At 69.5% G+C, this 54,046-nt stretch carries 54 protein-coding genes and 6 pseudogenes; 40 read left to right on the forward strand and 20 right to left on the reverse strand.

The window, feature by feature from the left end; genetic code table 11:
* Positions 1 to 101: 101 nt before the first annotated feature.
* A pseudogene (locus ACFVT2_RS30035) lies at positions 102 to 329 on the reverse strand (transposase); the annotation flags it as partial.
* Between ACFVT2_RS30035 and ACFVT2_RS30040 the strand changes: the two are divergent.
* On the forward strand, positions 265 to 528 hold the full coding sequence (locus ACFVT2_RS30040) for a hypothetical protein (protein WP_390022873.1): 264 nt from the start codon (positions 265 to 267) through the stop codon (positions 526 to 528). The pseudogene ACFVT2_RS30035 and the gene ACFVT2_RS30040 overlap by 65 nt on opposite strands.
* A 191-nt stretch (positions 529 to 719) precedes the next feature.
* Here the strand turns inward: ACFVT2_RS30040 and ACFVT2_RS30045 are convergent, their stop codons facing one another.
* A complete protein-coding gene (locus tag ACFVT2_RS30045) occupies positions 720 to 971 on the reverse strand; it encodes an HAD hydrolase-like protein (RefSeq protein ID WP_390022992.1) in 252 nt (83 codons plus the stop codon).
* A gap of 140 nt (positions 972 to 1,111) precedes the next feature.
* Between ACFVT2_RS30045 and ACFVT2_RS30050 the strand changes: the two genes are divergently transcribed.
* The 12 genes and pseudogenes from ACFVT2_RS30050 (at position 1,112) to ACFVT2_RS30105 (ending at position 10,635) form a co-directional block, all read left to right on the forward strand.
* Positions 1,112 to 1,603: a cupin domain-containing protein gene (locus ACFVT2_RS30050; RefSeq protein ID WP_390022875.1), complete on the forward strand. Its 492-nt coding sequence runs from the start codon at positions 1,112 to 1,114 to the stop codon at positions 1,601 to 1,603.
* A 1,009-nt stretch (positions 1,604 to 2,612) separates the two neighbouring features.
* The gene (locus ACFVT2_RS30055; RefSeq protein WP_390022877.1) at positions 2,613 to 3,257 is read left to right on the forward strand and encodes a DUF1579 family protein; all 645 of its coding nucleotides are present in this window, start codon (positions 2,613 to 2,615) and stop codon (positions 3,255 to 3,257) included.
* 255 nt (positions 3,258 to 3,512) lie between these two features.
* Entirely contained in the window at positions 3,513 to 3,716 is a 204-nt protein-coding gene (locus tag ACFVT2_RS30060) for a hypothetical protein (protein WP_390022878.1), read from the forward strand.
* 382 nt (positions 3,717 to 4,098) lie between these two features.
* A complete protein-coding gene (locus ACFVT2_RS30065) occupies positions 4,099 to 4,842 on the forward strand; it encodes a VC0807 family protein (protein WP_390022879.1) in 744 nt (247 codons plus the stop codon).
* Between the two features lie 300 nt (positions 4,843 to 5,142).
* Positions 5,143 to 5,355: a helix-turn-helix transcriptional regulator gene (locus ACFVT2_RS30070; protein WP_390022881.1), complete on the forward strand. Its 213-nt coding sequence runs from the start codon at positions 5,143 to 5,145 to the stop codon at positions 5,353 to 5,355.
* Complete coding sequence (locus tag ACFVT2_RS30075; RefSeq protein WP_390022883.1) at positions 5,324 to 5,731, forward strand: hypothetical protein; 408 nt, start codon at positions 5,324 to 5,326, stop codon at positions 5,729 to 5,731. Before ACFVT2_RS30070 ends, ACFVT2_RS30075 begins: the two co-directional genes overlap by 32 nt.
* Before the next feature lie 287 nt (positions 5,732 to 6,018).
* Positions 6,019 to 7,002 carry a GNAT family N-acetyltransferase gene (locus ACFVT2_RS30080; protein ID WP_390022885.1) on the forward strand — a complete coding sequence of 328 codons (984 nt, stop codon included), beginning with the start codon at positions 6,019 to 6,021 and terminating at the stop codon, positions 7,000 to 7,002.
* 311 nt (positions 7,003 to 7,313) lie between these two features.
* Positions 7,314 to 8,171: pseudogene (locus tag ACFVT2_RS30085) on the forward strand (helix-turn-helix domain-containing protein).
* A gap of 331 nt (positions 8,172 to 8,502) precedes the next feature.
* Positions 8,503 to 8,718, forward strand: a complete 216-nt coding sequence (locus tag ACFVT2_RS30090) for a hypothetical protein (protein ID WP_390022887.1) — start codon at positions 8,503 to 8,505, stop codon at positions 8,716 to 8,718.
* Between the two features lie 41 nt (positions 8,719 to 8,759).
* On the forward strand, positions 8,760 to 9,176 hold the full coding sequence (locus tag ACFVT2_RS30095) for a DUF6415 family natural product biosynthesis protein (protein ID WP_390022889.1): 417 nt from the start codon (positions 8,760 to 8,762) through the stop codon (positions 9,174 to 9,176).
* 176 nt (positions 9,177 to 9,352) lie between these two features.
* Positions 9,353 to 9,556 (forward strand): cold-shock protein, encoded by a 204-nt coding sequence (locus ACFVT2_RS30100; protein ID WP_390022891.1) that lies wholly within the window; start codon positions 9,353 to 9,355, stop codon positions 9,554 to 9,556.
* Positions 9,557 to 10,356: 800 nt separating this feature from the next.
* Positions 10,357 to 10,635, forward strand: a complete 279-nt coding sequence (locus tag ACFVT2_RS30105) for a DUF3761 domain-containing protein (RefSeq protein WP_390022892.1) — start codon at positions 10,357 to 10,359, stop codon at positions 10,633 to 10,635.
* Between the two features lie 273 nt (positions 10,636 to 10,908).
* On the opposite strand, the gene ACFVT2_RS30110 is transcribed toward ACFVT2_RS30105, so the two are convergent.
* Complete coding sequence (locus tag ACFVT2_RS30110; RefSeq protein WP_390022894.1) at positions 10,909 to 11,328, reverse strand: MarR family winged helix-turn-helix transcriptional regulator; 420 nt, start codon at positions 11,326 to 11,328, stop codon at positions 10,909 to 10,911.
* Positions 11,329 to 11,428: 100 nt separating this feature from the next.
* Between ACFVT2_RS30110 and ACFVT2_RS30115 the strand changes: the two genes are divergently transcribed.
* Positions 11,429 to 12,250 carry an SDR family oxidoreductase gene (locus ACFVT2_RS30115; RefSeq protein ID WP_390022896.1) on the forward strand — a complete coding sequence of 274 codons (822 nt, stop codon included), beginning with the start codon at positions 11,429 to 11,431 and terminating at the stop codon, positions 12,248 to 12,250.
* A 36-nt stretch (positions 12,251 to 12,286) separates the two neighbouring features.
* On the opposite strand, the gene ACFVT2_RS30120 is transcribed toward ACFVT2_RS30115, so the two are convergent.
* A complete protein-coding gene (locus ACFVT2_RS30120) occupies positions 12,287 to 12,496 on the reverse strand; it encodes a hypothetical protein (protein ID WP_390022897.1) in 210 nt (69 codons plus the stop codon).
* A gap of 702 nt (positions 12,497 to 13,198) precedes the next feature.
* Here ACFVT2_RS30120 and ACFVT2_RS30125 point away from each other — a divergent pair.
* A complete protein-coding gene (locus tag ACFVT2_RS30125; protein ID WP_390022899.1) occupies positions 13,199 to 14,263 on the forward strand; it encodes a D-alanyl-D-alanine carboxypeptidase family protein in 1,065 nt (354 codons plus the stop codon).
* 499 nt (positions 14,264 to 14,762) lie between these two features.
* Here the strand turns inward: ACFVT2_RS30125 and ACFVT2_RS30130 are convergent, their stop codons facing one another.
* From ACFVT2_RS30130 to ACFVT2_RS30140, 3 genes are all read right to left on the reverse strand, one after another.
* Positions 14,763 to 17,012 carry a serine/threonine-protein kinase gene (locus ACFVT2_RS30130; RefSeq protein ID WP_390022901.1) on the reverse strand — a complete coding sequence of 750 codons (2,250 nt, stop codon included), beginning with the start codon at positions 17,010 to 17,012 and terminating at the stop codon, positions 14,763 to 14,765.
* A 768-nt stretch (positions 17,013 to 17,780) separates the two neighbouring features.
* Positions 17,781 to 18,707, reverse strand: coding sequence for an NmrA family NAD(P)-binding protein (locus ACFVT2_RS30135; RefSeq protein WP_390022903.1), 927 nt, complete (start codon positions 18,705 to 18,707; stop codon positions 17,781 to 17,783).
* A complete protein-coding gene (locus ACFVT2_RS30140) occupies positions 18,704 to 19,528 on the reverse strand; it encodes a polysaccharide deacetylase family protein (protein ID WP_390022905.1) in 825 nt (274 codons plus the stop codon). The genes ACFVT2_RS30135 and ACFVT2_RS30140 overlap by 4 nt, the downstream gene beginning before the upstream one ends.
* 88 nt (positions 19,529 to 19,616) lie before the next feature.
* Between ACFVT2_RS30140 and ACFVT2_RS30145 the strand changes: the two genes are divergently transcribed.
* From ACFVT2_RS30145 to ACFVT2_RS30170, 6 genes and pseudogenes are all read left to right on the forward strand, one after another.
* Positions 19,617 to 19,967 carry a winged helix-turn-helix transcriptional regulator gene (locus ACFVT2_RS30145; protein WP_390022907.1) on the forward strand — a complete coding sequence of 117 codons (351 nt, stop codon included), beginning with the start codon at positions 19,617 to 19,619 and terminating at the stop codon, positions 19,965 to 19,967.
* Positions 19,968 to 20,031: 64 nt separating this feature from the next.
* Positions 20,032 to 20,136: pseudogene (locus tag ACFVT2_RS30150) on the forward strand (IS5/IS1182 family transposase); the annotation flags it as partial.
* 544 nt (positions 20,137 to 20,680) lie between these two features.
* Positions 20,681 to 21,166: a cupredoxin domain-containing protein gene (locus ACFVT2_RS30155; RefSeq protein ID WP_390022908.1), complete on the forward strand. Its 486-nt coding sequence runs from the start codon at positions 20,681 to 20,683 to the stop codon at positions 21,164 to 21,166.
* A gap of 2 nt (positions 21,167 to 21,168) precedes the next feature.
* Positions 21,169 to 21,672 (forward strand): hypothetical protein, encoded by a 504-nt coding sequence (locus tag ACFVT2_RS30160; RefSeq protein WP_390022910.1) that lies wholly within the window; start codon positions 21,169 to 21,171, stop codon positions 21,670 to 21,672.
* Between the two features lie 4 nt (positions 21,673 to 21,676).
* Positions 21,677 to 22,243, forward strand: a complete 567-nt coding sequence (locus ACFVT2_RS30165) for a DUF6529 family protein (protein WP_390022912.1) — start codon at positions 21,677 to 21,679, stop codon at positions 22,241 to 22,243.
* Between the two features lie 546 nt (positions 22,244 to 22,789).
* The gene (locus tag ACFVT2_RS30170; RefSeq protein ID WP_390022914.1) at positions 22,790 to 24,091 is read left to right on the forward strand and encodes a cytochrome P450; all 1,302 of its coding nucleotides are present in this window, start codon (positions 22,790 to 22,792) and stop codon (positions 24,089 to 24,091) included.
* A 96-nt stretch (positions 24,092 to 24,187) separates the two neighbouring features.
* Here ACFVT2_RS30170 and ACFVT2_RS30175 read toward each other — a convergent pair whose 3' ends face one another.
* On the reverse strand, positions 24,188 to 24,745 hold the full coding sequence (locus ACFVT2_RS30175) for a GNAT family N-acetyltransferase (protein WP_390022915.1): 558 nt from the start codon (positions 24,743 to 24,745) through the stop codon (positions 24,188 to 24,190).
* Between the two features lie 469 nt (positions 24,746 to 25,214).
* Here ACFVT2_RS30175 and ACFVT2_RS30180 point away from each other — a divergent pair, with 469 nt between their 5' ends.
* The 3 genes and pseudogenes from ACFVT2_RS30180 to ACFVT2_RS30190 form a co-directional block, all read left to right on the forward strand.
* On the forward strand, positions 25,215 to 25,442 hold the full coding sequence (locus tag ACFVT2_RS30180) for a ferredoxin (protein WP_189861397.1): 228 nt from the start codon (positions 25,215 to 25,217) through the stop codon (positions 25,440 to 25,442).
* A pseudogene (locus tag ACFVT2_RS30185) lies at positions 25,439 to 26,815 on the forward strand (NAD(P)/FAD-dependent oxidoreductase); the annotation flags it as partial. The gene ACFVT2_RS30180 and the pseudogene ACFVT2_RS30185, both read left to right, overlap by 4 nt.
* 276 nt (positions 26,816 to 27,091) lie before the next feature.
* A pseudogene (locus ACFVT2_RS30190) lies at positions 27,092 to 28,063 on the forward strand (cytochrome P450); the annotation flags it as partial.
* Between the two features lie 189 nt (positions 28,064 to 28,252).
* Here the strand turns inward: ACFVT2_RS30190 and ACFVT2_RS30195 are convergent.
* Together ACFVT2_RS30195 and ACFVT2_RS30200 are read right to left on the reverse strand one after the other, a co-directional pair.
* Positions 28,253 to 28,489: a GTP-binding protein gene (locus ACFVT2_RS30195; RefSeq protein ID WP_390022916.1), complete on the reverse strand. Its 237-nt coding sequence runs from the start codon at positions 28,487 to 28,489 to the stop codon at positions 28,253 to 28,255.
* A gap of 294 nt (positions 28,490 to 28,783) precedes the next feature.
* Positions 28,784 to 29,053: a GlsB/YeaQ/YmgE family stress response membrane protein gene (locus tag ACFVT2_RS30200; protein WP_390022917.1), complete on the reverse strand. Its 270-nt coding sequence runs from the start codon at positions 29,051 to 29,053 to the stop codon at positions 28,784 to 28,786.
* Positions 29,054 to 29,254: 201 nt separating this feature from the next.
* Between ACFVT2_RS30200 and ACFVT2_RS30205 the strand changes: the two genes are divergently transcribed.
* From ACFVT2_RS30205 to ACFVT2_RS30215, 3 genes are all read left to right on the forward strand, one after another.
* Positions 29,255 to 29,692, forward strand: a complete 438-nt coding sequence (locus ACFVT2_RS30205) for a MarR family winged helix-turn-helix transcriptional regulator (RefSeq protein ID WP_390022919.1) — start codon at positions 29,255 to 29,257, stop codon at positions 29,690 to 29,692.
* Between the two features lie 360 nt (positions 29,693 to 30,052).
* The gene (locus ACFVT2_RS30210; protein WP_390022921.1) at positions 30,053 to 30,727 is read left to right on the forward strand and encodes a VC0807 family protein; all 675 of its coding nucleotides are present in this window, start codon (positions 30,053 to 30,055) and stop codon (positions 30,725 to 30,727) included.
* Between the two features lie 183 nt (positions 30,728 to 30,910).
* Entirely contained in the window at positions 30,911 to 31,201 is a 291-nt protein-coding gene (locus ACFVT2_RS30215; protein WP_390022922.1) for a hypothetical protein, read from the forward strand.
* 67 nt (positions 31,202 to 31,268) lie between these two features.
* On the opposite strand, the gene ACFVT2_RS30220 is transcribed toward ACFVT2_RS30215, so the two are convergent.
* The 4 genes from ACFVT2_RS30220 to ACFVT2_RS30235 form a co-directional block, all read right to left on the reverse strand.
* On the reverse strand, positions 31,269 to 31,892 hold the full coding sequence (locus ACFVT2_RS30220; RefSeq protein WP_390022924.1) for a flavodoxin family protein: 624 nt from the start codon (positions 31,890 to 31,892) through the stop codon (positions 31,269 to 31,271).
* Between the two features lie 151 nt (positions 31,893 to 32,043).
* Positions 32,044 to 33,189: an FAD-dependent oxidoreductase gene (locus ACFVT2_RS30225; protein WP_390022926.1), complete on the reverse strand. Its 1,146-nt coding sequence runs from the start codon at positions 33,187 to 33,189 to the stop codon at positions 32,044 to 32,046.
* Positions 33,190 to 33,262: 73 nt separating this feature from the next.
* A complete protein-coding gene (locus ACFVT2_RS30230) occupies positions 33,263 to 33,991 on the reverse strand; it encodes a TetR/AcrR family transcriptional regulator (RefSeq protein WP_390022928.1) in 729 nt (242 codons plus the stop codon).
* Between the two features lie 95 nt (positions 33,992 to 34,086).
* Positions 34,087 to 34,650 (reverse strand): glycoside hydrolase family 25 protein, encoded by a 564-nt coding sequence (locus ACFVT2_RS30235; protein WP_390022930.1) that lies wholly within the window; start codon positions 34,648 to 34,650, stop codon positions 34,087 to 34,089.
* A 511-nt stretch (positions 34,651 to 35,161) separates the two neighbouring features.
* On the opposite strand from ACFVT2_RS30235, the gene ACFVT2_RS30240 reads away from it, so the two are divergent.
* The 3 genes from ACFVT2_RS30240 (at position 35,162) to ACFVT2_RS30250 (ending at position 37,838) form a co-directional block, all read left to right on the forward strand.
* On the forward strand, positions 35,162 to 36,025 hold the full coding sequence (locus ACFVT2_RS30240) for a BTAD domain-containing putative transcriptional regulator (protein WP_390022931.1): 864 nt from the start codon (positions 35,162 to 35,164) through the stop codon (positions 36,023 to 36,025).
* A gap of 372 nt (positions 36,026 to 36,397) precedes the next feature.
* Complete coding sequence (locus tag ACFVT2_RS30245) at positions 36,398 to 36,730, forward strand: hypothetical protein (protein WP_390022932.1); 333 nt, start codon at positions 36,398 to 36,400, stop codon at positions 36,728 to 36,730.
* A 1-nt stretch (position 36,731) separates the two neighbouring features.
* Positions 36,732 to 37,838, forward strand: coding sequence for a M14 family metallopeptidase (locus ACFVT2_RS30250; RefSeq protein ID WP_390022934.1), 1,107 nt, complete (start codon positions 36,732 to 36,734; stop codon positions 37,836 to 37,838).
* Between the two features lie 91 nt (positions 37,839 to 37,929).
* Here the strand turns inward: ACFVT2_RS30250 and ACFVT2_RS30255 are convergent, their stop codons facing one another.
* From ACFVT2_RS30255 to ACFVT2_RS30265, 3 genes are all read right to left on the reverse strand, one after another.
* Positions 37,930 to 38,937, reverse strand: a complete 1,008-nt coding sequence (locus tag ACFVT2_RS30255) for a DUF2278 family protein (RefSeq protein ID WP_390022935.1) — start codon at positions 38,935 to 38,937, stop codon at positions 37,930 to 37,932.
* Positions 38,938 to 38,977: 40 nt separating this feature from the next.
* On the reverse strand, positions 38,978 to 39,826 hold the full coding sequence (locus ACFVT2_RS30260; RefSeq protein ID WP_390022937.1) for a DUF6424 family protein: 849 nt from the start codon (positions 39,824 to 39,826) through the stop codon (positions 38,978 to 38,980).
* A 444-nt stretch (positions 39,827 to 40,270) separates the two neighbouring features.
* A complete protein-coding gene (locus tag ACFVT2_RS30265; protein ID WP_390022939.1) occupies positions 40,271 to 40,825 on the reverse strand; it encodes a PadR family transcriptional regulator in 555 nt (184 codons plus the stop codon).
* Between the two features lie 81 nt (positions 40,826 to 40,906).
* Between ACFVT2_RS30265 and ACFVT2_RS30270 the strand changes: the two genes are divergently transcribed.
* The 8 genes and pseudogenes from ACFVT2_RS30270 to ACFVT2_RS30305 all read left to right on the forward strand — a co-directional run bounded on the left by ACFVT2_RS30270 (position 40,907) and on the right by ACFVT2_RS30305 (position 48,667).
* Positions 40,907 to 41,950 (forward strand): alpha/beta hydrolase, encoded by a 1,044-nt coding sequence (locus ACFVT2_RS30270; RefSeq protein WP_390022940.1) that lies wholly within the window; start codon positions 40,907 to 40,909, stop codon positions 41,948 to 41,950.
* A 237-nt stretch (positions 41,951 to 42,187) separates the two neighbouring features.
* A complete protein-coding gene (locus ACFVT2_RS30275; RefSeq protein ID WP_390022941.1) occupies positions 42,188 to 43,477 on the forward strand; it encodes an aminotransferase class I/II-fold pyridoxal phosphate-dependent enzyme in 1,290 nt (429 codons plus the stop codon).
* 19 nt (positions 43,478 to 43,496) lie between these two features.
* A pseudogene (locus tag ACFVT2_RS30280) lies at positions 43,497 to 43,892 on the forward strand (GNAT family N-acetyltransferase); the annotation flags it as partial.
* Between the two features lie 280 nt (positions 43,893 to 44,172).
* Entirely contained in the window at positions 44,173 to 44,616 is a 444-nt protein-coding gene (locus ACFVT2_RS30285) for a hypothetical protein (RefSeq protein WP_390022943.1), read from the forward strand.
* 880 nt (positions 44,617 to 45,496) lie between these two features.
* Positions 45,497 to 46,426: a MetQ/NlpA family ABC transporter substrate-binding protein gene (locus ACFVT2_RS30290; RefSeq protein ID WP_390022944.1), complete on the forward strand. Its 930-nt coding sequence runs from the start codon at positions 45,497 to 45,499 to the stop codon at positions 46,424 to 46,426.
* Positions 46,423 to 47,283: a methionine ABC transporter ATP-binding protein gene (locus ACFVT2_RS30295; protein ID WP_390022946.1), complete on the forward strand. Its 861-nt coding sequence runs from the start codon at positions 46,423 to 46,425 to the stop codon at positions 47,281 to 47,283. Before ACFVT2_RS30290 ends, ACFVT2_RS30295 begins: the two co-directional genes overlap by 4 nt.
* On the forward strand, positions 47,280 to 47,945 hold the full coding sequence (locus ACFVT2_RS30300) for a methionine ABC transporter permease (protein WP_390022947.1): 666 nt from the start codon (positions 47,280 to 47,282) through the stop codon (positions 47,943 to 47,945). Before ACFVT2_RS30295 ends, ACFVT2_RS30300 begins: the two co-directional genes overlap by 4 nt.
* A gap of 194 nt (positions 47,946 to 48,139) precedes the next feature.
* Positions 48,140 to 48,667: a hypothetical protein gene (locus ACFVT2_RS30305; protein ID WP_390022949.1), complete on the forward strand. Its 528-nt coding sequence runs from the start codon at positions 48,140 to 48,142 to the stop codon at positions 48,665 to 48,667.
* Positions 48,668 to 48,754: 87 nt separating this feature from the next.
* On the opposite strand, the gene ACFVT2_RS30310 is transcribed toward ACFVT2_RS30305, so the two are convergent.
* The 3 genes from ACFVT2_RS30310 to ACFVT2_RS30320 all read right to left on the reverse strand — a co-directional run bounded on the left by ACFVT2_RS30310 (position 48,755) and on the right by ACFVT2_RS30320 (position 52,179).
* Positions 48,755 to 49,510 carry a dienelactone hydrolase family protein gene (locus tag ACFVT2_RS30310; protein WP_390022950.1) on the reverse strand — a complete coding sequence of 252 codons (756 nt, stop codon included), beginning with the start codon at positions 49,508 to 49,510 and terminating at the stop codon, positions 48,755 to 48,757.
* 338 nt (positions 49,511 to 49,848) lie between these two features.
* Positions 49,849 to 50,568: a hypothetical protein gene (locus tag ACFVT2_RS30315; RefSeq protein ID WP_390022951.1), complete on the reverse strand. Its 720-nt coding sequence runs from the start codon at positions 50,566 to 50,568 to the stop codon at positions 49,849 to 49,851.
* 711 nt (positions 50,569 to 51,279) lie between these two features.
* A complete protein-coding gene (locus ACFVT2_RS30320; protein ID WP_390022952.1) occupies positions 51,280 to 52,179 on the reverse strand; it encodes a LysR substrate-binding domain-containing protein in 900 nt (299 codons plus the stop codon).
* A 93-nt stretch (positions 52,180 to 52,272) separates the two neighbouring features.
* On the opposite strand from ACFVT2_RS30320, the gene ACFVT2_RS30325 reads away from it, so the two are divergent.
* Positions 52,273 to 53,001, forward strand: a complete 729-nt coding sequence (locus ACFVT2_RS30325) for a hypothetical protein (RefSeq protein WP_390022954.1) — start codon at positions 52,273 to 52,275, stop codon at positions 52,999 to 53,001.
* Between the two features lie 401 nt (positions 53,002 to 53,402).
* On the forward strand, positions 53,403 to 54,020 hold the full coding sequence (locus tag ACFVT2_RS30330; RefSeq protein WP_390022956.1) for a TOPRIM nucleotidyl transferase/hydrolase domain-containing protein: 618 nt from the start codon (positions 53,403 to 53,405) through the stop codon (positions 54,018 to 54,020).
* The last annotated feature ends 26 nt before the right edge of the window (positions 54,021 to 54,046 follow it).

Raw genomic sequence — 54,046 nt, forward strand, 5'->3', positions numbered from 1 at the left:
CTCGGACAGTGTGATCTCCACAGCGGAAGGACCCGGATGCGACATACCAACAGGGTACTTACTAACCCTCAGGATTTCTGGCGCATCACACTAGTGCCGCATCAGGCAACGTTTGCCCTGTTGACGACCTCGCGTAGGCGCTCGTCTCGGGCGTGCTTGTTTCGCCAGATGATGTAGCGGCGGATCATGCTGCCCTGTTCGTTGTGGCCGGCGTGGTCGGTGCCGTCGAGGGTGAAGTAGTGCAGGGCGGTGAACTGTGCCTCGATGCGGTTGAGCCAGGAGCGTCTCGTCGGGGTGCAGGCGATCTCGACGTTGTTGGCCTCGGCCCACCGGCATGCACTGCGCGGACAGCAGCACCAGCTGCGCGTGCCGCCCTGTCACCACCGAGCCGGTGCCCTTGCGGATGATCCGCAGCAGCCGCCGGCCCTCGGCATCATCGATCTCACGAGCCCGTACTCGCTCTGCCACGCGCATAGCTTGACGGGCCAATACCGAACCGGCGATCACCAGGGCAACGCGTCACTGTGATTGAACGCTTCGGTCGGCCACCCAAGGCACCGTTTTGGCCGCCCCGGGCCAAGGGCTGAGTGGTTCGTTGAGCCGAGCCACGGAAGTCGGAACCTGGCCATGATTCTTGGAACCAGCTGATGTGTGCCCCCCCCGGGGGGAAGGCGTTGACCTGGGTCGCTCACTTACGGCGACCGTGAGAGCCGGGCCGGTCAGGCATTCGTGCGTGACAGGTGGTCGGGGAGTTCGGTGAGCCGTTCGATGCGGAGCACCATCTCGTCTGCCGTCGGCGATGGTCCACCGGTGACGAAGTCGATGCCGCGGTCCAGCCAGATGCCGGTGAGCCCGGCGAGGGCGGCTGCGTTTACATCGCTTTCCAGCATGTCGCCCAAGTTGACCGCCTGCGCTGGGTCCGTCCGCATCCGCCGGCAGGCGGTGGAGTAGGCGACTGTCCGACAGGTCAGGGGGACTGGCGGTCCGCTGCCCGAACCGCGTGGGCAGGTCTCCCCGGCGGGATGCCGGTCCGCCGACGGAAGAGGATGCTGTTGATCACCCTCGGTGGCTTTCCCGCCCGTCCGGCACCGCCCTCGGTCACAATGCCCCCATGGCCGATGATCAGTCCCGAATTCCCGCCCGTCCGCTGCTGCGTCGCCCCCGGGATGGTGAGCTCATAGACGTCGCCGGTGTCGCGCACTTCTTTCGGTTGACCGGCGAGCACACGGGCGGGCACTTCGCCTTCGAGGAGTTCAGTCTTGCCCCTGGAGTGATTGGTGCCAGACCGCACGTGCACGATGGACACGACGAGTACTTCTACGTCCTCGAAGGAGAGTTGACGCTCCACACCGGGGACGGCGAGGTAGCGGCCGGGCCCGGGCATCTGCTCGCCGCGACCCGCGGCACCCCGCACGGCTTCCGCAACGCGGGCTCGGTCCTCGCACGCGCCCTGTGTCTCTACACCCCAGCCGGCTACGAGAACTACTTCCGTGACGTCCACGCCGCGGTGAGCGCCGGGACCGAAGCGACCGATGAGCTGCTGGCCGAATTCCGCAGCCGCTACCGGACCAGTTCCTACCAGGTTCCCCCGGACAAGCCGTAGCCTCCCGAATCCGTTGCCTGCAGACTCGCGAGGGGAGGACAGCGCCTCACCAGCCAATGCGCCACAGTCATGGAAAGAGATGACGAACCCCGACCAAAGCCGCCCCGACTGGCGCCGACCGCAGACCTACCCAGACAACGAACAGACGCCACCCGACACTGAATGAGCTAGGAAGAAGCCCCGCCCGAGCGGTGCCCCTACGCATGCCCCCCACACAGACTTCAAGGCATGACCGCGTCCTCCCGCGGGAACACCACCGGACACCGCCGGCAGATCAACGACCGTTCCCACCGGGCCCGTTCATCCTCCGCAGCCGCCGCACGCCGCGACAACCACACCCCCACACTGCCAGCCAGCAGCACAATCCCGCCGCCACTGCGCCGCTCACCAGGGCCACGACGCCCAGCACGGCCGTGCCCACCGGCAGCAGTCACCGCACCACATACTCCGCCGGCGGCGCATGCTTGCGCTTCGCCTCGGCATCCTGCGACAGCGACCGCCAATACTCCGGCAGATGCAGAACCTGGCCGGACTCCTTGCAGCGCGGACACCCGAGCGCCATGAACTCCCCCTGAAGTTCCCCTACCCGTCGACCGAGTGGGACATGGCATCCCCCTTCCGCTCCGATGCGAGGCAGACGAGCGCCTGGGCCTGATCGCCGGGGCCAAGCCCCTCCCTGCCTCCGCCCCCACCCGCCACGGCCCGCACGTCCGTGCCCAGCTGGCCTGGCGTTCCGGCGAGGCCAGAGCACCCAGTCCCTGATCTCGATATCTGAACTCCCCTTAATGGCAAGCGAGTTCTCTGCCATACTCGCCAACAGTCATGGATCGAAAGGGCGCGCGAATCGAGCGTGCTGTGGTGGTGCACCACAAAGGGGGCATCCACCGAAGTCGAAGCGCAGCTCACGCGCAAGCTCCTGCGATCGATTCGGCCGCGGCCCGCCCCTGGCCGGAGACGGAGTGCCGGCAGGCTCACGGGTCATTCGACGATCACGACCAGGGAGAAGCGGATGATCAGGAACAGATATCTGTCGGCAGCGGCACTCGCGGTGGTCATCGGCCTGGCCGGTGCCCTCGGGGCCTCCGCCGCGCCGGTTCATACCGCGCCCGCCGCCTCCGCGGGTTCGGCCTCGCCGGGCGACAATCTGACGCCAGGACCGCACCACCGGCTCCTTGACCCTCTGGTCGGAAACTGGAAGGCCACCAAGGTCAACTATCTCCTGGGCAAAGACGGTGAACCGGTCGTCTCCCACGACATCGCCGTCCGGGTCCACTGGATCAAGAAGACCGGAGGCCGTTTCCTGGAGGAGCAGACCCAGGGGACGCTGGCCGGCCACCCGTACTACCGCCTGGGCATCATGGGCTACTCCAACATCGACCGCCGCTACGAATGGACCACGTTCGACAGCGTCACGCCGACCGCGATGACTTACCGTGGCGCACCCGACAGCGGCAGCCCCTCCGAGATCTCCATCCCCGGCGAATTCACCGACCCGGGCATCCTCGGCCCTGCGTACCTTGGCAAAACCATCCCGATGCGCACCGTCTTCAGGATCGACTCCCCCGACCGGCACACGGCCGACCTCTACTTCACCCCGCCCGGCCAGCAGGAGCGCCTGGTCGACCACGTCACCTACACCCGGAAGACCGACTGAACGCAGCCGCCGATCCAGCATGCCGACCGCCTGGGCGGGGCTGTGCCCTCAGCTTTGAGCGCAGCCTTTCTCCGCCCCGCCCCGCCCGAGCCTGCGGCGCCGCGCGCCATGTCGGACAGCGATTACGGCGACATTCCCGCGCCGGACAGCATCTGGGAGCCGACCACTCCCTGCGCCCGCGGACCGGACGCTGTGCGACCAGCAGCTTCAGAACGGCTTTACCTGTTCGTGTACAGAGGTGGGAACGTCGGCGGATTGCTCCGCCGAAGTGGCGTCAGCCCGGATGGACTGGCGTCTTCCCGCTTCACTCAGTCCCGGGCCGAGAGCCACCTCCGGGAATCGCTCCTCGACACCATCGATCGCGCCCACGGGCACCTCCACTGGGACACCCTCGCCGATCCCGACCTCGTCCAAGCCCGCATGAAGATCAAGCACGTCGACGACGAGGGCGACGACTGAAGCCGACGCGACAAGCCTCACCCACTTCGGGCGGGGCCTTTTTCATGGACTGGTCAGACCGTCACAGCATCCTCCCGCAGGAACACCGCCGTGCATGCCTTGCAGATCAACGACCGCCCCCACCGGGCCCGTTCATCCACCGACGGCCGTCCCGGTGCGCTGCTTCATCGGCTACTGGGTGAACCAACACGTGAAACGGCGCGAGACAAAAAGTGCCCGGCGCTGCGGACGTCCCGCTGGGTGTCCTGCCCCCGGAGCCACGCCATGCTCATCCGCTCGCACGCCTGTGGCCAGCAGGTTTTCTTCACAGTCCTGGCTAAGATCTGCACACACCGGCTCTTCTGACCCCGGCACTTGAAACGCTCATCTAGGAAACCGTCACATGAAATCCCCCGCATCCACGTCCCCGCACCTGGCACAGAAGCTCCGAGCCCTCGCCCCGATGATCCTCGACCTGGTCATCCCTATCGCGGGCTTCTACGTACTGCACCAGATGGTCGGTCTCAGCCAGGTCTGGGCCCTGACCCTCGCCGGTGCGGCGGGCGGTGCGTGGACACTGATCCACACCATCCAGCGGCGCAAGCTCGACGTCATCGGCCTGCTCGTCGTCCTCGAAATGGCGCTGACCGTCGGCCTGCTGTTCATATCCGACGACCCTCGCCTAGTCGCCGCGAAGCCCTCCTTCTATACCCTGCTCGCCGCCGTGTATCTGCTGTTCACCTGCGTCGCCGGGCGCCCCCTCGTCTACGTGGCGGCCACCCCGATGGCCACCGACGGTGACCCCGGCCGGACCGTCGCCTACGAGCAGGCTTGGGAGCGCTCCAAGCCGTTCCGGGCCCGTGAGCGCGCGGTGACCGCCGCGTTCGGTCTCGCCGCACTGATCGACGCCGTACTGCGAGTGGTCGTCGTCTACAGCTACGACGTCGACAAGTTCAACGAGTCCTTCCTGCTGTCCCAACTTCCGGGCATCGCGCTGATCGTCGTGGTGCTGGTGTTCACCAAGTTCCAGATCAAAGTGCTGCACGGGCTCGTCGACGAGGTCCACGATCAGCTGGCCGCCGAAGGCGTCATCGGCCCGCGCTCCGACGCCCATCAGGACGCCGCCGCCCCGGCGCCTGCTTCTTAGCCTGTCTCGCAGCTGCTCATCGTGTGCGGCGCTCGGCAGGGCCCGAAGTCGCCAACCGGGCGCGCATTGAAGCGAAGACGCCCCGCCTGCGGAGCGGGGCGTCGCGGCGTGGCCGCCCTACCTGGCCCCGCGCGAGATCTGCTCGGCGCACTGAGAAGCGGCGGTCGGGGATGCACTCGCCCTTCCACGCCGGGCTGGCCACCAGCGCGGTGAACACGGTGCCCGAGGCGCCGTGCGAGCCCCGCCCTTCCTGTAAAGCAAGCTTGACAGCCATTGAGGGGTGACAAGTAAGCTTTACACGTGCGAAACAGCGTCAGGAAACTGCGGTCGTCACGAGGGCTCTCCCAGGGCCAACTAGGCACGGCCCTCGGGGTCTCACGGCAAACGATCAACGCCATCGAGACCGAGCGGTACACACCTTCCCTGCCGCTCGCCTTGTCCATGGCCAAGTACTTCGAGGTCAGCGTTGAGGAGATGTTTCATGTCGATGAGAGCCCAGCAGGTGACCAGTAACAGAGCCAGGCGGTCCGTCCCCGGCTTCTTCCTCGTCGTCGGAGCCGGCTGCCTCGTGGCCGCGACTTTCGGCGGCCGCCTCGCTCTCGGCCTGGTGACGTTCGGGATCCTGGCGGTCTGCAGTCTTGCCTTAGCACTGCTGGGACGCCGGAGCGAGACCTATCAGGGCCTCACCGAGAAGGAACCCGACGAGCGCTTCGCCCGGATCGCAGGGCGAGCCTGGGCTGGCACGGGCGTAGTACTTACCGTGGGGAATCTCTGCGCCTTCATCGGTGAACTGGCATCCGGAAGAAGCGGCGATCCTTACTTCTGGTTCGTGGCCACCGCCGCCATCGCCTACATCGTGTTCGTCGCCTTCTGGTCTCGGCATACCTGAGACACCATCGATGACATCCTCGAACGAGACCTGGCCGACGTGAAGTTCGCGGGCACCTCGAAGTGCACGGTCGCCTCTGGAACCCTCGCCGACCCCTGCACCGGCAAGACCATCTCCTTCCACCGCGGCCCGAAATCCGGAAATCCTCCGCCGTACAAATCGACCACCTCGTCGCCCTTGTCCGCGCCGGGGCCCGCTCCGAATGCGGCCAGCTCGTTGAACGGCCGCAGACGACCGCGGCATGAATAAGGTGGCGGACCTGCCTCGAAGTTCGAGATCATCCGGTCATGTCGGATGGCACGCCAGGACAGGACCTTCCGGTCGGCTTCGGGTTCCGGCCGTATCGCGGCGCCGAAGACCACGGCGCCATGGTCGCGGTGCGGCTGGGGTGTGCTGAACGGGACCGGGTCGACGCCCACTCGGTTGTGGAAGGGCTCCCGACAGCGGCTGAGATCGCCGAAGCCTCTGCCAAGCTGGAGGAGCCGTCCAAGAACCAGATCCTGGTAGTGCGCGACGGAAGCGTCGTCGGCTACTCGACGATCCGGTGGTGGCAGGAGCGGGACGATACGTGGCTCTACCTGCACCGCGGCTGCCTCTTGCCCGAGCATCGCCGCCAGGGCATCGGCTCAGCCATGCTGAGCTGGGCCGAAGAGCGGATCCGCCAGCTCGTTACACAGCATGGAACGGCGCGGACGGCAGTGATCGGCGCGAACGCCATGGCCTCCGAGCAGGACGCCACGGCGCTTCTGCTCGCAGCCGGCTACCGACGTGTCTTCAGCCTGGTCGAGCTGGAGCTGGGCGATCTGCGGCAGTTGCCCGAGCAGGGCAGCGAACTGCCGACCGGGATACGGACGGGGCCGATCGGGGCAAGCCACTACCGTGCAGCCTGGAGGACGGTCGTCGATTCGTATGAGGACACAGGTTTCACCCAGAAATGGCCTTTCCAGGACTTCGTCGACACCGCCGACCCGGCATGCTGGCGGGCTGCATGGAACGGGCAGGACATGGTCGGCGTCGCCCTCTGCTCCATCCGCCGTCACGACCACACCGTGGGCGAGGTCGAAGAGCTGAGTATCCGGACGGACCAGCGACGCCTCGGAATCGGCCGGACCCTGCTGTTGGACGGGCTGCGAAGCCTTCGCGAGCAGGGTGCAACGACCGCCCGGCTCTTCACGGGCACGGCAAATCCGCACCGCTCCTACGATCTTTACGAGAGCGTGGGGTTCCGGCGACAGAACGAGTACGTCCGTTACCGCAAGCCGCTTGCTTGATCGACCGGCCATTGGACTGTCCGTCATTCCACAGGATTTGACAATTCCTCTGCGGCCGACCATCCACCACTTCCAGCAATCTGCCGCAATCCTCCAGCGTCCAGCCGTACCAGCCTCCATGCTGAACTCACCGATCGATCCGAAGGAAGGCGCCGCCATGTCGCTTTCACGTTCAACGACGATGACGTGACGCTTGGTGTGCGGGTGCACGAGTACGCCGAGACAGTGGTGCGCGCATGACAGGTACGTGACGCCGCCTGGCACCACGCCGTACCTACCACCGACTTTCAGGCCCGGGTACTTTCCGAGGCGTGAGTACCGACTTTCAGAATGCCCGGGTATCCCTCGGGGCGCGGCTGCGTGAGCTGCGCACCGAGGCCGGGCTGAACGGCAAGGAGCTGGCCGAACGCCTCGACTGGGAGCGGTCGAAGGTCTCCCGGCTGGAGAACGGCAAACAAACCCGGTCCCGTGAGGACCTGGCAGCCTGGACCAAAGCTGTAGGCAAGCCCGACACGGTGGCGGAGCTGAAGGGGCGGCCGCAAGGGCTGGAAACGCAGTACCGGACGTGGCGCTGACAGCTGGCAAACGGGCACCGGTCCCGCCAGGAGCCGGCCGTGGCGGAAACGGCGCGGACGCAGTTGATCCGCGGGGTGGAAGTGGCCCGTATCCCTGGTCTGTTCCGGACGGCGGATTACGCACGGTGCCTGTTCATCGCGAACGCCGAGTTCCGCCGGACGCCGCGCGATACCGATGAGGCCGTCCGGGCGCGCATACGGCGGCAGGAAGCCCTCTACGAGGCAGGGCGGTCCTTCCGCTTCCTGCTCTGGGAAGCGGCGCTGTACGCCCAGGTGTGCCCTCGGGAAGTGATGGCCGCCCAGCTTGATCATCTCTGTGGACTCATAGGCGTTGGCACCCGTCGAACGTCGAACGTCGAACTCGGCATCGTCCCGTTCAGCGCCCCACTTCAGCGGACACCGGCTCACGGGTTCTGGATCTATGACGAGCGGCTTGTGACGGTCGAGACGATCAACGCGGAACTACGGCTCGATGACCGGGAGAACATCGACCTGTAGGTGCGGGCGTGGGATTGGCTGAACGAGTCCGCGGTGTATGGCCACCAGGCTCATCGTCTGATCGCTTGCGCTCGGGCCGGTCTCGCCCTCACGTAGGCAATCGGCAGCAACATCAACTGGCTCAGCCCACCCCGGTGCCAGCCGCCCGAACCTCTCGTTCAGCCGTGGATGCTGCGCACCGCCCTCATGGAAGCAAGGGCACCGTCGTGACTCACCCCGGAACCGCCTGGCTGCCGTCCTTCGCCCGGAACCCCACGGACGTGCAATGCGCCTGGAACGATGAGGAGTTCGCCCCGATCCCGTCGACCGGCTGGAACGTCGTCGAGGCGTCGCGTCTGCGGTCGCTCGACGCGATGCGTCCCTTGGGCGCGGGCCGGTCAGCTCGGGCCGGTCCTCGTCGGCCCGGCGGCCGACATCGCCTGGTGGCTTGTCGCCGACGGCGCCAAGGAAACGCCTTGCCGACCTGCCGTTGCTGACCGCCCGCCCACCGGGCTGCCTGCTGCGCTGCCCGCCGGCGCACCTGTACTTCAACGGCCGAGGGTGGCTGGAGAAGCCCGACGGTACCGGCATGCTCACCGCCCCGATCAAGCTGGGTGCCGCGTTCGGCCCCGGCGGACGACTCCCCGCGGAGACGTTCAGATGATCAGCACGAAAGTGCAGTCTACGCCCGCTCGCATGCAGTTCATGGGCGAAATCGACCTCAGATTCTCGGCGGGTGAACTCCATCACATCCCCGTAGATATCGAGACGATGCGCCGCACCATCGACCGCGCCGTCGTCCTCCGCTCCAAGCCGCTTGAGCCGGAGGAACTGGAGGACTTGGTGCTGCTGCTCCGCGGACACAGCAATCCGCTGCTCCCCGGTGCCCAGGCCGCCACCGATGTGCTGTGGCGCGGGAGCCTGGAATGGTCCCGGGGCATGGGGCGCCACGGCACCATCCGCTTCCATTGCGAGCAGAGCCTCGGGACGGACGCGCTCTTGGCCCACGTCCAGATCAGCCAGCTGGCACGCGACTTCCAGTGGCTACTCGCCTCCCGTCCCGCTGGTGCCCGCCCGACGGGTCGCTCCGACGCTGCTCTCCAGTTCCGTTGCGCCCGGTAGCCAGGCCACTCCGGATCGGCTAACTTTCTCACTAGTAGTCGTGGTTCCGAAGTCTCGACGCCCGCGGTTCGCACCGCGGGCGTCGTGCTGTGCAGCAGTGCCTGAGGACCAGGGCGATCACCTCACCCAGGGGCACTGACAAGCCAGTGCCCCCCGACCCTGGACAAGGGGACAACATGGCAACCGGCACCGTGAAGTGGTTCAACGCCGAAAAGGGCTTCGGCTTCATCGCTCAGGACGGCGGCGGCCCCGACGTCTTCGTTCACTACTCCGCCATCAACGCCGGCGGTTTCCGCTCCCTGGAGGAGAACCAGGCGGTGAACTTCGACGTCACCCAGGGCCCGAAGGGCCCGCAGGCGGAGAACGTCACCCCGGCCTGACCGAATGCCTCGGCGCCCCGAACCCAAACGGTTCGGGGCGCCTTGCCGTAGCCGTGTCCTAGGGACCCTCCTGCGTCAGTCAGGCACCAGGCGCCCCATCGGCCGGATCGTAGTCACGCGACCCACCGGGCACGGCCAAGAGCGACGCGCCGACGTCAGTCGCGGGATTCTTCGATGCTGCTCGCCAGGATGAGTTCCTGCATCAGCCAGCGGCCTCGCGTGGGATCGTCCTCCCACGGGGTCCATGCGTGTCCGGCGGGGCAGACCAGCCGCACGGGATCCGTCCGGTGCCCGAACGCTGCCCACTCGCGGTCAGTGCCACAGTGCGGACACTGAAGGGGCCCGGGCCGCCGCACGGGGGCATACGAGCTGACGGGGATGGTTGCGCCATCCATCACGGCGTCGTTGATCGCCACTGCCCTCGGGCACGTCACCGTCGCTCATATCGCCCTCCAGGCCCCTCGTGCGCCGACAGTCACGCCAGCTCAGAGGACTGACACCCGGAGAGGCAGCCGCTGGGGGCGCGGTAGACCGGGGGAGGAGGCGGATTCAGGTCCTCGCCCGCGACCGGCTACTCAGCCGGCACACCGGTCATGACCCCGCGGCCCGACCCCCGAGGTGTTGCGGGACGCCTGGCCGCCGCGATCCGCTGCGGCGGCCAGGCGTCATTCGATCTACTCGAACCCCCAGTGACCGGTTGATCACGAGGGTCACGCATCCGTCACAGCAGGCGCTTTCCCCGGACTTGAGCACGTACCGACTGCGAACCTCGGCGCTCCGACCGCCGCCCCAGGAGGATCATGCTCGACACGCTCACGCTCACGCTCACGCGCCGCACCCGCAGCGCCATCACCGCGGCGGCACTCGCCACCGCCACCATCGCGCCGGCCGTCATCACCGCGGCACCGGCACAGGCCGCCAGCGTCCACTGCGCACACCACACCACCGGCGTCTGCGGCACCCACATCAAGCACCCGCGCGGCGTCATGGCCGAATGCAAGGACGGCACCTGGTCCTACAGCAAGCACTTCTCCGGTACCTGCTCCCATCACCACGGTGTGAGGTACTGGTTCAAGTAGACCGATCCGAGACGTTCCTCAGCACGCTGATGCCCGGCCGCTTCACCTGGCCGGGCATCAGTCAGTGCGGGGTCACGCAGCTCTCACTGCCCGGTGCCGCGCGGGCAGGCGCGGCAGCTGCAGGTTAGGCCCGGAACTTCGGGGTAATGCCGGCGAACACGGCCTCGGCTGCGTCGACGCGAGCCATGTTCCGCTGCGTCTGTTCGCTGGTTACTGAGATTCCATGCGTGATGTCCGCCCATCGAGTGACGGGGCGCGGTCTGCCGGCTGCCGTCATGCCTCCAGGATCAGTTGCAGCAGCTCGCGCAAGGTCTCGCGCTTCTGCGTGGTGAGCCGGGCCAGCGGTTCGGCGGCGAAGGGCATGCGGGTGCGGAGGTCGGCGGCGACGGTGCGGCCGGCCGTGGTGGCGGCGACGCGCTTGACGCGGCGGTCGCTCGGGTCGAGGCTGCGCTCGACCAGGCCGCGGGACTCCAGCCGGTCGATGATCACGGTCACGTTGGACGGCTCCGCGTGCAACCGGTCGGCGATGCGGCGCGTGGGGACCGGGTCCTCGGCGGCGAGCAGTGCCTTGGCCTGGAGTGGGGTCAGGTCGTGGGTTGCCGCGGCGGCCTCGGACTCCCGCGTGTAGCGGCGGTTGATGGCCGCGAAGAGGCCGACGATCTCCCTGGTGAGCTCATCCGGTGGGTTGGACATGACGTCCAGCGTACCGATGTGCTTGACAAGATGAAATATCGCGGCACATAGTTATGTTCAATATTAGTTATGCTACATAATCAAGTTGGAGGTCACTGGGATGAACACCAAGACCGTCCTGATCACCGGCACCTCCTCCGGCATCGGCCTGGCCACCGCCGTCGCCGCCGCGCGAAGCGGCTGGCAGGTGATCGCCACCATGCGCGACACCGCCAAGGCGGGTGCGCTGCTGGCGGCGGCGGAGGAGGCCGGAGTCGCCGTCGACGTCCGGGCCCTGGACGTGACCGACCCGGCCTCGGTCGAGGCATGCCTGGCCGGCCTCGACCGGCTGGACGCGCTGGTCAACAATGCCGGCGCGGGCCATGTCGGCACCCTGGAGCAGGAGAGCATCGAGGACGTGCGGGCCGTCATGGAGGTCAACTTCTTCGGCGTGCTGCACGTCACCAGGGCCGCCCTGCCCCTGCTGCGGGCGAGCAAGGGCCGCGTGCTGACCGTGACCAGCGTCGGCGGAGTGATCGGTCAGCCCTTCAACGAGGCATACTGCGCCGCCAAGTTCGCGGTCGAGGGCTTCATGGAGTCCCTCGCGCCGGTCGCGGCCACGGCCGGAGTGTCCGTCAGCGTGGTCGAGCCGGGTGCGGTGGCCAGCGAGTTCGTCAGTAACGTGGGCCTCGCCGACAACGCACTGGAGCAGGCCGGACCGTACGCGTCGGCTCTGTCCGCCTACCTGGACCGCACGCGCGGCGCCTTCGCCAACGCGCAGACCCCGCAGGACGTGGCAGCGCAGATGGTCGATCTCCTGGCAGCCGAGCAGCCCGCCTTCCGGCTGCTCACCTCCGACGCCGCGCGCGCCTTCGCCGGGGCGAAGCTCAGGGACCTCGACGGCTTGACCGTGCAGACGCTGACCAGCACTTGGGTCGCTTAGGAACAGTCCGGTCGGCATGCGGCCTGGAAGACTTGGTCAACTCCGGTACGGCAGGCACGGGGGCGTCCTGCCTGGGTTGTCTGCCGCCTGGAGTTCCGTGAAGTAGACGCGAACCGGCTCGGCGAGGGCGCCGCCCTGGTCCAGTAACTGGTACGGAGCCCACGGGTCGCCGGTCTCGTGCAGCCTCCCTATCTCGGGCAGGACGAACATGGTCAAGTCTCGCTCGGGGAGATTGTCTTGAAGCATCCCGAGAAGCTCGCGGAACATGCCTTTGACCTGCCAAAAGGCACGAGTTGGCGGGCTGAATGCTGACCCGACGCTGACTTTCCTGACGCTGCATCAGACAAGTGGGGTGCTGTGCCATTTCGATGGTGCTGCCTCGCACTGGGAAGTGGGCAGCCTCTCGTGGTCGAGTGGTCGAGTGGTCGAGCGGGCCGAATTTTGCTGTCGGCCCCGGTGTAGAACCCTGTACTTACGAAGCCTCATACCGTAAGGGAGCTTGCATGTTTTCCTCGACCGATGTTGGGGGCCGGTGCAAGCTCTCACCACTCGGTGGGGCGGAGGCTGGAATTCGCGGCCCGAATCGAGCAGTTACGCGTTCGTTCGCCGCACACGGTGGGGTGTCGTCGATCGGGCAGTAGGCGTTACGCCGGGCAAATCGGGTTGCCGGACCGACAGAACGGGCCGGACACGTCGGAGTTGGCGGCCGGTGCCGGGTGGACGGGCGCCGGCAGCGAACCAGTAACCCAGGGGAGCCGACTGGGCGCTGCGCGCGAGCGACCTCACGGGAACCACCAGTCGCCTGCACAACACATCCATAGAGGTGAGCGCTGTTGCCTGGCTATGACATAGCCAGCTTGACAGCCGCTGCCATCGCCCAAGTAGTTTCAGCGTGAACCGAATTCCCGCTACGCACCGGCATCCCTTCGCCGGCAGGAGGAACGCCCCATGGGTTCCCACGCACGTCCCAACCGAATACACCGCACCGGAGTCCGGATCGCGATGGTCGCACTTGTCGGTGCCGCTCTGCCGATCACCGCCGGTGGCCTGGCCGAGGCGGCCACCCCCGGCGCCACGCACTCCGCAGACGAGAACGGCCTGCAGAGCAGCGAGGCCACCACGACGGCCGACCGGCACCAGGACGCACCGCAGCAGTTCCAGTCTTCCCAGGCTGGGCAGCACGCCGTCAAGGGCAAGGCCGCCGTCGCACAGGACGCGAAGGACGAGGCCGCTCCCCGGATCAACGCCGACCATGCCTTCCTGCTGGACGCCCGCGACGGCAGCCAGGAGCGGGAACTGTGGGCCGGGGCCAAGGCGGACGAGAGCGTGCCGATGGCCAGCACCACCAAGATCATGACCGCCATGGTGGTGCTCAAGCACCCCGAGTGGCTGAACCGACAGATCACGGTGAAGCAGGAGTACCGGGACTACGTCCAGAAGGTCGGCGCCAGTACCGCTGACCTCCAGACCGGCGACACGCTGACTGTCAGTCAACTACTGCACGCCATGCTGATCCCGTCCGGCGCGGACGCCGCGCGGGCCCTGGCCGACAACTTCGGCTCCGGGGACACCGAGGACGCGCGGATCGCCGACTTCGTGAACCAGATGAACGCCGAGGCGCAGCAACTGGGCATGACCGGGACGCACTTCGACGGCGTCGACGGCTTCTCGGAAGGCAACAACCACAGCACCGCCCGCGACCTGGCCAAGCTCGGCCAGCGCGCCATGCTGCAGCCGGTGTTCGCCGACGTCGTGAAGGACAAGCAGTTCAAGACCGAGGCCCCGGCGGCCAACGGCCACACCCGGTACTACACCTGGGTCAACACCAACGAGCTGCTGAGCACCTACGACGGCGCCCTGGGCGTCAAGACCGGCACCGGCCCGGAGGATGGCTACTGCCTCGTCTTCGCCGCCAAGCGGGACAACCGCACCCTGGTCGGCGTGATCCTCAAGGACGACAAGGGCCGCTTCGACGACGCCACCAAGATGCTCGATTGGGGCTTCGCCCACTGAGTAGGCAGCACACCCACCGCTGAGCGGGCACCGTGCGCACCGCGTACGGCACCGCCGGCCCCTGACCCTGCCCCACGGCACCGCCAGCCGCGCAGGCCCCGCTGCCGGGGGAGTCGGACACGGATCGTTCTGCCGACCGGGGGCCGGTTCCGGGGCCGGGCACGGTGGCTGCCGCTACCGCCGGCACTGGCCAAGGCGGTCATCATCCCGCCACGCCCCAACGGGGCGAAGCCGTGGCAGTGGCAGGCGGCACCGAGGATGGATTTCACGTGCTGCGGAACACCTACACCTTCCTCTTGTTGGTGGCGGGGGAGTCCGTGGTGACTGTTGCGCGGCGGCTCGGGCACTCCCCCTACTCTGACCCGCGGCAATGGGTGGAAATGCCCGATGCGAAGCCGAGTTGGTCCGCACCTGGCCCGGATCTTGGTACTTGGTGCCAGCGGGGGAGCTTTCCGCGGTACTCCATGGCAATGTTGCGGCCGCCGTCCAGCCATCCGGGTCAGCCCGACTTCGGCGGCTTCTGCGCGTCGAAAGCGAAGAGAGTGTTCTTGGCCGCGGCCACGATCACCGCACGCCCCGCAAGAGTCACCCGCGGGCTTGCGCCCGGCCCGCCCGTCAAACCATCGGCCTGCGGATCTGTTGTCCACAGGGGTTTTCCGTCGTGCGGCGAGAGCGCGACCACCCGGCCGGTGGCCGAGCTGAAGTACAGTGCGTCGGCTCCCGCAACAGGACCCGACGCGCCCTCGACGCCAGTCTGCCGCGACCACTTCTGCCGGCCGGTCGCGGGGTCGAGTGCGGTGACGAGGCCGGTCTGCCCGCTCACGTAGACGGTGCCGTCCGCCATGCCGGGCGTCCCCGCGTACGTCTTGGCCAGTCGGGAGTACGTGACCTTCCGGGAGGCCGGGTCGACCCCTGCCACCCCGTTGTAGCCGGCCGGCTCCGGTCCCTCCATGTGTATCTGCAGGAGTACGAGCCTGCCGTTGGCGACGCCCATCGGCACGGCGGGGCCGTTGACCGCGATGGGCCTGCCCAGAGTCCCCGAGGCGCGGTCGACCGGGTACAGGGTGGGGTGGCGCACCGCCAAGGCATCCACCTCCGCATTCGTCGCGCACATCGCGACGAGCTGTGGGCCCATCGGGACGGGAGCGCACTGCGTACCCGCAGGGAATGGCGACGTCCATGTGACCTGACCGCTGTGCGCGTTGCGGGCCTCGAAGCGGGAGTTGGAAGCGTCGACCGTCACGACGTCGGAGCCGACCACAATGGCGTCCTGAGTCCGCCCCGTGACGGCCGTCGACTGGGCGCCGGACGGCACGGACCACAGCTCCCGGCCGGTGTTCGCGTCGATGGCCACCACCTCGCTGGGAGGGTCCTGCGGGGCGTTCTGGGCGGCGAAGCGGTAGCCGAGCACCGTGTCGTCGGTGGCGCCCACCAGGTACATGTTGTTGACGGGGACGCCGGGGCTCTTCGCCGTCCACACCCGCGAGCCGTCCCCGGCCCTGATACGGGTCGCGACGACACTGCCGCCCCCGCAGAACAGCGCGTTGCCGTGTGCGACGCAACGCAGCTCGTCGGGGATGTCCGGGCGACCGCCCGGCACGGTCTCGTGCCACGGCGTGAAGCCGTCCGGAAGTGCGGCACTCGGCGCCGCGGCGCTGTTGCCCTTGTCGCCGCCGCTGTTTCCGCCGAAGCCGCCCGCCGTCAGTGCGGCGACTCCTCCACCGATCGCTGCCACCGCGACTGCGACCGCGGCCGCGAGCACGGGACGCCATCGGCGAGGCAGTCGGCGGCCGATGGGGGTGCCGGCGCTTCCCGCATCGGGACCGGCCGGGGTGGTGGTCGCGGCAGCCGGCGCCGGGGTGGCCGGCGTCGCGACGTGATGCTGGGTGATCATGTCGCGGGTGCGGCCCGCGCCAACTCCCCCCGCGTCGGTCTGGCCGAGGTCGGTCGGCAGGTCCCGTAGCAGCACGAGGAGTTCGTCCGCCGAGGGGCGCCCGTTGGGCTCCTTGGCCAGGCACGACTCGACGACCGTGCGCAAGGCCATCGGCACGTCATCCAGCGACGGCTCCTCGTGCACCACCTGATACGCAGCTATGTATGGGCTGTCCGCGTCGAAGGGCCCGTGGCCCGTCGCTGCGTACGCCAGTAGCGTCCCCAGCGAGAAGACATCGGACCGCGGCCCCACACCGCGCGGCGCCTGCAACTGCTCCGGCGACATGAAGGGCGGCGTACCGATGACCCGCCCGGTAATCGTCAGCGTCTGCTGGTCCACGGCGCGCGAAATGCCGAAGTCGATGACGCGTGGGCCCTCGGGCGAGAGCACGACGTTCGAAGGCTTCAGGTCACGGTGGATGACCCCCACCCGGTGGATGTCCCGCAGCGCCTCCGCCAGCCCGATGGCGAGCCTCCTCAGCTCCGCTCCGCTCAGCGGGCCCTTCGTGGTGATGCGCCGGGCGAGCGTGTGCCCCTGGATATAGGTCGTCGCCATCCACGGCTGCTCGGCCTCAGGGGCAGCGTCGACCACTGCGGCGGTGAACGCGCCGCTCACCCGCCTCGCCGCCGCAACCTCCTGCCGGAAGCGGATGCGGAACTCGTCGTCCGCCGCGAACTGCGGGTGGATCAGTTTGATCGCGACAGGTCGCCCCGAACTCGTACGGGCCAGGAAGACCGTGCCCATGCCACCCGAGCCGAGCCGTGCCTCAAGCGGATAACCGCCGATCTCGGCTGGATCACCTGCGCGCAGCGACACTCTTCCCGACCTCCCGTCCCCCGTGCACCTTTGCCACCACGGGCCTGCTTACCAGTCCTGCACACAAACTAGCCGCAGGGCAGTACAGCAGAGCACAGCGGGTGACGAACAGGGCCCCAGGGCTGCTCCCGTTCCGCACCCGACGAAGCCCCGCCAAGAGGAGGGCGGATTCCGGAGGTTGTTGCAACACCGTGGTCGGTTGATCAGGCCGCGAGCAGTTCGGACAGGCGCTCGGCTGGGTTTCCCAGCCGAGCGCAGACTCTGCCTCTCGGCATCGGAGAGATCGACGGGCCGGGCGGAGGGGCCTGCAAGAACGCCGTAGCTCGGTGGCATGCTGGTCGAGGTGCCTATTCGGCTTCCATCGGCACCGGGTCTGCGGCGATGTTGCCGGTGCAGCGGTCACTTGGGCAACGATCTGAACGCACGTCAGGGAGTCCGTTTCCTGCGCCGCGAAGGAAGCGCCGAGCGGCCCTACGAGGGCGGCGAACTCCATCGTGCTTCTATCTCCCCAAGGCATGCTTCCGGCCATCGGCCACCGCGCCGGCCACCCGCACCGACCCGGCTTTTCTTCGTTGTCTCACGGAGATGCCGTCATGGTTGTCTCACGGAGATGCCGTCATGATCGGTCTCAAAGTCGTGGCGTCTTCCTCGGCTGGCTCTGGTGTGTGTCACGCCAGGTTTGCCAGATCTCAGGCTGGCGTCGGCCCCGGTCCGGAGCGACGAGTCCCTGTCGTGCGTGCCCGCGTTCGGACTTGACGTGGTGGGTGGTCATCCCGTCCACCCGGTGTGGTGCAGCCAGTCCTCGAAGGCCATCAAGTCGGGGTGCAGGCGGCGCAGGAGGTTGATGTCCCGGTCTCGGGCGTAGAGATCACGGTCGGCGAAGAACTGGAACATCGCTGCGTAGTCGTGGCCGAAGTCGGGGACGGCGGCGCGCAGGTCGTCGTGCGGCAGCGGGATGTAGGCGCTGGGGGTGCCCGTGACCTGAGCGAAGGTAGCGGCGATCTCGTCGCCGGTGAGGCTGTCGCCGATCACCGCGAGGTCGCGGGCGCCCCAGGACTGCCAGTTGTCGAACATGTGGCAGGCGAACCAGGCGATGTCGTCGAGGGCGACGAGCGGGTAGGGGGCGGCGCCGAGGGGGAGCCTGAAGGTCAGGCCGCCCCGGCCGTCCGGTCGGGGGGTGAGTCGGTCCCGCAGGTTCTCGAAGTACGGCGCCGTGGTCAGTACCGAGACGTGGTCCGTGTACCAGCCGTCGGTCTCCTTGCGGAGCATTTCCTCCGACCGCATCAGGTCGATGTGGGCGGCGACAGCGGCTTTGCTGTCGAAGTGCGGGACGGGGTGGCCGGTCAGGGACACCGCGCTGTCCAACGAGGACCAGATGAAGCGCTCCACGCCGGCCCGCTCCGCGGCGGCCAGCAAGTGCAGCCCTTGCCGATACTCACCCACGGCGCTGCCCGTCGCGAAGAAGTCGGTGTTGGCGAACACGCGGTCGGCCTGCCCCATCAGGACGTCGAGGGCCGCCGCGTCGGAACGGACCAGTCGTACGCGGTCGGGCGCGGTGGCGGCGAGTTCGGTGGCGTGGGCGGACTCCGGGTGGCGGGTGGGCACGGTGAGGGTGGCGTCGGTGGTGGCCAACAGGTGTTGGATCACGTGGCTGCCCATGGCTCCGGTGCCGCCGACGACGAGGACGTGGGTCATGGCGTTCTTCCCTGGTGTGTCAGGACGTGTTCGGCCACCTGGGCGTGGGTGGCAACCCAGACGTCGCCGGACTCACGGATGTGGTCGAGGATCTGGCCGACCATGCCCGCGAGGAGCGGTCGGCCTGCGACGTGGGCGTGGATGGTCAGGCGGAAGACGCCTGGGCCGGGGGCGGCGAGCATCTGGTTCAGTAGCTCACGGTGCAGGTCGCGGTAGGCGTACGGGCCGGCCGCAGAGTCGCGGACGTCGGAGTGGTCGCTGTGCATGAGGGAGACCAGAGGACCGTGAGCGGTGGACAGGACCTGCGGGAGGTCGTGGTCGCCGTGGTCGCCGGTCCATCGGTAGCCGGCCTCGGCGAGCAGGTCGACGGAGTGCCCCGAACCGGTGGCGCGTGGGCTCATCCACCCCGTCGGGCGAACGCCGGTGACTTGGCGAAGGATGTCGGTGCAGCGACGGATATTGGTCCGTTCGGCATCGACATCGAGCAGCGCGGGCACCACGTCCTGGGCCCAGGAGTGTGCGGCGATCTCGTGACCCGCCTCGTGCACGGCCATGACGGTCTCGGGGTGCCGCTCGGCCACCAGTCCATTGACGCCGACGGTGGCGGGCAGGTCACCGAGGACGTCGAGCAGCCGCCAGATGCCGGTGGTGACGCCGTAGTTCGCCGAGGAGGTGCTGTGCGTGTCGTCGACGCCGGACAGCGGCCACGCCGCGGCCATCGGCGCGTAGGCGGGCCAGTGCCCTGGTGACCACAGCTCCAACGCGACAGTGACCAGCGCGACGACCTTCCGCCCGCCCGGCCATTCGATCTCTGCCCTCATTCGGCTCCCCTGCTCGGTAGCTTCCGCCGTGGACGCTAGTGAGGCGGTGGGTACCTCCAGGTTCCTGGCGGCGGGCTACGGTCGGGGCATGCGTGAGTACTCCGGCAGCGTCTTCCTCGCCGACTGCCCGGCTCGGCTGGCGATCGAGATCATCGCCGACAAGTGGGCGGTGGTCGTGCTGTTCGCGTTGAGCCGGGAACCGTGCAGGCACGGTGAGCTGGTCGACCTGATCGGCGGCATCTCGCGGAAAGTGCTGACCCAGACGCTGCGGCGGTTGCAGGGGTACGGCCTGGTCGACCGCCACGCCGAGGCCGGGAAGGTCGAGTACGTGCTGACAGACTTGGGCCGGACGCTGGTGAAGCCGATCGCCGTGCTGACTGAGTGGGCTCACGAGCACGGCGCGGCCGTGGTCGAATTCCAAGATTCCAAAACGGACTAATAAGAGGCCCTAACAGAAGTGGTTGGTCGTGTGACTGTTGGCTTGTCCGCGTGTTGGTCCGGTCGTGGGGAAGAGGCAGTCGCGGCCGTGGAGCGTGTCGGATGAACTGTGGGCGCTGATCGAGCCGTTGCTGCCGGAGCCGGGGCCGAAGCTCGTTGAAGGCCGCCAATTCCCGCCCGACGATGGCACGTTGTCGACGTGGGGTGTCGGACCGCTCCGCACACTGGAGTGACGAGTACGTCGTCGAACGTTTCCGCCGATTTGAAGGCGAGGCCATGGCCGACTCCTCCGTCCCGCTGCCGCGTCCTCGCAGTTCCTCCCGGCACCCGATGGCCCGGGCCATCGTCCCCGCTCGGTTCGCTCGACCGGAGTCGTTCATCGACACACCGCACAACGCCGAGCAGCCTGAACCCTTGCACGTGATCCGCGGCTGCGAGACGAGCGGCACTACCAGCGGGGCGACCGCCGGTCCCAGCCGGTGAGTGGCCCCTGGCCGGGGCTGGGCGACCCGGCCTCATCACCGTGCCGCTTCGGATTCGACTTTCGCCTGCTTGGGGCAGTCGGTCACCGGCCGCGGTTCGGGCTGCGGCCCTTTCACTGCTGATGGTGGCCGCGGTGGCCCGATCGGGTGTTGGCCCGCCCGCGGAGAGTGTCGGCGTTGGCGCGGCCGGGAACGTGGGCCAATCTCGTCGCGGAAGGGAGGCCCGCCCAACATGGCCGTGCACTGCATCGGATCTCCGCGCCCCGCCCGCGACGGAGCAAAGTTCCTGGCGCTCATCCCGCTCACCGCCGCCACTGCGTGCTCCAACGGTTCGATCCCGGCCCCGACCGGGAGTCCGAGCGCGAGCGCGAAGCCGGCCACGACGATCACCGTCACGATGAAGGAGTATTCACTTACCCTCTCGCCGGCCAGGGCGCCCGCGGGGACCGTCACGTTCGTCGTGCACAACGCCGGCGCCTTGGCACACGCACTGGCCGTCGCGGGGCCCGGCGTGTCCGACGCGCACACCTCGACCATCCCGCCCGGCGGCCAGGCGCGCCTCACCGTCACCCTCCAAGCCGGCAGCTACGAGCTGTGGTGCCCCATCGACAAACACAAGGAACTCGGCATGGACACCCACCTCCAGGCCGGCGGGAACGGCCCGTCGTCACCGGCCCCCAGCAGCGCCGCCGCGACCTCGACCTCGACGGGGCAGTAGCGATGACTCCCGAACCCGGCGGCCGCCCGCACCGCACCGCCATCGGCCGGCGCACGGTCGCGCGCGTGCTGCTCCAAGTGGTGACCGCGGCCGCACTGGCCGTGAACGCTTACGTGCATGCCGACCTCGCCTCTGCCTATGACCGGGTCGGGCAGCAGATCAGCCAGGGGACGCTGTTCCGCCTCGAAGCCGCCGTGGCGTCCCTGGCCGCGCTGCTGGTCCTGCTCCTCGGTCGCCGGCGGCCGGTGTGGGCGTTCGCCTTCCTGGTGTCCGTCTCCGCCCTGGGCGCCGTGCTGCTCTTTCGGTATGTGAACGTGGGCGCACTTGGTCCGCTGCCGAACATGTACGAGCCGCTCTGGTGGCCGAGTAAGACCGCCAGCGCGATCGCGGAGGCCGTCGGCGCCGTGGCCGCGCTCGGCGGCTTTCTGATCACCGGCCCGCAGCGCTCCGCGTCCACTCGGGCCGGCGCTCCTCGGGGCGACAAGGCCGACGGCATGGGCGGCTGACCACGTGCCACGCCTCACCCTCCGCACCGAACCCCGGCAGCTCCTCGGGCTGCTGTGGCTGCTGCTGCCCCTGGCGGTGACCGCCGCCCTGCTCTGGTACGGCCGGGTACACACCCCGGAGCCCCGGCGCAGCTTCTTCGGAAAGCACGGCCCCGCCGTCATCCTGCTCAAGACCCAGCTGGGCAGCGCCCTGATGGGACTGGTTCTGATCCAGTTGCTCCTCGCGCTGTGGATGTACGGCCGGCTGCCCGGCCTGCGCGCCGCGCCGCACCCAGTGGGCCCCACGCACCGCCTGATCGGTGTGTTCGCTTTCCTGTTCTCCATCCCGATCGCCCAGCAATGCATCATCGCCTACGGCGTCAGCCTGACCGGGCCCCGCGAGGCGCTGCACTCGCTGGCCGGCTGTTTTCTCTACGGGGCCTTCGTCGCCAAGGTCGTCGTGGTGCGCCATCGCCGCTGGCCGGGCTGGGCGCTCCCGCTCGCCGGTGGCGCGCTCGTCACGGTGATCGCCCTGGCCTGGTATTCGGCTGCGTTCTGGTACCTGAACGGCTTCCGGGCGCCCGGCCTGTAGGCGGACGGCGCCGGATCCGTGCCGTCGTCGGCCACTATCGGCAGTGGTCGCAACTCGCCAACCCGCCGCCTTCCCGAGGTGCGAGGTGACCGGTTCGCGCGAAAGCCGTTCCGTTTCCTTCGGGGTGTTGGTGCCGCCGGTCTTGAGGTGCCCGGCGCCGCCACACCTCGCGGCCGGGGGCGGCACCGACCGCCGGCACCGGGGCGACGTTGGCCGGCTGCGGGTCCGGCCAGCAAGCACGCGCCTTGTATCCACGTGTGCGGCCGATGCTCTAAAATACTACAAATATGCTATGTGTCTAGAAATGGGACGTATGGCACATGGTGCTGAAGACAAGCGAGAGGAGTGCCTCATGATCGCCAAGCTGCTCGCCAAGTTGTCCTTTACTCGTAACTACGGTGCGTACGGGGCCCACGACTGGGGCACGCACACCGGCGACGACAGGGTGTGACCACACGGTCGGCGGGCGCCCCGGGCTCCCGCCGACTCCTGGCCGCGCTGCCGGCGATATCGGCCTGACTGGTACGAGAAGTCAGGGGCGATCCCATGGGCCGAGTGAATGAGCCGCCGCGGCTGCCCGGAGGCAGTTTCGCGGCCTGGAGCCGCGACCGGCTGGCACTGGCGCGACGTGGCGCTGCCGAGTGCGGGGACGTCTGGCAACTGGAGCCGAGTGTCTACGTAGCCGCTGCGGCCGGGGTGTGTGAAGCGGTCCTGCGCCGCGCGCAGGACTTCCCCAAGCCGTCCTCGCCCCTCTTCCCGCCGCTGAAGCGGGCCGGCGGAGCGCCGATGCCCGAGGAGCGTGCGCAAGCTCGCGCCGCCCGCATGCGCGGACTGCGCCCGCAGGCGGTTGCGGCCCGGATCGGTGAGATCGCGCCCGGGACCGCTCGATTTGCCGACCAGTGGCCCACGGGCCGGGACGTCGAGATTCTGCCCCTGGTCCGGCCCGCCCTGGCAGAGATCGGCGTGCGCTACCTCTTCTCCGAAGACGCTCCCGCCCTGCTGCCCTTCGCCTGGCAGCTCTTCGTGGCCCGGGAGGTGCTCGTACGCCCCTCGCGCTGGGTGTGGCCGCGCTGGATGCCCACACCGGCACGGCGGTTCCGCACACGGCGGCAAGTCGCCTTCACCAACGCTTTGCGGCCCATCGTCCGCCGACGCCGTTCATCGGGCCGGCTCGGTGACGACGTGCTGGGACAGATGCTCCGGCCCTCCTCCCGCTACGGCCCGCTGTCGGAAGAAGCCGTCCTCGACACCCTCCCCGGAATCACCGTCGCCACCTTCGAGACACCCTCCCGGGCAGCCGGATGGATCCTGCTCCACCTGGCCCGATACCCCCAGGCCGCGGACCGCGTCGCGGCCGAAGCCGCCCTGCTGCCCGCCGACCCGGCCACGACGACCAGCACCCACCTCGACAACCTGCAATACACCCAGGCGCTGGTACGCGAAGTGCTCCGACTGCACCCCCCGAGCTGGCTGCTCACCCGGCGCACCACGCGACAGACTCAGCTCGCCGACTACACCATCGACGCCGGGTCCACCGTTCTCGTCTGCCCCTACACCGCCCACCGCGACCCACGGGAACACTCCGAGCCGGACCGGTTCCGGCCCGAGCGCTGGCTCGACGATTCGGGCTCGCCGGCGAAAGCCGGGGTCTTCCTCGCCTTCGGTACCGGGCCGCACGGCTGCGAGGGAGCCGCTCTCGCCATGGCCATGCTCACGCTCATGACCGCGCAGACCGCCCGCCTCTACCACTTGAGCGAGCCGCCCGGCGCGGAACCCGGCTACCGGGTCACCACCTTCGAAGGGCTCGCAACCGCCGGCCTGCACCTGCGTGCCACCTTGCGCGGCTGAGGGCAGTCCTACTTCCGGTGGCAGGCCGCCTCCACCCGCGAACAACGAACGTCGATCAAGTCCGAGTGCCGTTCCACACGCGCTCGGATCACCGGCTCATGGTTCGCTCATCGGATGTCGCCGGTCGAACTCGTTGACGAGCATGCCCATCATGACGAGGTCGTGGTGCTGGCCGGCGAAGAAAACGTGTTCCCGCAAGCGCCCTTCCTCGGTGAATCCGAGCCCACGAAAAAGTGCCAGCGATGCCTCGTTGTGGGCCAAAACCGCGGCCAGGCATTTGTGATAGCGCCGCTCGGCGAACATGTAGCGCAGCAGCAGCACCACGGCTTCCGTCGCATAGCCCTTGTGCCGGTGGCCGGCGCCGATGGTGATATCGAACTCGAACCAGCCTGAGCGAGGGCCGGTGCGATGTGAACCGACTGTACCGACCAGCTCTCCCGTGGCCGTCGCTTCGACCGCCAACCGGAAGCGGTCGTCATCGCACTCGGCAACGGCCTGCTCCTTCGCCCAGGCACGGTAGCTCTCGGCGGACCGCGGCAGATCCAGCCGGCCCGCTCGCGGCCCGTCATCGTCGGCGAAACGCGCGAACGCCGTCCAGTCGTCGGGCTCGACAGCGCGCAGGCGTACCCGATTACCGGTCCAGGACGATGCCATGCCCTGATTTGATCACGCTGCTGTGCGCGCGAGGCCGACAGGCACGCCGCGGAAGGTGTTGCCCGCCGTGCTCCGTCTACCAAGGTACGCCGCTGTCCAGCGTCGTTGATGTCAACGTTGGATGTCAGGCGTTCGTCTCCCGAGCCATCGGACTCGCCGGTATCGGTGCCGTTGTTACGCTGATTCTGTGACGGTATTCCGGCGCACCGTGCCACACGGTTTCCGTCGAAACGGCAATCCGAAAGAGCGCCGCTTACGTAACCAAAATGCAGCCGCAACCAGGGATACGTCCCCAGTCGGGCGCCGATCGCCTTAGCCGCGATGATCAATTCTTTCCATGGAGACCCGACGAGCGCGGTGCGCCCCCTCGCACTTCGCAGGGGTGGGCAGCGGCCGGATCGTCCCTCGTTGCGCGCCGGAGTGGCGCTGGCTTGAGGGTCTGCATCTCCCACTCCCTGTGGAGGCCGGGGTGAAAGTTGTTGTTGATCTTTCCCGATGTGTGGGGTACGCGCAGTGCGCGTTCCTGGCTCCGGAGGCGTTCCGGATGCACGGTGAGGAAGCGCTCATGTACGCCCCGAACCCCGACGACGCCCAGCGCGACCAGGTGCTACGCGCCGCGGCGGCCTGCCCGGTCCAGGCGATCCTGGTCGACCAGTTGGAGGCGCGGCACGCACCGGCGGAGGCGTCGCCGTCATGACCGGTGCCGACGACCTGCGTGCGTTCAAGCGCGATGGCCGCATCGTGGTCGTCGGGGCTTCGCTGGCGGGGCTGCGGGCCGCGGAGGCTCTGCGGGACGAGGGTTTCACCGGATCGTTGACCATGATCGGTGACGAGTTGGGCGAGCCCTACGACCGGCCTCCCCTGTCCAAGCAAGTACTGACCGGGTGGGTGCCGGCCGGGAGCACCACTTTGCCCCACCGCCGTGGCATCGATGCGGAGTGGCTGCTGGGCGTGCCCGCCAGCGGGCTGGACCTCGCGACGAACCACGTGCGTCTCGCCGACGGACGCGAGGTTCCCTTCGACCGGGTGCTGATCTCCACCGGGGTACGGGCCCGGCCGTGGTTCGTCGAGTCCGAGGCGGCCCTGGACGGAGTGTTCGTCGTCCGTACACGCGAGCATGCCGAGAGCCTGCAGCGGGCCCTCGCCGCCGGGCCCTCCCGTGTGCTGGTCATCGGTGCGGGATTCACCGGCTCCGAGATCGCCTCCGTCTGCCGCGAGCGGGACATCCCGGTGACCGTCGCCGAACTTGCGCCGGCCCCGCTGGTCGGGGCGCTCGGCTCCATGATCGGCGAGGTTGCGGCCGACATGCAGCGCGCTCACGGTGTCGACCTGCGGTGCGGTGTCAAGGTCGCCCGGCTGGAGGGCGACGCGCAGGGACGGTTTCGCCGTGCTCACTTCGACGACGGCAGTACGGTCGACGCCGATGTGGCGGTGGTGGCACTCGGGAGCATCCGCAACACCGAGTGGCTGCGGGAGTCGGGACTGGCGGCGGGCGTATGGGGAATCACCTGTGACACGGGCTGCCGCTCCCTCGACATCAATGGCCGCGTCACCGACGACGTCTTCGCCGCGGGAGACGTGGCACGTTGCCCGAACCCCATCTACGAACACCGGCTCATCTCGCAGGAGCACTGGGCCAGCGCCGTGGAGCAGGCAGAGGTCGCGGCACACAACATGGTCAGTGCCCAGGCGGACCGCCGGCCCCACCTGTCCATCCCGCTGTTCTGGTCGATCCAGTTCGGCGTCAACATCAAGTCCGTCGGCGTGCCGACCTTCGCCGACGAGGTGGTCGTCACCCAGGGATCGCTGGACGACCACCGTTTCGTCACCGCATATGGCTATCGGGGCCGCGTCACGGCTGCCGTGAGCTTCAACAACGGTAAATGGCTGGACCACTACCGACGGTTGATCGAGACGGCCGCACCTTTCCCGCCCCCCTGCCCCACGCCGGACCAGCCGGCCGACATGAAACCGGTGCCCGTCGACTTCCCCGGCCCCGCCCTGCTCGCGCAGGGCGCCACGGTGGTCGTCACAAGCCATGACCCGGGTGAGCGCCGCGTCACGGCCGTGCACCGGCATCGGCAGGAGGAAGGCCAGACGACCACGACCGGGACGCCCGGCACGCTGCAACGGATCTTCGACTACTCCGCCCGGGCCGACCCCTACCCGCTGTATGCCGAGTTGCGCAGGACGCCGGTGGCTCGGCAGGAGGACGGCAGCTACGTCATCAGTACCTATCGCGAGATCACGGACATACTGAATGACCCGCATCTGAGTTCCGACCTGCGCAATCTGTCGCGTCCGATGCCCCCACCCGAGGAAGGGGCCACGTCGTCGTTCATCCATATGGACTCGCCCGAGCACGATCGCCTGCGGCGTATGGCGACGCGTCACTTCGGCCCCCCGCACACCCCTGGGCTGGTGACCGGACTTGAAGGCTTCCTGACCGCCGCCGTCGGCAGCCTGATCGACGATCTGGCGGGCAAGGAACAGATCGACGTCGTCGACGATTTCGCCTTCCCGTTGCCCGTAACCGTGACCTGTCACTTGCTCGGCGTGCCACGCGAGGACGAGCCGAGGTTCCACCTCTGGGTGAAGGACATCATGAACTCGATCGACTACAACCCCGAGACCGACCCGAAGGAGAAACTGGACAAGGGCGTACAGGCCCGCAAGGACTTGCGCCAGTGCCTCGGCGAGCTGGTGGAACAGCGCCACGGCCGGCCGGGAGACGGCCTGCTCTCACGGCTGGCCAACGACGACGGGCCCGACGGTCGGATGGCCGACGCCGAAATCGTCGCCACCGCCAGACTGCTCCTGATCGCCGGACATGAGACCATCGTCAACCTCATCACCAACGGCATGCTGACGCTGCTGCGCCACCCGCAGGTGCTTCAGCGACTGCGCGACGAACCGGACCTCGTCGTGCCGCTGGTCGAGGAACTGCTGCGCTACGAGCCCCCCGTGCACATCATTCCCTGGCGGGTGGCGTACAGCGACGTCACCGTCGCCGACACCGTCATCCCCCAGGGCTCGCAGATCATGCTCATGCTGGCCTCAGGCAGCCGCGATCCGAAGCGCTTCCACGACCCGGACCGCTTCGACCCGGATCGGCATGACAACCAGCACCTGGGGTTCGGCAGCGGCATCCACCTGTGTTTCGGCGGCCCGCTGGCCCGGCGGGAAACCCAGATCGCGCTGACCGAGTTGGCGCGCCGGCTCGACCGCCCCAGGCTGGTCGCCGACCCGCCGCCGTACCGGCCCAGCCCCGTTCTTCGGGGTCCGATCCATCTGGACATCGAGCAGGGTGACGGTTGACGCGGCAGCCGAGGGCAGTCGCAAGGTCGCGCCGCGGACGGCCCGGCACCGTCAACAGCAGCCCGAGGGCGTCCACCACGATGTGGCGTTTGCGGCCGTTGACCTGTCAATTCTTCGCCTCGAATTGTTTGAGCCGCGGTACCCCTATTACGGATGTCGCAGAATGGATGGGGCGCCGCAACATCCAGATCATCTACCGCACTTATCGGCATCTGATGCCGGGCTCGATTGCCGCAGCCGCCAAGATCTTGGACCACGACTTCGCTGCGTAGCAGGCGGGACCTCGACGGCGGAGAGCACCAGCACGGTGACGTCCAGGACGCCGAAGACGCGCTCCACCTCGGCGACGAAGTCGGAGTGCCCGGGGGTGCCGATCAGATCGACCTGCGTGGCGCCGACCGTGAAGGAGGCCATCGCCGAGCGCACGGAGGCTGGTCTTACCTGCGTCGACGTGCGCGAGAATGTCGATGTTCAGGGTGTGCTGGATCTGCATGGGTGCCGAAGTCCTCGAAGTCCTCGAAATTCACCGTCTGGTAAGGGCGCTGGGGGTTTTCGAGGAATCGGCGCATGGGGGTGTTTCTGCTCTGCTGGTGATCGGCCGGCGGCCACCCTGGTGGCTTCGGGGCGGTCTCGGCAACTGGATTTTCCCGTGCGGCGGGGCCGGAAGGCATCGCCCTCCGGCCCCGCCGGGTGTCTGTCTGCGCCCCGTCGGACGTGCGGTCAGTGCTCGCGGCTGCGTCCCAGGGTGAAGCGGTAGAGGAGCAGGACGATGAGGGAGCCGACGATGGCGGCGATCCACGTCGACAGGTGGAAGAAGCCGTTGATCGAGTGCACTCCGAAGATCACCTTGCCGAGCCAGCCACCCAGCAGGCCGCCGGCGATGCCGATCAGCATGGTGATCAGGCAGCCACCGGGGTCCTTGCCAGGCATCAGCGCCTTCGCGATGGCACCGGCAAGGAGCCCGATCAAGGCCCACGCGATGATTCCCATGTCCGCACCCTCTCCTCAAGACCTGCCGATGCGTACAGACTGGTTCCCCCTTCCGGGTCTTTCACGTGGGCCTGCTGCAATCGTGTGATGTCTGGTGGCACCGGCGGCACGGCAGTGCCCCCGCCGTCCGCCGAGCGCCGGCGCGGGGACCTCGGTCAACGTCGGTTGATTGGCCGAGTTGATCAACCTAGGCTTATCAACATGACTCAGAGCTCGGACGTCGACGACCTGGCCAGTGCGCTCTACGGAAGCTTGGGGCTGCTGGCCCGCCGGCTGCGTCAGCTGCAGGCGCCCGGCGACCTTTCGTTGCCCGAGCGTGCCGCGCTGGCGCGTCTGGACCGGGGCGGCCCGGCGACGGCGGCCGAGCTGGCGCGGGCCGAGCAGATCACGTCCCAGGCAATGGGGACCACGTTGGGTGTGTTGGAGGAGCGCGGCTTCGTCGAGCGTCGTCGCGACCCCGACGACGGCCGACGGATCATCATGTCGTTGACCGAGGCCGGCGTCGAGGTGCTGCGGCACAAGCGCGACGCCCGGGCCCAGCAGTTGGCGAAGGCCCTCGGAGAGCGCTTCACCGACGCGGAGCTGGCGACGTTGAAGGCGGCGGCGCCGCTGATCGAGCGGCTGGGCGACAGCTTCTGACGCCGGGAGCCGGGAGCCGGGAGCCGGAAGCCGGAACTGAGCGGCATGCCTGGCCGCGCCGGCCGCCGAGCCGGCGCCGCCGCACCCGCCCGGTCAGTCCCGGTCGCCCGACGGCCGAGCGGACCCTTCGTACGAGCCGATCAGACGGGCCAGTTGGCGGCCCTCCACCCGACGGTGGAGCGGGTGGGTGGAGAGCCGGCGCGACCGGTCCGGCCTGGGGGCCGATGCCTCTCCACCCGCCCGACTCCTAGCGTCGAGGCAGGTCGACGTGGCGCCGGAGGGGCCGGTACCGGACCGTTGGAGGCCGTCGTGGGAACCGAGGGAACCGTACACACGCGTGGTGCGCAGCGGTGGCGTGCCGTGGGCGTACCACTGACCGTCAACCTCCTCCTACCGCTGGTCCTGTACTACGTGCTGCGCGCGCAGGACGTCGCGCAGTGGCAGGCTCTGTTGCTGAGCGGTGTGATTCCGGCCGCGCACGCCGTGGGCACGGCTGTGGTGCGCCGGCGCGTCGAGGTCTTCGACCTCCTCGTGGTTGTGCTGCTGGCGGTGTCGGCGGGGCTCTCGGCGATCAGCGGCAGCCCGCGGGTGCTGCTGTTGAAGGACGCGGGCATCCCCGCCGTCCTGGCGCTGTGGGTCCTGGGCACCCTGTTCGCGGTCCGGCCCTTCGCGTTCCACTTCGGGCGGCGGCTGGGCGGGCCGGCCGGCGCCGAGGCGGCCGAGCGTGCCTGGCGCGAACTCCCGGAATTCCGGAACGCACTGCGCGGACTGACGCTCCTGTGGGGCGGCGCGCAGTTGCTCGATGCCGCGCTGAGCACCGTGGCGGCGTTGGGGCTGCCCATCGACCTGGTGCCGGTGATCGGCAAGATCGAGTCCTTCGCGATCCTCGGCGCGATGGTGGCGCTGACCGTGCGCCGCAGCCGCGCCTTCCGTGACGAGTACGGCATCCCGCTCTTCGGCCTGCCGGCGCCGGCCGCACCGCGGGCCTCCGGCGACGCCCCGAACCTCACCGCGAGCGACGCGATGCGGACGTAACGCCCGGCGGAGCGTCCGACGACGCAGCAGAGTGGGGGAGCAGGGGAGTTGGCGCGGTCGGCGTCACGGGGCGGCCGGTCCGTCGTTGGACCGGTCGACAATCTGCTCTCCCCCCATTTGGAGCCCTTTATGAACTCCGTTGTACGAGGCCGTGGATGTGGTCGTGGTCGCGCGGTCGCGGCCGTGGCGCTCGCCGTCGGCGCGGTCCTGCTGCCGGTGGCGACCGCGGACGCGGCTGACCTCGGCATGATCACCTACACCACCCCGGCCGGCCAGGCCGCCACCTTGAAGCAACCCGAGCCCGGCCGCTGCTACTCCATCGCCGGCGCCGGCACCACCTCCAACCTCTCCCTGGTCGGGAAGACCGCCCACTTCTACGCCCGGCCGCACTGCGCCGGACGACCGGTCGCCGACCTCGGCCCCGGCAAGCACCGGAACCTGCGCTTCGCCTCCCTGGGCATCGACGCCGACTGAGCCGCGCCGGCACCGGTACGGGGCAGCGCCGGCGGGGTCCGCGCCCCGCCGGTGACCGGGTGGCGGGCTACGGCCGCGCCGGCTGCTCCTGGGAAGGGAAGCGGGCGAGGGCGGCCGGGCCTTGGAAAAAGCTCTTGGCGCGGACCATGGCGCGGTCGTCGTTCCGCACCTGACCCGGGCGGGAGCCGTTGCCGAACAACACCCCGCCGAAGTGCATCCGCAGGTACGCCGCGCTGTGGTGGAGGGCGGTCACCAGGCCGTCGGCGACGCCCTCGTCGTGGTCCGCCATGACCGTCACTCCCCACAGCGTCCGGCCCGCCATCCGCTCCTCGAAGTCCGAGCCGGGGACCGTCAGCCACCCCGACCAGTAGTCGAGGTAGCGCTTGGCCTGTGCGGAGAGGGTGTACCAGTACAGCGGCGAGGCGATGACCACGTCGGTGGCCTGGAGCGTGGCCTGCCGCAGTGCCTCCTCGTGCTCCCCGGCCGTCCAGGTGCCGGACTCGTGCCGGCCGTCCTGGAAGTCGGGCAGCGGCAGCCGGGACAGGTCCACCCACTCTTGCCGGACGTCGGAGGGGAGTTGGGCGGCGGCAGCGCGGGCGAGGATTTCGGTGTTGCCGTCGGGGCGGGAGCTGCCGAGGACGAAGAGGAACGAACGGTCCGGGCCGGTGGGCGCGGCGTTGGGCGTGGTCATATCTGCTCCGGTCTCGGGTCCCCGGACGTGGCTGCCGCGGCGGCATGCGCCGATCGCCGTCCGAAGGGGGGTCGGTGGGTCTCCCTGCTTCCAACTACCTTGCACCGGGGCGTATTCCGAGGTGTGGGTGCACCTTCCACACCTTGGGTGATCAGTGCTCGTGTGGCGGGCGGGCCGTGAACTGGTCCACGAGACGTGCCAGGGCGTCGTCGCCGAACATCATCCGCAGGTTGGCGTCCGACTCGGCGGCGGAGGCGGCGCTGCGTGGGAAGAGCGCCTCCTCGTACGCGGCCAGGGCGGCTTCGCGGTCGTCGGGGTGTGCGGCGAGGGCCTGGCCGAGTTCGGCGCCGTCCAGCATGGCGAGGTTGGCTCCTTCGCCGGCGAAGGGGGACATCAGGTGCGCGGCGTCACCCAGCAACGTCACACCGGGGGTGCGGGGCCAGCGGTGGCCGATGGGCAGGGCGTGGATGCGGCGGGGAACGAGTGCGCCGTCGGCGTCGGCGATCAGCTTCCGCAGACCGTCGTCCCAGTCCTCGAACTGGGTCAGGACGGCCTTCTTGGTGGTGTCCGGGTCGGTGAAGTCGATGGTGTCGAGCCAGTCCTCGCCGGTCTTGAGGGCGGTGTAGACGTGCAGACTCCCGTCGCTCTCGCGGTGCGCGAGCAGGCCCTTCTCGTCGCCCAGGCAGAGGAAGAAGCCGCCGCCGATCAGGGCTGCGCTGCCGGGATGGCGGACGTCGGCTTCCCGGAGGTCGCTCTCCACGAACGAGATCCCCGCGTAGGCGGGGAGCGCGTCGGACAGGAGGGGGCGTACGCGGGACCAGGCGCCGTCGGCCCCGATGAGCAGGTCGGTGGTGATCACGCTGCCGTCGGCGAAGGTGACTTCGTGCCGTCCGTCCTCCAGGGAACGGGCTCCGGTGGCCTTCCTGCCCCAGCGGACCGTGCCCTCGGGGAGGGCGCGCAGCAGCAGGTCTCGCAGCTGACCGCGGTCGACCTCGGGGCGGGTGCCGGTACCGTCGTCCTCTTCCGCCAGGCGGACCGCACCGTGTGGGTCGAGGATGCGCAGCGCCTCTCCGCCGGGGTGGACCAAGGTGCGGAAGGCGTCGTACAGGCCGGCGGCGCGCAGGGCGAGTTGCCCGGAGTCCTCGTGGATGTCGAGCATGCCGCCCTGGGTGCGGGCGGCCGGTGACTCCTCCCGGTCGAAGACGGCCGTCGCGATGCCGTGCACGTGCAGGACGCGGGCCAGGGTCAGGCCGCCGAGGCCGCCGCCGATGACGGCGAGGGGGTGGTGGGTGGTCATGGAGGGAGAGGCTCCTTGGGGGTGTGGTGTGCCCGGGGAGGGGCGATCCGGGGCCGGTCAGGCGGTCAGGCGGTCAGGCGGGGTCGGTGCGGTCCGGCCGGGCGGTCTCCGACATCCCGTTGATCAGCACGTGGAAACCCCAGGCCAGACGGTCTTCACCGGTGCCGGAGAACAGTTCGGTGCCCAGTGCGGCGAGCCGCGGGAACGCCTGTGGGGAGGCGTTGAGCACCGCGGCCGTTAGAGCGTCGTGCTCGTCCTGGGCGTGTGGCGCGGCGTCGCGGGCGGACTGCTCGGCGGCGGTCGCGGTGCCGAACTGGAGGAGGGCGTCCACCCCCCAGGCGGCGCGGTCGTCGGGGACGCCGCCTTCGGCCAGCAGGGCCAGGACGGCTTCCAGCAGCTCCAGGTAGTGCGGTCCCGACGGGCGGGTCACCAACGCCGAGCGGGCCAGTGCCGGGTGCCTGAACAGCACCGTCGTGTAGGACGACAGGATGCACACCAGCCGCTCGCGCCAGGCGCCGTCGGCCCGGGCCGGCCGCAGATCGACCTCGCCCAGCAGCTCGTCCAGGACGGCCGCGTGCAATGCGGCGGTGTTGGCCACGTACACGTAGAGCGAGGCCGGGCCGGTGTCCAGCTCCTGGGCCAGGCGGCGCATGGTCACCCGTTCCAGGCCCTCGCTCCGCGTCAGCGCGACAGCGGTCGCGACGATCACCGCCCGGGTCAGGGCGGGTTTCGCGGGGCGCTCGCGGCGGCCGCGCGGGGCGGGGGGCTCGGTGGGCTCGGCTGGTCCTGGCGTGGTGGGCATGGCTCCACGGTAACGAACGCGTTCGTTACGAACAAGTTCGTGGCGAACGCGTTCGCTGTGCCGAGCTGTGCCGAGCTGTGCCGAGCTGTGCCGGGCTATGCCGGGACGGCGACGTGGCGGGCCCAAGTGCGCAGTTCCGTCCGGTCCTTGAAGTTGCCGAGGCTCGTGTCGATGGGTTTGTCGGTGTACTGGTGGAACAGCCACCGGCTCTTGATGTCCGGCTGGCCGGGCTTGCCGTTGTACTGGGCGATCCAGAGCCCGTTACCGGCGAAGGACGTGGTGTCGCGGTGCAGCCAGAAGTCCCGGTTGCAGTACAGGATCGTCTGGTGGCCGGGGGTGCGCTGCTGCACCTGCTGGAGCCAACTGTCCTTCCAGGAATTCGGGACGCGGGCGTCCTCCCAGTCGAGGATGAGAACGTCACCGTCGATCAGATTGATTTTCGAGAGGAAATGGTCGACCTGGGCGGTAACCGGACCCGGGCGGGCGAAATGGTAGAAGCCGGTCACCAGTCCCGCATCGCGCCCGGTCTTTCGCTGGGCCACCCACCTGGGGTTGGTGTAGGTGGTGCCTTCGGTGATTTTGATGAACACGAAGTCGCTGCCGGATGTCTTGTATTTCTCCGGCTGGGCTGACGAAACGTCGATCCCTTTGACGGTCATGGTCGGTTCATTCCTTGCCGGTTATTGACGGTGCCTCTTTCGTTTTCCGGCGGATGACGGCATGGCGCATCGCACCGTGGTGGTGAGGGAGGCGTCGTAGCGCCTTGGGAGCGCGTGCTGTCGGGGCAGCACCGGCGCCCCTGGTCGTGCGCAGGGGCCGCTTCCATTTTCTCGCCGTGGTGCGGCCGCGGCATCTGGAGCAGCGTGCCGCGGAACGGTCGTGGTGGCGTCGTCGTTGCGCCCTCGGACCGCCGCGGCATCTGGCGTTCCGGCCATTCCGAGGAGTCCGGATCCCCGCTTGAAGTGGCAAATGTTGCCCGTTCGACTTCCTCGGGTTCAACGGGCTGATCTCCGGGACCTCTTTTCGGCGGTGTGGCCCCGGAGCATTCGACATCGGCCGGATGCGCGTCGCACGATGGAGGAAAGGGATGCACGAGGGCATATGACCCACCTCATATGACCCCGCATCCCTGTGGGAGTGTCTGGCCGGCCATCAGGAGATGCGGAGGCGATGAGCCACAGTATCGGTACGGATCTCGGCGCCGTGCGCGGAATCCCGGCGGTTCGTCCGCCCGGGACGGGGGAAGCGCAGTACGCCCCACCCCCACTCCGGAGCGCCGATGCCCGCATCGCGTTGCTCGGCGGCTTCCGGCTGGTCACCGGCCACGATCCGGCGCGGATCCCCGCGGGATCGGAGCGGTTGCTCGCGTTCGTCGCGCTGCACTCCGGCCCGGTGCCGCGGAGCGTCGTCGCGGAGAACCTGTGGCCGGACGTGTCCGAGCGCCGGGCGTACGCGTCCTTGCGGTCGGCGCTCAACCGCCTGCGCGGCGCCGGCTGCCGGATCCTCGACGCAGGCCCCGTGGAACTCGCCCTCGCGGGCGGCGTGGGAGTCGATTTCCAGGAACTCAGGCCGCTCGCGCACCTACTGGTCGATTCCGCGGTGGCGTCCCCCGGAACGGCCGTGTCCCTGGGCCTGGGCGCCTCGGAGATCGACGCGCTGTCCCAGGACCTGCTGCCGGGCTGGTGCGACGAGTGGGCGCTGCGGGAGGCCGAGGAATGGCGGCAACTGCGGATGCACGCCCTCGAAGCACTCGCCACCCGCTTCATCAGCGCCCAACACTTCGGTCACGCCGTGTGGGCCGCCGGTGCCGCGGTGCGCGCCGAACCGCTGCGCGAGACCGCCCGGGCCATCCTGATCAAGGCACACCTCGCCGAGGGCAACCAGTCCGAGGCCCTCCGCGAATTCCAGCGCTACCGGGCCCTGCTCCAGGCCGAGCTGGGGCTGCGCCCGACGGCCCGGCTGCTCGGCCTCGTCGCCGATCTGCGCTCGGCCGCGACCCGGTGCGCCGGCGGGCCCGGCCGCCCACGGGCATGACGCCTCGGTCACGCCGCGGTGACGCCCGATTGGCCATGCTGTCGTGAAGCAGCTGGGATGCGTGCCGGCCGTCCGTTCCGCAGCCGGTACGCCATGGACTGACGGCACACCGTGGGTTGATCGGTGAGGGCGGTGCAGCCGTCAGTCCTTGAGCGTGCGTCGTCATGCGGAGGTGCCGGAGGTGCCGGGCCTGCGAGTCGGCTGCGCCGGCACCACAAGGTGCGGGAAACCCCAAGACAGATTCTGGTTAACCCAAGACACCGGTTAACCCGAGACACCGGTTAACCCGAGACACCGGACAACCCGAGACACCGGATACCACGAGACGAGTCGCTGGACACCGCCACGGCTCGACACCATGAAGAGGCTGACATGTCGGAGCGCGAGAACATCCTGCACGTGCGGGTGACCGCCGACGACGCCGAGACGTTGCGGACCCTGCTGCGGGAGGAGCCGTTGGACGTCGGCGGGCGGCCGCGGGAGACCCCGGGGCCCGGGAACGCGATGACCATCGAGGCGTACGTACCGCGTGGGAGGGCCGATCGTCTGGAGCGCGCGGGCGTCTCCGTGGACGTCCTCAGGGACGCGACCGAGACCGGGCACGCCCGGCAGGCGGAGGTCGGCCGCGGCAACCGGTTCGCCAACCCGGACGAAGTGCCGTACGGACTGGGCGAGATGGTGAAGGAAGAAGGGCCAGGAGGTTGAGATGTCGTACCTCAACACCACCGAGGTCGATTCCGCATTGGTGAACCTCTCGCGGGCCTACCCGGCGTTGAGCGAGTTGATCGACCTTCCCGAGCGGTCGATCGAGGGCGTCGACTGTCACGCCCTGCGCCTGGGCGCGGCACCGGCCGGCACTCGGGACTGCGTGATGGTCATCGGGGGCGTGCACGCCAGGGAATGGGGCAGTTGCGAGATCCTCATCTACTTCGCCGCCGACCTGTTGCGGGCGTACACCACGGCTTCCGGGCTGGTCTACGGCGGCAAGAAGTACACCGCAGCCGAGGTGAAGGCGCTCCTGGAGAACGTGGAGATCGTGCTCTTCCCTCTGGTCAACCCGGACGGCCGGAACTACAGCCAGACCGTCGAACCGATGTGGCGGAAGAACCGCAACCCCGCCTACGGAAGCGGCCAGGGCGACTGCGTGGGCGTCGACATCAACCGCAACTACGACTTCCTCTTCGACGCCGCGACGGCCTTCTCGCCCACCTCGGGCGTGCGGGTGTCGACCGATCCGTGCGACCCGCAGCTGTACCACGGCCCCGCGCCGTTCTCCGAGCCCGAGACGCGCAACGTCCGGTGGCTGCTGGACGCCTACCCCCGGACCCGGTGGTTCATCGACGTGCACAGTTACTCGGAGGACATGCTGTATGTCTGGGGCGACGATCAGGACCAGTCCACCGACCCGTCGATGAACTTCCTCAACCACGCCTTCGACGGCCTCCGGGGCGATGCGGGGGACACCGCGTACCGCGAGTTCATCCCCAAGATCGACTTCGATCAGGAGACCGCACTCGCCCGGGACTTCCAGAACGGGGTGCAGGGGGTGCGCGGCCGGACGTACACCGCCAAGTCGGCCTTCGACCTGTACCCGACGTCCGGGACCAGTGACGACTACGCGTTCGGCCGGCACTTCGTCGATCCATCCAAGGAGAGGGTCCTCGCCTACACCATCGAGTGGGGCACGGAGTTCCAGCCGTCGTGGAACGAGATGGAGAACATCATCAAGGACGTGAACGCGGGGCTCCTACAGTTCTGCATCAACGCCCCGGCGACCGTCGCCGCCTCCGCGGCCTCCACCGTCGTTGCCTGAGCAGTGCCTGATCCTGAGTAGTGCCTGATTAGGTCTGTGGGCCCGCCCCGGGTGGCCCGGGGCGGGCCCACAGACAGACGGCGGCAGCCCGTCAGAAGGCGATCGTCCAGCCCTCCCGACGGCTCTGGTCCTCGGTGTAGGCGACGCCGTGGACGTTGAGTCCGGCGGGGTTGAGCAGGGTGATCGCTCCGCCGTGGTCACCGAGGTGGAACCCGTCGCCGCCGGCAACGGCCAGGGTGGTCCCGGGCGCGACCGTCTGTGCGGGCAGTGGCAGTCGGTGGCCCTGCTGGTCGGCGAGTTGCCAACCGGTCAGGTCGATGGAGCCGGGCGAGGTATTGAGCAGCGTGACGGATTCGGTGCTCGGCGTCGCGCCGCCGGAGTGGACGAGCGCGGCCACGATGCGCAGCGGTGTGCCGCCGTCGCCGGGAACCAGGGCCTCGGTCTCGATGGTGTGGCCGGTGGTGTCGTCGGTGTGCCAGGACTGGGACTGGAAGGCCAGGAACACCGCGATCCAGCGGGATTCGGCCGGCACCTGTATCAGCAGTCCGCCGTCCTGCCAGACACCGTCGTCGACCTGGAACTGACCGGAGTTGCCTTGGTTCATGTGGATGTCGTGGACCCCGTTGTCCGGCCGGAAGTGGAACGCCTTGTCGCGGACGGACGGTTCGGGGCCGAACCGCTGGCCGAACACGTACACCGCCATGGTGGAATCGGCGATGGCGCGTTGGACGTAGTGGTCCAGGAGGTCGGCCAGGTCGTTGTCCACGCCGGGCAGGTCCGGTGGCAGGATCCGCATCGCGGACGGGACGAACATGTTGCCGCGGATGTAGTCGAGACTGGCCGTACCCGCGTGTGATTCCAACGCCGTCCAGCCGCTGCCGGCGGCCGGCAGCAGTTGGGTCAGTGGATGCCGGAAGTCGTCGTCGGCCAGGTAGCGCAGGTCGGGCGGGCTCTGTTGGGACAGGACGTTCACCGCGGCGCGGTAGTGGGTGCCGGCGTCGTCGGTGAGGTGGATCTGGTAGTGCGGGGTGCCGCTGGCGCCCTCGCGGCGCCGGTCCACGGCACGGCCGGCCAGGACGCCGTATGACGCGATGGGCATGAGGTGCCTCCAGGCAGACGGGGGAGTGTGACGACAGGCCCTAGGCGAGTTGGGGTTGCTGTCGGCGGAACGCCTGCTGGGCCAGCGCATCGTCGGCGGGCAGGACGGCCCCCTCGGCATCGACGGCCAGGGCTTCGGTGTGGCCGGTCGTCTCGGCGCGCTTGCCGCCGCTGGGCGGTACGAGGTGTTTGGCGTACGGCGAGCTGGGATGGGCGGCCAGCACGCGTACCCGGCCGTCGCCGGAGCCGCGCGGGGCGACCGGGACGACCGCGACCGAGAGACCGTTGCTGTCCTCGACGAACAGGCTGAAGTCGTCGAAACGGAAGTGGTCGATGTCCACGATCGGCTTCGGGTAGTGGTGGTAGCCGGCCGCTGTCGGGAGCACCCCGGAGTGGGTACCGGCAGGTAGTGGCACCGAGGCGTTGAATATCGAATCGGTCCAGTCGGACACTTGCTCGGCGGTCTGTATCGGGGTGTTCAGGAGCCGTTCACCGTCTTCGTAGCCGAACTCGACATAGCCCGGCAGGGTGTCGGGGAACGCCGCGATCACGCGCGCCGCGCAGAGGCGGACCTGGTCCACCTTCGCCGGGTCCGCGCAGAACTGCGCCGACCACTCGATGCCGAGCGGCAGGAACAGGCACAGCCAGCCGTCCGTGTCCTTGACCCACACCCCGCCGCCGTGGTGGTCCTGGTACGGAGCCGGCGCGAACGTCCAGTCACTGGTCGTGTCGACGAGCTTGAGCATCAGTGCCCGGCTCGCCTTGTACTGGTCACTGTCGACGCGTTGGGGGTGGTCCGCCACGGAAATGGTCCATGGGTGGTTTTCGTGTTCGGTGTGTGTCCCTGTCGTGGATTGGTTCCCTGCCGCAGTGTTCATGGTGATCTCCATCTGAGGGCCGGAAGCAGAGCTATGACTCGACCTGGCTCGATCCGCCGCACACGGAATCGCGCGGCGGAGAGAAAACGACAGCGGATCATGCGACCGCCTCGGGTCAACTCCCGGAATGCGGTGAGGGCATGAGGCGCCTATGAGTCACCCGCTATATAAGATGCTACCCCTGTTCGACCTGCTGGGACTGTCCGATTTCCCTTGTTCCTGGCGGCGACTGCGTTGTCACCAGGGGTAGTTGTTCCCGGGGGCCGGTTGCGCTAGGTGCGCCGCCGACCAGTGCAGGGGATTCACGGCGGCTGGAATCAGGGATGTTATTCCGCGGCGGAATTCTTGGTGCGGGGGTCGGCGACCCGACCGTGATTCCCATATCTGGGCCGCCCGTGACGCCAATGCCGGTGTCGGGACCACTCGTGACGCCCGGAATTTCGTGTGGACAGGCCCCTAGGAAAGGGGGTCGTCCAGGCGGCTCGGGTCGGCGGCCACCGATTCCCAGAACTCCGCGTGGGCCTGCTCGTGCAAGACGCCGAGCCGCAGCAATCGGGCCCGGGACCGTTGTCGCGAATCCTGTGCGGGGTCGAGTTCGGCGCGCAGTGATGTGTAGTGCGCGAGCCATTCGCGGTGCCGTGCCGCCTGGCGGGTGGCGAGCGCGACGATGTCTGCCGGGTCGCCGAGGTCGGCGAAGAAGAGCTTGAGCTGTGCCGGGTCGCGGGTTTCCGCCTCGGGGGTGTCCGGGTCGGCCAGCCAGCGTGCCAGTGCGGCGCGGCCGGCCGTGGTGAGGTGGAAGATCCGGCGGCGCCGCCCGGTGGTCTCGGTCTCCTCCCGCAGCAGACCTGCCTGCGCCAACTCGGGCGGAATCCGGTAGAGCTGCGCGTGCAGGATCGGCCAGAAGGGCTGGATGTCGTCCTCGACCCGGGCCTTGAGCTCGTACGGCGTCATCGGGCCGTGCCGGGCGATCAGGCCCAGTACGACGTACCTCGCCGGGCTGTACTCCGCCATCGTTCCCTCTGTCTGTCCCAGTCCCTTGACACGGTCTCATTGGGACCATACCTTTCCTTCCGTTGAGACCATATCAATGAGATGGTTACGGAAGTGGCCGTCTCCTTGGCGAAGAACGGGGACCGATACCGCATGGACGCCCGCACCACCTCGTCGCACCTGGCCGTGCATCCCGAACTGGCCGACGTATTCGCCGCGTTGCCCGAGCGGCCGGAGAATCCCTACACCGATGTCGCAGCCCTCCGCGCCCACTTCAAGCAGCTGATGGCTCCGTTGATGCCTGCGCACGACACCCGCGTCACCATCCGGCACCTCTCGCTGCCCGGGCCGGACGGCAACACCCTCGACGTACAGGTGCTCCGGCCCGCCGGCGCGGAGGGCGTACTGCCGGGCGTGCTCTACCTCCACGGAGGCGGCTTCGTCTACGGGGAACTGGACGGGCCCAGCCCCATGGCGCGCGACGCGTGCGTCGCGACCGGTGCGGTCGTGGTCAACGTCCACTACCGACTGGCCCCCGAACACCGCTACCCCGCAGGTGTCGAGGACTGCTACACCACCTTGGAATGGATGGCCGCCAACGCCGGGGAACTCGGCCTGGACGCCGACCGGATCGCCGTCACCGGGGCTTCCGCGGGCGGCAACCTCAGTGCCGCCGTCTGCCTCATGGCCCGCGACCGCCAGGGCCCCCGCATCGTGTGGCAGGGGCTCCTCATCCCCTGCCTGGACGACCGCCTCCGCACGGCCTCCGCACAACGCATCACCGACCGCCGGATCGCCAACGGCACCGGCATCGGGCACACGTGGGACACCTACCTCGGCCCCGACCACGACCCGCACACCCCCGCCTACGCGGCTCCCGCCCGCGCCACCGACCTCGCCGGCCTCCCGCCCGCCTACGTCCTCACCTGCGGACTCGACCCCCTGCGCGACGAAGGGCTCGACTACGCGCGCCGCCTGGCCGAGGCCGACGTCCCCGTCGAGACCAAGGACGTCCCCGGTGCCTGGCACTTCTTCGAAGCCTATGCACCCGGCACCGAACTGGCCCGCCGCGCCACCGCACACTGGTTGGCGGCGCTGCGCAACGCCCTCGCCTCCACCCCGCCGCATCCGGCAGCGCAGGACTGACCGCGCACGGCTGACCGCGCAGGGCTGACCGCACCGGGCCGCCGCGACGGCCCGCGCGGTGCCAGGTGCCCGCCAGGCACCCGGCCGACACCGGTGAGGCACCTTCCAGGCGCTCCCCAGGCACTTACCAGGCATCGCTCGGGCAGAAAAGGGCAGGTGGTCCTGATCCGACCTGGCTACCGTGGGCGCTGCCCCGCGCCGGCAGCGGCCGGGGCAGGACCCGACGAAGGACGAGGAATGGACCTGACCGTACTCACGCCCGCCGAACTGTCCGACCGGCTCACCGCGCTCCGTGCCGAGCATCACCGGCTCACGGGCCGGGGCCTGCGCCTGGACCTGACCCGCGGCAAGCCCGCCGCCGAACAGCTGGCACTGTCGCAGCCCCTGCTGGACCTGCCCGGCCTCGACGACCACACCGCGCAGGACGGCACCGACTGCCGCAACTACGGCGGCCTGCACGGCCTGCCCGAACTGCGGGCGACGTTCGCCGGACCGCTCCAGGTCCCGGCGGAGCAGCTGGTCGCCTTCGGCAACTCCAGCCTGGAGTTGATGTACGAGTGCCTGGTGGACGCCGTGCTGTTCGGTGTGGCGGGTGCGGCCGAACCCTGGCAGCGGGACGGTCGAACGGCCATGTTGTGCACGGTGCCCGGCTACGACCGGCACTTCGCGATCTGCGAGAAGCTCGGCATCGACATGATTCCCGTGCCGATGACGGAGACCGGCCCGGACATGGACGAGGTCGAACGCCTCGTCGCCGACGAGCGGGTCAAGGGCATCTGGTGCGTCCCCAAGTACAGCAACCCCACGGCCGTCACCTTCTCCGCCGAGACGGTGCGCCGCCTGGCCGCCATGGAGACCGCCGCCCCCGACTTCCGCATCTTCTGGGACAACGCCTACGCCGTGCACCGCGTGGCCGGGACGGACGAGCCGCTGGCGGACGTGCTCGGCCTGAGTGCGGAACACGGCCATCCCGACCGGGTGTTCGTCTTCGGATCGACCTCGAAGATCACCACGGCCGGCAGTGGCGTCGCCTTCTTCGGCTCCTCGCCGGCCAACGTCGCCTGGCTCCTCGGCCACTTCGCCAAGCGGACGATCGGACCAGACAAGGTCAACCAGCTGCGGCACGCCCGCTTCCTGCCCGACGCACCGGCCGTGCACGCCCACATGGCACGCCACGCCGCCGTGCTGCGCCCCAAGTTCGAGCTGGTCGACGCCGTACTGGAGAAGCGGCTCGGGGACACCGGAGTGGCCTCCTGGACGCGCCCCCAGGGCGGATACTTCGTGAGCCTGGACGTCCTGGACGGCTGCGCGGCCCGCGTGGTGGAACTGGCCGGGGAGGCAGGCATCGCCCTGACGCCCGCCGGGGCCACCTTCCCCTACGGCAAGGACCCCCGGGACCGCAACATCCGCCTCGCCCCCAGTTACCCCGACCCGGACGAGCTCCGCGACGCGGCGGAGGGACTGGCCCTGTGCGTCGAACTCGCCGCGGTGGAAAGCCTGTTGGCCACAACGGACGAACCCGCCTGAGCAACGGTTGCGCGGCCCGCTGCCGGACGTCATCACCGACCTGGCGTCGAGCCGCGCGTACCTCCGGTCGTACGCCGAGAAGACCGCCTCCGACACCGGGCGGATCCACGGCATCCGGACGGACCGCGAGTTGGTCGGGGCGGTTCTCCTGCGGACGATGGACATCGAGCAGGGCGTGGCCGAGGCCGGCTGCTGGTTGGAGCCGTCGGCGGCCGGCAAGGGGCTGGTGACCCGGGCCGTGCGTGCGGTCATCGACTGGGCGGTCGAGGCACGGGGGATCCACCGCATCGAGTGGTGGGCCGCGTCGGCGAACGCGCCCAGCATCGCGGTGGCCCGCCGGCTCGGCATGACGAAGGAAGGCGTGCTGCGGGAGAACTACCTGCAACGCGGGGAGCGGCACGACATGGAGATCTGATCCGTGCTCGTGCCGGAGCGGCGGGCGCACGAAGCATCGTCCTGACGCGGCGATGCGCTCCGGCGAGAGGCACGTTCCGTGTTCCCCGGCCTACGTTGCGGAACGTCCGCAGGTCCGCGCCGACCCGGGTGGCGCCGCCGGGTGCAGCGGTCGTAGCCTCTCCGCAGAGAGAGGCAGCGACAGCCCCGCGGGGACGTGTTCGGGCCGTGACGGGAACCGCACCCTGCGTCGCAGCCGGTGTCCGAGGTGTCCACCCGTGCGAAGCGGCTGAGGAGCGGATATGCGAGTTCACAGGGCAACGGCAGCACTCATGGTCTGTGCCGGGGTGGCACTGGCGACGGTCACCATGCCGGCATCCGCGTCCGCCGCCGCACCGTCCACCAGCAACCGCGTGGCGGTCATCGACTGCACCGGGAACGCCCAGCAACGACCCGGCACCTTCATGCTCGCCTGCGGCGACGGCAACAACGTCCTGACGTCGTTGCGTTGGTCGCAGTGGCAGTCCGGGTCCGCGGTGGCCCGGGGCACGGACATGGTCAACGACTGCCGGCCCTACTGCGCGGCAGGCCACTTCCACGGCTACCCCGTCAAAGTGCGCCTGGACAACGCGCAACCCCGGGCCGGTCACTCCGGGAAGCGGCACTTCACCCGGGTCACGTTGACGTACCCCGCCGGCCGGCCGGCCGATACGCCGCGCGTCGTCACGTGGAAACTCTGGAGCTGACGACACCGTCCCGCGTCGGGGCGGGAGCCTCCCCGCTCCGGCGCGTCCCTGCGCGCCGGCCCTCCGGCGTCCTGAGCGCGTCAACCGGCCCGCCTCGGTGAGCTGTTCGCCGCCGAGCCCGCTCGAACCGTAGCCGGCGACGTCCTCGCGGACCGCGGAGAGCTGCGGACGCACGCAGGTAGCGCGAAGCGAGTGGCCGCGCTGCCAGACCGCGGCGTCGGCCTTGCCGTAGAGGCCGATCCGCTTCTCCTTCGCGTGCAGTGCCCTCCGTTGGGTCGCGAAGTCCCGCCGGTCCAGCGGTTTCCCGTCGGACCGAAGCGCCCCCGGAACCGCCACGAGCCGTGATCGCCGCGGCGGGGGGCGGGGGCCACGACGGCCAACGCCATCGTTCTGCGGGCCCGGTTCATACCGCGTTTCCTCTCGGTGCCTGTGTGCCGCACGACCGCGGCACACAGGCACCGCAAGCCGGTCCAGACCTTTCCAAAGTCCCAGGTCAGGGCATTTATCAAGGCTGCAATGAAGGGTTCACGCAACTGCCTGGCGCGGCCCGCTCGGTGCGATAGCGTCTGGAATCTGGAACGGATCCTCCTCGCCGGTGTCCCACCGAGCCCCACCCGACGGGCCACCGGCTGCGGCGTACCGGATGTCGCTGCCCGCGGTACACCGCGCTGTCCGCGCCGCGTGACGCCGACAGCCGTAGCCACTGCGAACAGCAAGCCCCGACCCTGACCGCACCCGGTCCCGGCCGCGCCGCGGTCGCCCGCCACTTCGCCGGACTGCCGTGACCGGCCCGGCTCCACGTCCACCCGGCCCGGGGCGCCGCCACTCCACAAGAGCCGGCGCCCCACACCCACACCCACCACCCAAGGGAATGGCAACGATGCACCACACCACCCCGCACACCGCCGCACGGCGCTCCGACCCGAGACGCCCCACCGCACCGCGCCGCCGAGCGCTCCTCGCGACCGCCGCCGCGACCGCCCTCGCCCTCGTCGTCGCGGGCTGCGGCTCCGCCGGCTCCCAGGCCCACCACATCCGGGTCGGCGTCAGCGGGGACTCCACCGAATGGGACGTGCTCGCCAAGGAGGCGAAGAAGGAGGGCCTCGACGTCGAGGTGGTGCCCTTCGACGACTACTCCCTGCCCAACAAGGCGCTCGCCGCCGGCGACATCGAGCTGAACGCCTTCCAACACCTGGTGTTCCTCGCCCAGTCCAACACCGAGAACGGCACCGACATCGTGCCGCTGGCCCCCACCAGCGTCGTCCCCATGGGCCTGTATTCCAAGAAGGCCAAACGGCTCGCCGACCTTCCGGACGGCGCCCGCATAGCCCACCCCAACGACCCCGCCAACGAGGGCCGTGCCCTGCGACTGCTGGCCCGCGCCAAGCTCATCGAGCTGAAGAAGGGCACCGGGCTCTTCGCCACCGCGGACGACATCGCCGCCAACCCCCACCACCTGCGCCTCACCCCCGTCAACGCCCAACAGACCCCCCGGCTGCTCTCCGACGTGGACGCGGCGGTCATCAACGACGGCGTCGCCACGCTGTCCGGCATCCGCGCGCAGACCGCACTGTTCAAGGACGACCCGCACAGCCCGGACATCCGCCCGTACCTCAACGTCATCGCGGCCCGCGCCAAGGACCGGGACAACCCGGACTACGCCAAGGTCGTCAAGCTCTACGCCAGCAAGGCGGTACAGGACGAGGCCCGCCGGACGTCCAACGGCACCGCCGTCCACCTCGACCTCTCCGCGGCCGAACTGGCCAAGGAACTGGCCCGTGTCGACCGGCAGCTGAAGGGGGCGTCATGACCACCCCGCCCCACTCCGCAACATCCCGCCATGTCATCCAACTCCACGACATCACCAAGGAGTTCACCGGTGGTACGGTCGCCGTCGACCAGTTGACACTGGCCATCGAACCCGGCAGCGTCTTCGGTATCGTCGGCCACAGCGGCGCCGGCAAGTCCACGCTACTGCGGCTGATCAACCTGCTGGAGACACCCACCTCAGGCACCGTCACGGTGGCCGGGCAGGAACTCACCGCCCTCGGCAGCCGCGAACTCCGCGCCGCCCGCCGGGACATCGGCATGGTCTTCCAACAGTTCAACCTCTTCCGCTCCCGCACCGTCCTGGGCAACGTCGCCTACCCCCTGCGGCAGACCGGAGCCTCCCGGGCACAGGCCCGGGAACGGGCGGAGGAAGCCCTGCGCTTCGTCGGACTCGCCGATCAGGCCCGGCGCTATCCCGAGCAGCTCTCCGGCGGTCAGCGGCAGCGCGTCGGCATCGCCCGCGCATTGGCGACCGAGCCCCGGGTACTGCTCTGCGACGAGGCGACCTCGGCGCTCGACCCGCAGACCACGCAGGAGGTGCTGGCGCTGCTGCGACGGGTCAACGACGAACTGGGCGTGACGATCGTGCTGATCACCCACGAGATGGAGGTGGTCCGGGCGATCTGCGACCGGATGGCGGTGCTGGACGGCGGACGGATCGTGGAGACGGGACCGGTCCGCGAGATCTTCGCCGCGCCGCAACACCCCACCACCCGGGCGTTCGTCCGCAGCGCCGTGCAAGCGTCGCCGCTCCTCGACCTGCTCCCCGCGGCGCTGCGGAAACACGGTGTGTCCGAGACCGTCGCCGCGTCGGTACTGGCGGAGGTGGGCGCATGATCCAGCAGGATTGGAGCCTGCTCTGGCCCAAGATCGTCGACGCCACCGGCGAAACGCTGTACATGGTGCTGGCCACCCTCGCCTTCGCCGGCCTGCTCGGCCTGGTCGTCGGACTGGCCCTCTACGCGACCCGGAAGGGCGGGATCCTCCAACAGCGCGCCGTCTTCGTCGTCCTCAGCACGGTGGTCAACGTCGTCCGTCCGGTGCCCGCGCTGATCGCGATCGTCGTCCTCTCCCCGATGACCCGGGAGTTGATCGGGACCGCGGTGGGCACCGATGCGGTGATCTTCCCGATGACGGTGATCGCGACGTTCGGGGTGGCCCGCATCGTGGAGAGCAACCTGCTCGCCGTCGAACCCGGCGTTATCGAGGCGGCCCGCGCCATGGGCACCGGACCGGTCCGGATCCTGCTGACGGTGCTGGTACCGGAGGCGCTGGGGCCGCTGATCCTCGGCATGACGTTCATGCTGGTCGCCCTGATCGACTTCTCGGTGATCGCGGGCACGGTGGGCGGCGGGGGAGTCGGCAACCTCGCCATCACGCACGGCTATCTGCGGTTCGACACCCGGGTGATGGTGGTGACCGTCGTCATCCTCATCGTGTTGGTACAGGCGGCGCAGCTGCTGGGCAACGTCCTCTCCCGCAAGGTGCTCAGACGCTGACGCCGACCACCGGGCGGCGTCCGCCAACGCCCCGGCCACGGCCCGGAACAGGCACTCGGATACCCTGACCGCTGCCGCAGCGCAGGCGGTGCCCAACCGCCGGAGGACCGTCCGGCGGCCGCGGGCGCCACCACGATCCGGGAGCCCGGGCCGGGGCGGCCCGGCGGCCCCGCCCACCGACCGCAGAGGGAGACATGCGCAACAAGCACGGACTGGTACGCCTGGGACTGGTGGCGCTCCTCATGGCCGGCCTGGGCGCGTGCGGCACCGGCGCGAACGGTGCCGCGAGCCACCCGGGCAACGACGGCCGTGGTACCGGTACGAGCGGCCAGGGCGCCCCGCCGCACCAGGACGGAGTCTTCGGGTTGCGGTCCGGCGTCCGCCACGTCACCCAACAGACGACCACGGGCACCCGCCCGCACCTGGTCACCACCTGCACGCCCGCCACCAGGCAGGTCAAGCACACCAATCGCAGCGGCCGCAGCAAGAAGACCTGGTACACCACCGAGCACTACCAGGACTGCCGGAAGACCGCCAGGGGCACCGAGACCTACCGCCGGGTGATCCGGCCGGAGCGCTGGTGCGTGAAGCTGGACGACGTCAACGGCGACCCGAAGAAGGACGCCGCCTGGTACCGCGTCACCTCCACGACCTACCACCAGGCACTCGGCGCGGACGCCCGCGCCCGCCTGCGCTTCACCCCGACCGGAACCGGCTGTTGATCCCCGACGGCACCGCTCACGGCAGCACCCGGTCGGCCCGGTAGCCGGGATTGGTCGCCCGGCCACCGAGCCCGGTAGCGCCCTGCCTCAGAGCGTCCGCCCGAAGAGGTCCAGCAGCGCCTGCCAATGACGCTCGCTCGCTTCGGCGTTGTACGCGGCGGTGTCGGCCTGGGTGTACCCGTGGTGGGCACCCTCGTACAGTTCGCTGCGGTACCGGATCCCCGCGGCGTCCAGCGCCCGCTCCAACTCCTTGATCTGCTCAGCCGACATCGAGTGGTCCTGGTCGGCGTGGCCGAAGTACAGCTCCGCCGCGATCCGGTCGAGGAGTCGGTGCGGGCTGTTCTCCGCGTCGGTGACCAGATGGCCGGCGTGGAAGGAACCCACCGCCGCGACCCGGTCGGGGAAGGCCGCGGCGGTACGGAGCGCGAGGACGCCGCCCAGGCAGTATCCGGTGGTGCCCACGGGGCCGTCGGCGACCAGCGGCGAGGCGGCCAGCCAGTCGAGGTAGGCGCCGGCGTCCCGCATCGCCAGCTCGGGGGTGAGCGCCTGGATGAGGGGCATGAGTTGGTGGAAGAGCTCGGGGCGCTCGGAGGGGTTGATGTGTTCGGGCAGCTCCACCAAGGGAGCGCGTCCGGCGCGGTGGAGAACGTTGGGCACCAGCACCGCGTAGCCGTGCCCGGCCAGTCGCCTGGCCATCTCCTTCAGCCCCGGGCGCAACCCGAAGGCGTCCATGTAGAGCAGGACTCCGGGGTGCGGGGCGCCGTCGTCGGGGTGGGCGAAATAGGCGTCGGCGGTACCGTCCGGCGTGGGGAGGTCGAGTGATACACCCTGCACGTTGGTCATTTCCACACCGTACCCCTTGGCCCGTACAACTGTTGCTCAGAGGGTGGGGGAGTCTTCCCGAGGTGGGCGCGGCGGTCGATGGTTGGCCGGCACGTGCGGGAACTCGCCGAAGTCGGGACCCTCGGCCGTGCCCGTCCCTCCACCCCTCCGCGTGACTGCGCCGGCGTCTTCCTCGATCGTCCGAGAGTGTTCTCTCAAGGAAGGCGGCAATGTCCTTGTGAGGCAATGCCCTTGTAAGGCAAGGGAGTTGAAAGGAGAGGGGGGGAGGTGGATGGGCGGGGCGGGTGCCTTGCGGGCCCGCTGGTGGGCGGGCCCGCAGTCACACCGTTGCGGAAGGGTCAGGCCGCCGCGTAGGTGCCCCGTCCCGGCCGGGTGACCAGGTCTGTCTTCTTCACGGCCCGGTCAAGGGTGTTGCGCACGGACTCGATCTGTCCCGGGGTGGCTTCCCGGCCCAGTGCCGCATTGATGTCCCGCGGACGCATCGGCGCGCCCGAGTTCTTCAACACGTCCAGTGCGGCGTCCAACAGGCTGCCGGACTCCTTCTCCTGGACGGCCGGCTGCTTGGCGGCCACGGCCCGCTTGGTGGCCGCCTTCTTCGCCTTGGGCTTCGCCGCCGCGGCCTTCTTGGCCACCGGCTTCTTCGCCGTACGGCGCTTGCTGCGCGGCGACGTCGCGGTCCGCGGCTGGGGGACGACGGATGCCGCACCGTCCGCCTCGGCGGCCGGCTCCGGCGCCGCATCCGCCGCCGGCTCGGCGGCGACCGGTGCCGAGGTCGCCTCGGTGGCAGTCGCGGTCCGGACGTCGCCGGACCCCTCCTGGCCGGCGGTGGCATGCGCATCCGCCGGCAGGTCCGCGACGGCCGAACCGGCGGCCACCGGCTGCCTGTCGGGGACGGCGGCGCCGGTCAGTACGCGGAGGTGCTCCAGGGCGCTGCGGGCGGAGGTCGCCTGCTGCACCACGGCGTCGAGTTGGTTGCGCAGGTGCCGTTCCTGCTCTTCGAGTTCCGGCAGTACGCCTTCGAGATTCTGGATCGTCTGGTGGAGAACGGAGTCAGTCATGTGTTTCCTAACCTCACGGGGGAATGAGATTCCAGTCACCATACGCCCAACGACCGTGCGGCGGGAGAGGGGACGGCCTTGCCGGGGTGATCTGGCGGAAGTGACACCGTGTCCCGGTGGGGCGATCCGTGCCTGCGCAATGCGCTTCGGGCGGCGGGCGGACCGATGCCTGGAACCCCTCCGGCCAGGGCAGAAGCCGGCCGGTGCCGTTCGTCGACCGGTGCCTTGGCCGGGGTGCCGTTGGTGCGCCAAGGGTTCTGGGACAGGCGCCAGGCGGTCTGGCCCCGCAGGCGCTCAGGCGTGCGACGCGTACGTCCGGGGTGTGCGGCGTCGCGCCGGCTCAGTCGCCTTCGACCTGCGCCGCACGCAAGGCGTTGCACTGCGCCCGCCACAACAGGCGCCACAACAGGCGCAGCAACCGGTCGCGTTCGGCGGTGCTGAAACCGTCGTACGACGAAGTCGCCGTAGGGGGTCGTGTGCCCGTGCCGCGGTCGACAAGTGCGCGACCGCCGGCCAGTCCACCGGTTGCGGAGTCCGGCGGCGTTCCGGCCGGAGCGGGTGCCCGGCGACCGGGCCCGTGGGTATCCGCGGGTCCTTGAATGCGTCAATGGGGTTCTGACCCGCCGGGCTATCGGGGTGGTCGCGGCGGATCGCTGCCGATTCCCGGCCGGTGGTGGTGCGGACGGCGGTGCCTTGCCGTGCCCTGGTCGGTCAGGCGTCGGCCGCCGGTCGGCCGGTGATCAGATCGGCCAACTGCCGTGCGGGAGCAGTGGGGTTGACGGGGTGGATGAGCTCGGTGCGGTGGACCAGGCGGGGATCGTCGACCGGTACGGCGGCGATGCCGGGCAGGGCGGCGGCCACCGGCAGGGGCAGCGCGGCCAGACCGTGTCCGGCGGCGGTCAGCGCGGCCAGGCCGTGCAGATCGGTACCGCGGTGGCGGATCCGCGGACGGAACCCCTCGGTGCGGCAGACGGCGCGCAATCGGTCGAGGGGGACCGCGGTGTCGGGGGCGTCGATCCACTGTGCCTGGGTCAGATCGGTCAGCCGCACCGCTCGGCGTCCCGCCAGCGGATGGCCGTGCGGAAACAGCACCGCCAGGGTCTCTTCGGCTGCCGCGAGGGTGGTGGTGGGCCCGAGGTCCGGCATCGGGAGCGGGTCGCTGGGGGCGGCGGCACCGTCCACGAACCCGAGGTCGGCGCGTCCGGTGACCACGTCCGCGACCACCGCGTCCCGGCCCGCGACCTGTACCTCCAGGTCCAGCGCGGGGATCGCGGCGCGCAGATCGGCGAGGGCCCGGGCCACCGTGGTCCCGAGGGCGGCCGGTGCGCAGACGACGGCCAGCCGGGTGGGCCGGGCCCGGTGCAGGCGGGCGACGTCGGCGCGGGCGGCGTCCAGGCGTAGCAGGAGGGCGGGAGCGTGCTCCAACAGGCGCGCGCCGGCCGGTGTGGGAGCGACCGGCCGGCGCTCGACCAGCCGGCTGCCCAAGTCGGCTTCGAGCGCGGCGATGTGCTGGGAAACCGCGGACTGGGTGTAGCCGAGTGCCACGGCGGCGCCGGAGAACGAGCGGTGGTCGAGGACCGCGACGAAGGTGCGGAGCAGATGCGGGTCCATGGGCCTCAGTATCGCACGCCGATCAGAATCACTTATCCGCAATGCATGAATCATCGTTGGACCTGATCCTGGGTGCGCAGCAGGATGACTGTCATGAACCACACCGCACACAGTGCACCCGTCGCACGCATCGCCCTGGTCGGCGACCGCTCCGAAGCGGTCCGCTCGCACGCCCGCATCCCCGCCCTCCTCAACGCCCTGCGGGTGCGCGACGGACTGGACCTGGACGCCTACTGGATCCCGTCCGTTGACGCGGCCGAGGACCTGACGGGATTCGACGCGATCTGGGTGCTGCCCGGCAGCCCCTACCGCAGCGAGGCCGGTGTCCTGGCCGCGATCCGCACGGCCCGCGAGTCCGGCATCCCCTTCCTGGGCACCTGCGGCGGCTTCCAGCACGCTCTGTTGGAGTTCGCCCGCAACGTCTGCGGACTGTCCCGCGCCGGCCACGCCGAGAACACCCCGAACCTCGCCGACGAGGACGCGGTGGTCGTCCCGCTGGCCTGCTCACTGGTCGGTCACGAGGGAACCGTCGACGTCACCCCCGGGTCCCGGGCGGCGCGACTGCTCGGCACCGAGCGCACCCCGGCCCGCTACCACTGCAACTACACCCCCAACCCCCGCCACCTGGACCTGCTGCGCGCACACGGCCTGGCCTTCACCGGCACCGACGACGCCGGCGACGTCCGCATCGCCGAACTGCCGGGCCACCCCTTCTTCCTGGCCACCCTCTTCCAACCCGAACTGGACGGCGACGGCACCCGCGCCCACCCACTGATCACCGGCCTGGCCACCGCGGCCGTCGACCATGCCTGCGCCCGATGAACCCGGCCCCCGCAACCGCCTGGCCACGCACCCTCCTACATGCCTGGCTACGCGCGTGCACCGTCCCGCACGCCCACGCCACCAGCCCGCTGGCCGCCGCCCCGGACGCCGCGCTCGCCGCCCTGCGCGTGGACGACGCCCGACCACCGCCGCCCGTTCGTACTGGCTACGGACCCGCCTTGCCTGAACCTGGTCTGAACCGGTCCTGACACGGGCGCTGAGAATTCGGGCGTTCTGTTCGGCCTCGACGATGGGCAGCAGACGATGGGCAGCAGTGGGACGGCAAGGGCCTCTGCGAGCTGTGCGGGCCTGCGGTGGCCGGGGCCTGAGAGGACCGTCGCAGCTCCGAGGCCGTCGAATAATCATGTGCCGTGCCACCGGTGGACGTGCAGACTCGCGCCATGGTGGACATGAGGGCGTTCCGGGACGCGGTCACCAACTGGGCGACGGGCGGTCCCGACGGGCCGGCGCGCGAGCTGGCGGAAAGCCTGGGGGCGCGGACCGCGGTACTCCTGGAAGGGCTCAGCGATCTCGCGGCCGTCGAGGCGCTGGCCGCCCGGCGTGGCCGGGACCTGGCCGCCGAGGGGGTGTGTGTCGTGCCGATGGGCGGGGCGATGAGCGTCGGTCGCTATGCCGGCCTCCTCGGGCCGCCCGGCCTCGGTCTGCGCCTGACAGGACTGTGCGACGAGGGCGAACAGGGCTTCTATGAGCGCGGCCTGACGCGGGCACAGGCACCGCTCCAGGACATCTACGTATGCGCTGCGGATCTGGAGGACGAACTCATCCGCGCGCTCGGCACGGCAGGAGTCGAGGAGGTCTTCCGCGCCGAGGGCGACTTCCGCGCCTGGCAGACCTTCCAGCGCCAGCCCGCACAGCACGGCCGCCCCCGGCATCAGCAGGTGCGGCGCTTCCTCGGCACGAAGAAGGGCCGCAAGATCCGCTACGGCCGTCTCCTTGTCGAGGCCCTCGCACCGGACCGGACACCGCCCCCGCTCGACGGCCTCTTCACGAGACTGTGAGGTCGTGCACGGGCTGCCGTTTTGAT

Origin of the sequence: Streptomyces sp. NPDC058000 (assembly GCF_042886435.1) — a bacterium.
Lineage (GTDB): Bacteria > Actinomycetota > Actinomycetes > Streptomycetales > Streptomycetaceae > Streptomyces.

Bases quoted from the DNA above. Each gene is read 5' to 3' on its own strand.
- ACFVT2_RS30220 (WP_390022924.1), bottom strand. From the start codon at position 31,892: ATGACCACGCCCAACGCCGCGCCCACCGGCCCGGACCGTTCGTTCCTC.
- ACFVT2_RS30155 (WP_390022908.1), top strand. From the start codon at position 20,681: ATGGCCGTGCACTGCATCGGATCTCCGCGCCCCGCCCGCGACGGAGCA.
- ACFVT2_RS30325 (WP_390022954.1), top strand. From the start codon at position 52,273: ATGAACCACACCGCACACAGTGCACCCGTCGCACGCATCGCCCTGGTC.
- ACFVT2_RS30115 (WP_390022896.1), top strand. From the start codon at position 11,429: ATGAACACCAAGACCGTCCTGATCACCGGCACCTCCTCCGGCATCGGC.
- ACFVT2_RS30100 (WP_390022891.1), top strand. From the start codon at position 9,353: ATGGCAACCGGCACCGTGAAGTGGTTCAACGCCGAAAAGGGCTTCGGC.
- ACFVT2_RS30245 (WP_390022932.1), top strand. From the start codon at position 36,398: ATGTCGGAGCGCGAGAACATCCTGCACGTGCGGGTGACCGCCGACGAC.
- ACFVT2_RS30170 (WP_390022914.1), top strand. From the start codon at position 22,790: ATGGGCCGAGTGAATGAGCCGCCGCGGCTGCCCGGAGGCAGTTTCGCG.
- ACFVT2_RS30205 (WP_390022919.1), top strand. From the start codon at position 29,255: ATGACTCAGAGCTCGGACGTCGACGACCTGGCCAGTGCGCTCTACGGA.
- ACFVT2_RS30300 (WP_390022947.1), top strand. From the start codon at position 47,280: ATGATCCAGCAGGATTGGAGCCTGCTCTGGCCCAAGATCGTCGACGCC.
- ACFVT2_RS30310 (WP_390022950.1), bottom strand. From the start codon at position 49,510: ATGACCAACGTGCAGGGTGTATCACTCGACCTCCCCACGCCGGACGGT.
- ACFVT2_RS30135 (WP_390022903.1), bottom strand. From the start codon at position 18,707: ATGACCCACGTCCTCGTCGTCGGCGGCACCGGAGCCATGGGCAGCCAC.
- ACFVT2_RS30140 (WP_390022905.1), bottom strand. From the start codon at position 19,528: ATGAGGGCAGAGATCGAATGGCCGGGCGGGCGGAAGGTCGTCGCGCTG.
- ACFVT2_RS30295 (WP_390022946.1), top strand. From the start codon at position 46,423: ATGACCACCCCGCCCCACTCCGCAACATCCCGCCATGTCATCCAACTC.
- ACFVT2_RS30095 (WP_390022889.1), top strand. From the start codon at position 8,760: ATGGGCGAAATCGACCTCAGATTCTCGGCGGGTGAACTCCATCACATC.
- ACFVT2_RS30265 (WP_390022939.1), bottom strand. From the start codon at position 40,825: ATGGCGGAGTACAGCCCGGCGAGGTACGTCGTACTGGGCCTGATCGCC.
- ACFVT2_RS30230 (WP_390022928.1), bottom strand. From the start codon at position 33,991: ATGCCCACCACGCCAGGACCAGCCGAGCCCACCGAGCCCCCCGCCCCG.
- ACFVT2_RS30055 (WP_390022877.1), top strand. From the start codon at position 2,613: ATGATCAGGAACAGATATCTGTCGGCAGCGGCACTCGCGGTGGTCATC.
- ACFVT2_RS30075 (WP_390022883.1), top strand. From the start codon at position 5,324: ATGTCGATGAGAGCCCAGCAGGTGACCAGTAACAGAGCCAGGCGGTCC.
- ACFVT2_RS30240 (WP_390022931.1), top strand. From the start codon at position 35,162: ATGAGCCACAGTATCGGTACGGATCTCGGCGCCGTGCGCGGAATCCCG.
- ACFVT2_RS30065 (WP_390022879.1), top strand. From the start codon at position 4,099: ATGAAATCCCCCGCATCCACGTCCCCGCACCTGGCACAGAAGCTCCGA.
- ACFVT2_RS30235 (WP_390022930.1), bottom strand. From the start codon at position 34,650: ATGACCGTCAAAGGGATCGACGTTTCGTCAGCCCAGCCGGAGAAATAC.
- ACFVT2_RS30080 (WP_390022885.1), top strand. From the start codon at position 6,019: ATGTCGGATGGCACGCCAGGACAGGACCTTCCGGTCGGCTTCGGGTTC.
- ACFVT2_RS30270 (WP_390022940.1), top strand. From the start codon at position 40,907: ATGGTTACGGAAGTGGCCGTCTCCTTGGCGAAGAACGGGGACCGATAC.
- ACFVT2_RS30260 (WP_390022937.1), bottom strand. From the start codon at position 39,826: ATGGAGATCACCATGAACACTGCGGCAGGGAACCAATCCACGACAGGG.
- ACFVT2_RS30120 (WP_390022897.1), bottom strand. From the start codon at position 12,496: ATGCTTCAAGACAATCTCCCCGAGCGAGACTTGACCATGTTCGTCCTG.
- ACFVT2_RS30125 (WP_390022899.1), top strand. From the start codon at position 13,199: ATGGGTTCCCACGCACGTCCCAACCGAATACACCGCACCGGAGTCCGG.
- ACFVT2_RS30160 (WP_390022910.1), top strand. From the start codon at position 21,169: ATGACTCCCGAACCCGGCGGCCGCCCGCACCGCACCGCCATCGGCCGG.
- ACFVT2_RS30175 (WP_390022915.1), bottom strand. From the start codon at position 24,745: ATGGCATCGTCCTGGACCGGTAATCGGGTACGCCTGCGCGCTGTCGAG.
- ACFVT2_RS30105 (WP_390022892.1), top strand. From the start codon at position 10,357: ATGCTCGACACGCTCACGCTCACGCTCACGCGCCGCACCCGCAGCGCC.
- ACFVT2_RS30330 (WP_390022956.1), top strand. From the start codon at position 53,403: ATGGTGGACATGAGGGCGTTCCGGGACGCGGTCACCAACTGGGCGACG.
- ACFVT2_RS30315 (WP_390022951.1), bottom strand. From the start codon at position 50,568: ATGACTGACTCCGTTCTCCACCAGACGATCCAGAATCTCGAAGGCGTA.
- ACFVT2_RS30110 (WP_390022894.1), bottom strand. From the start codon at position 11,328: ATGTCCAACCCACCGGATGAGCTCACCAGGGAGATCGTCGGCCTCTTC.
- ACFVT2_RS30290 (WP_390022944.1), top strand. From the start codon at position 45,497: ATGCACCACACCACCCCGCACACCGCCGCACGGCGCTCCGACCCGAGA.
- ACFVT2_RS30200 (WP_390022917.1), bottom strand. From the start codon at position 29,053: ATGGGAATCATCGCGTGGGCCTTGATCGGGCTCCTTGCCGGTGCCATC.
- ACFVT2_RS30255 (WP_390022935.1), bottom strand. From the start codon at position 38,937: ATGCCCATCGCGTCATACGGCGTCCTGGCCGGCCGTGCCGTGGACCGG.
- ACFVT2_RS30320 (WP_390022952.1), bottom strand. From the start codon at position 52,179: ATGGACCCGCATCTGCTCCGCACCTTCGTCGCGGTCCTCGACCACCGC.
- ACFVT2_RS30285 (WP_390022943.1), top strand. From the start codon at position 44,173: ATGCGAGTTCACAGGGCAACGGCAGCACTCATGGTCTGTGCCGGGGTG.
- ACFVT2_RS30250 (WP_390022934.1), top strand. From the start codon at position 36,732: ATGTCGTACCTCAACACCACCGAGGTCGATTCCGCATTGGTGAACCTC.
- ACFVT2_RS30050 (WP_390022875.1), top strand. From the start codon at position 1,112: ATGGCCGATGATCAGTCCCGAATTCCCGCCCGTCCGCTGCTGCGTCGC.
- ACFVT2_RS30040 (WP_390022873.1), top strand. From the start codon at position 265: ATGCGGTTGAGCCAGGAGCGTCTCGTCGGGGTGCAGGCGATCTCGACG.
- ACFVT2_RS30225 (WP_390022926.1), bottom strand. From the start codon at position 33,189: ATGACCACCCACCACCCCCTCGCCGTCATCGGCGGCGGCCTCGGCGGC.
- ACFVT2_RS30275 (WP_390022941.1), top strand. From the start codon at position 42,188: ATGGACCTGACCGTACTCACGCCCGCCGAACTGTCCGACCGGCTCACC.
- ACFVT2_RS30305 (WP_390022949.1), top strand. From the start codon at position 48,140: ATGCGCAACAAGCACGGACTGGTACGCCTGGGACTGGTGGCGCTCCTC.
- ACFVT2_RS30145 (WP_390022907.1), top strand. From the start codon at position 19,617: ATGCGTGAGTACTCCGGCAGCGTCTTCCTCGCCGACTGCCCGGCTCGG.